The sequence below is a fragment of the Rhodococcus sp. AB351 genome, from assembly GCF_049538275.1.
Taxonomy (GTDB): domain Bacteria; phylum Actinomycetota; class Actinomycetes; order Mycobacteriales; family Mycobacteriaceae; genus Rhodococcus.
The window spans coordinates 1-56,027 of the sequence record NZ_JBMVFW010000001.1 but is presented as its reverse complement, the minus strand read 5'-3'; the positions used below and the strand labels follow the sequence as shown (position 1 = coordinate 56,027).

Sequence of the window (56,027 nt, the reverse complement as noted above, 5' to 3'; positions counted from 1 at the left end):
TGGGGGGTGTTCGCCGGTGATTTCGTGGTGCGCCTGGGATTGGCGCCGCGCCCGGGTCGGTGGCTGCTGCGCCATGGGCACGAGTTGGCGATGGTCGTCCTGCCGGTGTTCCGGCCGCTGCGCTTGCTGCGGTTGGTGACCTTGCTGGGAGTGCTGCAACGCTCGGCTGGTGCGGCGGTGCGTGGGCGGGTGGTGCTGTACGCAGCGGGCTCGACCCTGTTGCTGCTGATCATCTCCTCGCTGGCGATGCTCGACGCCGAACGCGGTGCCCCGGGCGCGTCGATCGAGACCTACCCGCAAGCATTGTGGTGGTCGACGGTCACCGTCACCACCGTCGGATACGGCGATTTCTCCCCCGTGACCATCACCGGACGGGCGATCGCAGTCGCCTTGATGGTTGCCGGTATCGCGCTGCTGGGCGTGATCACCGCAACACTCGCCTCCTGGCTCGTCGAACGCGTCGGTGAACAGGACGAGGCGAACCAGGCCGCCACCCGGGCACAGGTCGCGGACCTGGCGGCGGAGATCGCTGCGCTACGTGCCCAACTCGCCACCCGTGATGCCCGGGATCGGTGAGCTGCAGTCCCACCGGGCGATGTTCGGACCTCACCGTGCACGGATTGACTTCGAGCGAACCCAGGGATTGCAATCGCATAACCATCGACGGTCAACCACGTCAGCGCCTTGGCACGCCCACACCGGCTTACTAGGGTGAGCCATAGAAACGAAAGTGCAAGATCCATCGACGATTTGGATCTGCCCAACCGGTCGCAATGGTTGCACCACCGCAACGAACAGCATCCGGAGGGGCACGCCCCCTCCGGATGGAGTCGGCCGGATCGAGTATCCCCGGACCCCGCACCCATCCGGTCGGGACGGCCGAACGAGCACCGCGCTCGATGCGGCCGCTTTCGTGGATTGGAGCACACGATGCGAACCAGAAGCCGCTTATCCGGTCTGCTCACCCTTCTGATACTGGCCTGGCTGATCATCGGCGCCGTCGCCGCGGGACAACGCGGATACTACGGTGACGCCTCGACCAACTGCGCCAGCGTCGGCACCATCGCGGTGACCATCGTGGCCGGACCCCTGAACTACATGGGCATCAACCCGACCGTGGACTGCGACTATCCGCAACCCACCAGCTGAGCCCGATCATGAACCCGCACTCCGCCCATCCGGCCGTGACCACCGAATGGATCAAACTGCACCTGGACCGCATGCACGCCCCGACCTCCACAGACCGGCCCGAGCGCGACACCCCGGTCGGCGACACACGACCGAACACCTCCACCGATTCGCACTGAACTCGCCTCGGACAGCGCGTGGCGCCCATGTCGAGCACCCCGTGGAGATCTCGACCCATCACACTGCTCCCCCAGCAGTGACCTCACATCCCCCGTACGGCCCAGGCATGTTGAAGCACGCTGAGGAACATCGATGAATCCCTACTATCCCCTCGCTGTTGCTCTCTACCTCCTCGCGGCCGTGTGGCAAGGCACCCTCGGCACATTCTGACCACCCACGGGATTGCCCCGGTGCGTGCTCCGGACCGATGAAGGGAGAAACCGATCATGCGTACCCACAACTCACACCCCGGTAGGCGTTCCGGTGACGCCGACCCCACCCCCACCGGGTCCGCAGACCACACCACACCCGCAGCTGGAGCGGTCGAACCGACCCGCACCGGCCGGATGCTGGTGGCACTGACAGTAGGAGCGGTGGTCACCGTCGCGCTGCTGGTGTTCATCCTGCAGAACACCGAACGCACCGCCATTGCCTTCTTCGGCTGGGATTTCACCCTCCCGCTGGGCGTGGCGCTGCTGTTCGCGGCTCTGGCGGGACTGCTGATCGCCGCGGTGATCGGCGGCGCCCGGATCTGGCAGCTGCGCCACGCCTACCGCAAAGCCCAATGACCCGGCAGACCGTCCGAACCGGCGCCCGGTCGATCACGACGAAAGGAGACCCTGTGGCACCGCCTGCACACCGTCGCCTACACGCCCACCGCATCTCGGCCGCGCATCGTCGCGCCTGGTCGCTCATCGTTCTTGCATCAACAGCACTCCTGCTCCTCGCATGCGGGGCAGGGCAGATCACCCAGACCGACACCCAGCAGGCCGCCATCAACGGCACCAACGCCGAACTCGGCGACCTGCTGCTGCGCAATGTGTACTTCGAGGCCGAGCCCACCGATCCCGCCGTCCCCCGATACGGCCAGGTCACCCTGGCCTTCACCGTCGTCAACCAGTCCTCCACGACCGACCGGCTCGTCTCGATCGATACCCCCGCCGGAGAATTGACACTCGAGGCCTCCGATCAGGCACGCGAACTGCTGCCCGGCAGTTCCCTGTCCGCCGGGCAACCCATCGAACAACTCCGACCGACCACGGCACCGGATCAGCCCCTGACGGTGCGCGGCCGATTCCCCGCCGAAGCGATCCGACCCGGCCTGACCCACCCGGTGACCTTCACCTTCGAACGAGCCGGCACGGTGACCTTCGAGGTGCCCTTCGACGCCTGGACCCCGAACGAACCGCTGCCCACCGAGCGGCCGCTCCCACCCCTGCCGGCGAGCCCATGACATCGCGACGACTCTGCGCGACAGAGGTTCTCGTCCGTGTCGGCGTCCTGGGCGGATCTGGACCGGGCCCGGTTTGTCCTGACTGCACAGGGGTCACTCTCAAAGCATGAATCCCACCACTCACATCCGCATCATGTCGGCCGCTGCCACCACCGCGGTGGTGTTGACCGGATGCTCGGCCGCCTCCGATGAGGCTGATCCCGTCCCGGCCGCCGCTGTCGCGGTGGCCACCACTACCCATACCCCCGGCACCGTCCCGGTCGATGCGGCGGACAAGACCGCACCGGCCGACGCCGACGCGGCGCTGACCGTCACCGACATTCGCACCGGCGCCCACGACGGGTTCGATCGCGTGGTCTACGAACTCGACGGCCGCGGCACCCCCGGCTGGCGGGTCGGCTATGTCGACCGGGCGATCGAGGTCGGCAGCGGCGACCCGACACCTGTCGCCGGCGACTCGGTTCTCGAGGTCCGGATCAGTGGCTCCGCCTATCCGTTCACCAGCGAGGTCACGCCCTACACCGGTCCCTTCCCGGTCCGTGGGCGAGCGGGTGGTGCGGTCGTCGAGGTCACCGGCGCGACGATCTTCGAAGGCGCCACCCAGTCCTTCATCGGCCTCACCGACCCAAACCTGCCCTTCGCGGTGTACTCCCTCGACGACCCGACCCGCGTGGTGATCGACGTCGCCCGCTGACACACACGACGATCCGGCAGACACAGAGCCAACAGAGGGATGCTCGTGCATCCAGCTCGAAGCACCCCGTCGAGGACCTTTGGTACCAAGCCTCCCGAGCGAGGCAAAGCCCCCACAATCTCGCCCCTCGTGCGCTCTTCATACTATCTGTGCGCCAGCACTGTCGATATCAGGGCAAAGCAACACCGACCCTGATGTCATCGTCGTCCTCCTCCGGAAGTGCGATTCGCCCACAGCCGGACCCCGACGCTGCACAGCCACGCATCAGCATGTGTGCAGGAGCGCAATGATTGCCGAATCGCAGGTACTGCCGGAAGATGACGTCATGAACGCTGTTGCCCGCTCTTCCCCGCCGCGCCGGTCCAGGAAAAAATTCGATCGGCAGGTCGATGCGGTGATGTGGGCCTCGCGCGCATTGGTGGGGATAGCGGCAGCATCGGTCGCCGAGGTGGAAGACCGCGTGAGCATCCCCCACTTGCGCATCCTCGTGCTCGTCGGCACGCGAGGCCCGCTCAGTCTTGCCGTCATAGCGGACGAACTCGCAGTCGATCCCTCCAACGCCAGCAGAGCTGTCGACAAGCTCATCAAGGCGGGGCTACTGGACCGGCGTGACGCGCCGGACGACCGCCGCAGACTCGCACTGACACTCACGCAGGCCGGCGCCGATCTCGTCCAGACCGTCACCGACCATCGACGTGACGCCATCGCGGCGGTACTGAAAAGATTGACTGCCGCGCAGCGTGACGATCTCGCGGCCGCCTTCGACACCTTCGCGGTGGCCGCCGGCGAACCGACCACCGATGATGCGCTGACGCTGCTGGGGCCGATCCGTCCGTGAACGCCATCCGGCTGTGCGCGTCCGTGCCGCGACGACAGTACTGACCGCACTCGTCGTCGCCAACGACTCGGCAACCACCCGTGTCGCCGGGACAACCAGCCTCGCGCAATCGACACCCTGACGCGATTACCGAATCCTCCCCGGGCCCCGCGGCCCGACGGCCATTTGCCAGATAGTGCGGGTTCGCGAGGGTTCCGAGGCCGAGCGGTCTTTTCCGGGGTCGGCAGTCGGGACGTTCGAGATAGCGGGCGAGCAGATCGGCGGCACCGCGCCGGATCCCGACCAAAATTCGTGCCGCTGATCTACAGTCGTCAGCACCGGCTGAGGATGCGGGGTAAAGCTGGCGGACAGGCACACTGATGATCCCACCGACGAAACGTCGACATTCGGGTGGCGCGGCTACGCAGTGGGTTTGCGGGGCATGGCGGCGATGTTGGGTCGACTGCGTCGACCATCCGGTCGGGCAGTTCCGACGAGGATCGCTCCGGTTGACAGGAATCCGGTCGCCCCCAGATGTGCACTGCGCTGATCGTTGCCCGGTTCGACACTTTGTTCCGATGGCGGGCACACTCGTCGACAGAGCAGCATTCGGGATCGGTATACCGGACACGCCAGCGCCTGGTGTCCCTACTGCGCAGCACATTTCATCCCCGTTCCGATGCTGACCTGTGTTCGACTCGTCCGTGCTGAGAGCGTGGATGAGGGTCGGCTCGCGTCGACAATTGTTCGAGGAGACTGTCATGTTCGACTCCGTGGTGCCTGCCGGTCAGCGGCGAAGTCTCGCCGAGCTCGACGAACGTCTGGATCTGTCGGTCGGCGATCGGCAGGCGAAGAGGTCCGCATTCTGGACGATGCTGGCACTGTCGGCGGTGATCGCCGTGGCCGGGGTGGTCAGCGATTCGACGGCCACCGTGATCGGCGCGATGATCGTCGCTCCGTTGTCCACCCCGATCCTCGGAGTGGGGCTGGGTATCACCGTCGGTAGGCGTGCACTGATCGTGCGCAGCATCGTCCGTATCGTTGCCGGGATCGTACTGGTCGTTGTTCTCGGAGTTCTGTTCGCTCGGGTCCTGCCCAATCCCGGTAATGTGCTGGCCAATTCGCAGGTTCTGGGGCGCACATCGCCGACGTTGATGGATCTGGTTGCGGCGTTGGCCACAGGATTGGTCGGAGCTGTCGCGGTGGCCCGACGCGATGTCGGGGATGTACTGCCCGGGGTCGCCATCGCGATCTCGCTGGTTCCGCCTCTCGGCGTGGTCGGGGTGTGTCTCGGTTCGGGAGCACCGACTCTCGCGCTCGGTGCATTCGTGCTGTTCGCCTCCAACGCCGTTGCTCTGATCATCACCGCCACGCTGGTTCTGGTGGCGGCAGGCTACGGCCGGGACGCGGCGCGCGAGGGTGGGTCGCGGTGGCGACGAGCGTACCTCGTGTTGTCGGTTGCGCTGGTCGTCGTCTCGGTCCCGATGGTCGTCAATTCGCTTGCATCCTTGTGGGCCGAGCAGATCTCGGCCCGCGCGGAACTCTGGCTCGACCAGACACCCGGCGCCCAGGTCACCGGAGTGCAGTGGCGCGGCACCACCGTTACTGTGTCCGTCCTCGGGCCTGCCTCCCTGCCGCCCGTGGCCGAACTCGATGCCGCGGTCCAGGCGATCGTGCCGTGGGATCCGCAGCTGCAGGTCGTGCACACCGTCGGCTCGACCATCGAACAGATCGAGGCGAATTAGCAGCGGTGAGATCGGCGAACACCCTGCTCTCACCGCCTTCTTACGGGGTGACGATCGTGAAGTCCGGGTCCGGGTCGTCGAGAAAGCCCATCAGCCTCGCTAACGCTGCATCCATTCCGTCGCTGGTGATGGTGCCGTCCGCGAGAAGCGGTGCCGGATCGGCACCACCGAGCATCACCGCGATCAGAGCCGCTCGGGTCAAACCGATGGTGGCATCGGGCGCCGGCAACGATCCGTCGGTGGGAAAATGGACCAGCAGCCCGTTACGTAACTGGCAACGATGGACGACGTTGTCGTCGGTGAAGGCCCAATCGAATGTGGTGCCCTTCCCCGTCGCCGGAGTCAAGAATGGTGGCTCGACCGCAGTCGAACGCGCCCGGGCGGTGCGCTGGACCCGGCAGGTCGTCGACCTGTGCCCGAAACTCGAACAGGTGCTACTGCTGGGTGCGGCTGCCCGCGACGGCTGGGCCCGAGCCGGCATCACCCGGGAGCTGTACGTTCTGCCCGGCACGATCCCGCACTGCTCGGCTCGCGGTTTGAACTCCCCCGGCGGCCGCGAACGCTTCGAGGCGGCAATCGCGCAGATCGCCCGCTCCCTCACGTGGTAACAACCTCGCCAGGCCATTCGCCACCCCGACCCGCCTGTCCGGGGGACGCGCCGCCCACCCGTTTCGAGAGGACAGATCACCACGATGACCGACCGCGACGTCCTCGCACCGGCAGCTGTCATTACTGCACGGAGCACCGCCACGCACCGGCTCGACGAGCTGACCGCGCTGCCGAAGACAGCAGGGCTGTATGCGTGGTGGGCGGCTCCGTCGGTGCTACCGCAGCTGCCCGGTCCCGCTCACCCCGAGGTGGAAAATCTGCGGTTGCTGTATGTCGGGATCGCCTCGAACCTGCGTCGCCGAAGCACCGGCAATCATCTGCGGCGCAGCGGCAGCTCCACACTGCGCCGCACCCTCGCCGGCCTGCTGCTCCACGAGCAGAACTACCGCACCGAACGTACCGACCGGGTCGTGCTCGTTCCCGAGGACGAGGCCCGGCTGACCGCCTGGATGCACACCCACCTGCGACTGTCGTGGTGCGAACACCCGCACCCGGCCGCGGTCGAACCTGCCGTCATCGAGCAGTGGGCACCCCCGTTGAACCTCGACCACGCTTCCGGCGCTGTCCGTGAGCTGGTGCGCGCTGCCCGCACCGCCTACAACACAAGCGCCTGAACGAGCTATCGCCGACAGGGCACTCGTACTGAGTCCGCTGCATGTGGCCCTTCGACACGCATCGCCCCGGTGAAGCCGAGCGAACTGGCCGTCACCGAGAATCGTGGCCGTGAAGGAACGCCTGTCAGAACCGGATTACCAGCTGGTGTGGCCACGGACCCTGTTCGTGGCCGAAGCATCGAAGCTGCTCAATCAACGTCAGTATCCGGATTGGGACGATCGTTGCCTGCTCCTGCTCACCGATGCATTCGTGAGCGATCATGCCGGAGGCCCCGTCGCCGACTTCAACGAGATCCGCTCCCAAACTGCATCCTGGGACAGGCAACCGACCAGTGCTACTGCGATGACCGATGCGCAGAAGTTCCTCAAGGATTTGATGACGAATGCCGATGCCTTGTACGAGGACGCTCCCCCGCGACGGCCGTACTGGAGAGACCGCCGAGGCAGTTCTCGGCGTGGGGACAATGTGCGTTGGTCCATCCAGACTGTTGCTCGCGAATTCGTCTCCCTGATCCGTGAACTCGACGATGCCTGTTATTTCGATCGACGCTTCGGCGTGAACTGTGTCGACGATGACCGTGGTGATCATGCATCGATCGTGATCGAACGAGAACTGGGCGAGAAGGACGCGTGGCCTCTCGACGCCGACGCGCTCGCGGCCGACGTCGACCTGTTCTACTCGATCGTCGAGGTACTGCACGACAGTATCGCACGCCCACGCAAGCCGAGCTTCTACCACCAGTTCGGCGATTGCGGCTGGCATCGAGAAGACTTCGACATCGACACCGGCCGCGCCATCTACCGGTGGCGAGTGAACAAAATCTTCGACCGCGGTGACACTGGATTGAGACTGGCCGAAGAAGGTGAAGACATCGGCAGACTGGTGACCGTCACCGACGTAGTGCGCGGGGACCTGGTGGCCGCTGTCGCGAACCGCTCCGACGAGGAACCAGCCACCGAGCAGGTGCGCCACGCGTTAGCACTGTTCCGTGAGCGCGGCGCCGATCGAAACCAAAAACGCTCCGCCATTGCAGTGCTGGCGCTGATTCTCGAGGAGCGTCGGCATGACGTTCTGACCGATGCGCTGGCGAAGTCTGATCGAGGTGCACTGTTCGAGATCGCCAACGGCTTCCACATCCGCCATCAGAACGCCGGCCAGAAGCGCGACTACGACGACTTCTACCTCGACTGGGTCTTCTGGGTCTACCTGGCCAGCATCGAGTTGACCAACCGTATCCTCGACGAGCAACAGAGGCCATGAACCCTGCCGGTCGCGGGTGCTACCGGTGTGAACCCATCTGTAACAATCGAGTCGTCGAAACTATAAGCAACTGAGCATATTCAGCATTGGAAGGAAACAGCCCCATGATTCGTAAGCTCCTCGTCGTCACAGCGGCCACGGCCACGTTTGCACTCGGCTCGGCAGGAGTCGCGTCTGCGGACGGTCCTATCGCCTTGCCGCCCACTCACATGTGTGACTTCGTGGGAGGACAGGGGACGTTCGATTGCCTTCTTCTCACGATCCTCACGGCTATCTCCACCGGATCGGCGAATAGCGGCTCGGCCTCGTAGGTTTGGGCGATAACAAAGCGCCCGCGATCCGGAAAACGCAGGGTGCTTTGTTGTGTGGGCAGTGAGTGGGCACAGGACGAACAGGATGCCACCGTGTGCGATGCGGTCGTCGACCGGTTTGCGTCCCGGAAACGGGCACAGACTGGGTTCGCCAACCCTCCGGCCCCCTCGGAGCTCGCGGATAGGCGCTCTTACGTCAACCACAGTCCTTCCATCGGTGCAGGTCGAGCACACCACGCATGACCTGGACCGATGGTTTGCGTCCGCGCCGGTAACCACGCTGATCGGTGCCCGGAACCCACTCGTAGCGAAAACGACGGTCCCGGAAAGACTGCCGGGGACCGCCCTCAACGCGCCGGGGAATCACTCATCTGTCGGGGAACACGTTTTCGTGTTTGTCACTGGTGTCTGATTACATCTGAGCAAGTACTTCGGGGAGTACGTCTCGAAAACAAGGCAGTCGCAGGTGGATGTCGGATCGCCCAGTGCAGCATTGTGCCGGGCGCAGACGGGCTTCTCCGCGCGACGAAAACATGACACTGATAGAGGACACGACTATGACCATGCCGCCGCCAGATTACGCCGCCTACCCCCCGAATCCTGAGCAGCCGGTGAAGCAGAAGAACACCGTCGGTTTGATTGCTGTCATCACGGCCGTGATCGGCTTCGTCTTCGCCTGCATTCCCGGTGCTCTCATCGTCGGGTGGATTCTGCTCCCGATCGCTTTCATCCTCGGCATCGTGGGTCTATTCCAATCCGGCAAGGCCAAAGGCACAAGTATCGCTGCAGTCATCATCGCTATCGTGGGCACCATTGTCGGTTTCATCGTCTTCTTCACCGTGGTCACAGATGCTGTTGACGAAGCGTTCGGCGGATCGGACCTATCGGTAGCCGAATCCACGTCCGGCGATAGTCCCGTGACAAGCGGCGACAGCCAAGACGCTCCCGGCAGCCGGGACAACCCCCTTCCCATCGGCGCGTCGGTCGTCAACGACGAGTGGAACATCGTTCTTGGTACTCCCCGCGAGGCCGGCGATGAGGTCAGCGCCGAAAACCCGTTCAACGATCCTCCGGCGCCGGGAATGGAATTTTGGATCGTGCCGGTCACGGCAACCTATACCGGTAATGACACCGGACTCGCCTGGACCGATCTGACGGTCAAGTTCGTTGGCTCGGACAACAAGACGTACAGCGACAGCTGCGGCGTGATCCCCGATAACCTCAATGACGTGGACGAGGTCTATCCCGGTGGTATCGCGGAAGGGAACGTCTGCGTTGCTGTTCCGGCCGGAGCCGACGGATTGTGGTCGGTGTCTGCAGGTTTCACCGGTAAGCCCAGCTTCTTCACCACCAGCTAGCTGTACCCGGTCGGGACGTCGGTAGCAGGCGTGTCGACTTGATGCGAAGAGAACCTCCGAGCGGGGTGGGGCTTGTCTCAGGCCCACATCCGCTCGGAGGTTCTCTTGTCCTACGGTAATGTCCGCACGACCTATCTCGGAAGATTGCTCCTCGTCGAGGGCCACCGAGACGACTGGCCCAAAGCGCATATCGCCAGCGCAATGGGGTTTTCCCGTGAATGGGTGTCCACTCGGGTGATCCGGTACCGGATCGAGGTCGAGGCAGGATGATACGCCCGGTTATTCCCACCCGCACACGATGCCGATCCGTACCGCGGTGGATATCGACGAATCGTTGCGCTGCGCGCGTGTGAACGGCGTGGACCGGACTGGCTCGCAGTTTGGGTAGAGCGCCTACAGCCCTTCCAGCACTCCCACCAGATCCTGGAGTAATGCATCGGTGCGGGCCTCGATCTCGTCGAAGACGTCGGTGAGGTCCTCGAGGGCCTCAAGATCTCGGTGCCGGGCGGCAGTGCCGCGGTCGTAATAGCCGGAACTGAGGGTGACATCGGACTCGACCGGCACACCGGTGTCGTCCTGTGGAAGAACGGGCAGCGTCCTACGTATCGGGACCTGGCCGGACAGGTGTGCCCGTAACAGCGCCGATACCGATTGTGGGGTCATCGGTTGCGCATGTGGAAGGTGACCCCAGCGGTCGATCGGACACAGCAACGGCTGGCGGGCCTGCTCCGCATCGAGCGGATCCACGAGGATTTCGATGGGGTCGGTGAGGTGATGGCGCAGCAGATGGGTGCCGGGATATTGATCGAGGAACGCTTGGATCTCCGCCCATCGCCGGTAGATCTCGACCGCGGGGTTGTCCCCGGTCTCGGGATCCGGTCCGAGCCGGAACTGTTCGCCGGCCCGGGTGGTGACCATGGGGGTGTTGCCGTCGAGGCGGAGGTCGCGGCGGCGCAGCCGGGTGATGTCGGTGAAGCTCATCCCGGTCGCGGCCAGGATCAACAGGAGGGCGTCGCGGCGGCCGAACAGGCCGCTCGGCCAGCCGGTGGTGGGCAACTCGACGGCTCGCTGCAGCAGTAGCCGTCCGAGCCGGTCGAGACGCGAGGCTCGGGTGGTGTCGAGGTGTCGGCGCACGGTCTCGGTCCGACCCGGCGGCGGGTAGCCGTGGCGGGTGTGGACGGCGTTGATCGCCGACAGGCGGCGTCGCTGCGTCGCGACCGCGGCCGGGTGTTCGTGCAGGAACAGTGCCAGGGTTTCGGGTGCGGCGGGGATGGGGCGGTGGTCGGCGGCCGCGCACCAGTCGGCGAACAGCGCCCAGTCGTGCCGGTAGCGGGCGGGGATCTTCAGGCCGAGGTCGGCATCGTGAACATCGGTGCGGCGGTGAACTGTCCGATCAGCGTGGATCATCGCGCTCAAAGCCCAAGGTTGGTGACGGCGTTGCCGATCAGCGGGGCGTGTTCGCGGGCGTAGGTTTCGAGCATGGCGGGGGTGCTGTGCCCGGTCTGGCGCATGATCGCGTGCGCGGAGGCGCCGTTGCGGAAGGCCTGGGTGACGAACCCGGACCGCAGCGAATGCCCACCGAGCTGCTGGACGATCTCGGGATCGTAGCCGGCTTGGGCGGCGCGGCGCCGAATGGCCTTGTGCACTGCCGCTCCCGACAGGGCGGTGTCGGAGAGGTTGCCGTTCTTGCGGATCGACCGCAGGAACGGCGACGCCGGAACCATGCGCGGCCGCACACCGCGGCACACGTGCGCTTCGAAGGGTTCGGCGGTGCGCAGCAGCCGGATGACAGCGGGGCGGCCCCCGGAGTCGAAGGCGGCGACGACCTGCGCCCACCGCAGCCACGCACACGGCGGACAACTGACGTGGCTGTGGGTGAACGGCAGGGCCCGGACAGTGCCGCGGCCTTCCTGATCGGTCTTGGTCTTGCGGAGTTTGATGTGCAGGCCGTCGAGCCGGTGCAGCGAGATGTCACTGCAGTTCAGGGCGACGAGTTCGCTGCGGCGGAACGCTCCGGCGAAGCCGAGCAGCAGGATCGCACTGTCGCGACGTTCCAGCACCTCCGCGGCCCAGCTATCGCTGTCCGTCCGCGCCCGCTCGACGATGGTGACGATGTCGGCGGTGAGCAGCGGCGCCCGCGGGGTGCGGGGCCGCTCCCCCGCCGCGGCGTAGTCCCGCCGGATCCCGGACAAGGTGGCGGTGACCAGTTCGTCGCTGCCGGGGGCGGGATAGCCGGCGCGGCGGTGGTGGTAGCCGATCCCGGCGACCCACCGGGCCAAGGTGGAGGGGGAGTAGGCCCGCTCCCCCGCCTCGGTCACGGTCGCGGCGGCATCGAGGAGATAGGCGGCGACGGTGAGCGGATGCGCCGGCAACGCGACATGCCCTTCGCGCTGGCACCAGGCGGTGAACCGCTGCCAGTCCGCGGCGTAGTTGCGGAGCGTCGACTCGGACCGTGACCGCGAGACGGTCCCCGCCACCTTCGCGAGGTCCTCGGCCGACAGCGCCGGAACTGTAGGGTCCCCGGGGGTCGGCACCGGCACGAAGGGGTCGTCCGGGCGGCGGTTGATCAGGTCGTCGGGCACGAAACGGGAGCCTACCGGCCCGCACCGACATGATCGGACAGGAAAACGCGCTCAGCTGGGGTTTCGGCGTTGATGGTGCGCTAATGACAATTAGCGCACCACCACACGTGTTTGACATAAGCAGCCAAACTCCAGCGCTCATCCCCGACCCAGTCCTTCCCTCCGGAAGTAGAGCGTCTCAACTCCTCAGCCCCATCCGAACCGATCGGGCCACATCAGATACACCAAGTCATAGCCTTATGATTAAACCGATTTTCCCACAATAGTTTTCGGCACACGTGCCCTGTCATTCCTTACCAAAACGTGCGACCGAGATCAGACTGTCGATGTACTGTGCCAGATACCAAGAACTTGTTGTGTCAACCAGTAATTTGGTCGCCTCTCGGTTGCGGATCGAGGCGCTTCGGTGGCATGCTCGCGCGGCCTGTCGACACGAACCACGGTTACCGGGGTAATCCACGATCCATGGCGGTAATGAGCCGATGGAGTCTGCATACCGGTGGTGAGGTCGAGCACGGGCCGTGGATCGATCACATCGCTTCCGACCTGGCCTGCACAGGTCTGCGGACGTGGGCCATCACGGAGGAGACCGGAAAGCTCAGTGACCATACTTGGGTGGCCTGCATCGTGCGCCTCACTACGTAGAGGCATGCATCGTGTGCACGGCACGGTGTGCCGCGCATGATGGGGTGGTGCCGAATATCGATGTAGAGCCATACCTCGAAGCCGTCCTGGACACTGCCCGGGAGGTGCTCGGTGCGGAGTTCGTCGGGGCGTACGCGGCCGGGTCGCTCGCCCTGAACGCCTTCCATCCCGGCCGCAGCGACATCGACATCGCCCTGCTCTGCCGCGACCCCCTGAGCGAAACGATGAAGCGGGAGTTGATCGCTCGGCTGCGGCACAGCGCCCTACCATGTCCGGCCCGGGGCCTGGAACTGGTGGTCTACACCATGGCTACGGCGCAGTCGGGCACCGGAGAACCGGGCTTCGAGCTCGAGTTGAACGACGGGCCGGACATGGCCTTTCGGCAGACACTTCAGCCCACAGACCGCCCTGCAATCGACGGGACGTTCTGGTACGGACTGGACCGCAGCATCCTGCACCAGAGCGGCCGGGTGTTGGCGGGACCGCCGGCCCCGGAGACATTCGCCGAGCTGGCACCGGAGGAACTACAGAGCCTATTGGTCGACTCGCTGCGCTGGTGGATGGCGCTGCCCGGCCCAGCCGATGACCGGCCCGCACCCGGAGCCGACGACGCGGTCCTCGGAGCCTGTCGCGCGCTGGTTCGACATCGCTACGGGAAGTGGCTGTCCAAAATCGACGCCGGCCGACGGTTACTCGGGACCGGCTACCAGCCGGTCGAGGCGATCGAACAGTCCATCGCAGCACGCTCCGGTGAGCTTCCGCCTTCAGGTCGGCAAGCATGGACTTTCCAGGAAGGCGTGCTGCACGAGCTCCTGGCTGCGACCGAACGGCCCGCATGACCATCGTCCGGATCGGCACTCCTACTGCCGCGCTCTCAGGTGCCGATACATGACCATTCCCGCGTGGTACAGCACGTCGTCGCGGAACTCACCGTCGGCGGAAAAGCCGGTGTCGTCACGGTAATAGATCATCGTTCCTTCGATCCGGTAGTCACCGGTGTAGGCAGCTTCCCGGCTGCCGCGGGCCTCGACGTATCGCCCCTCCGGCAGGAGACGCTGGCGGATGTTACCGTCGGCGGTCACCCACAGTCCGACGAACGGGTGCCCGGCTTGTTTCATGTCCTTCACTTCCCTGGAGGTCGTCACAGTGTCGCCGCCACCCGCCCGATGATGGCGTTGCGGGAACGGATCACGGCCTCGCGCAGGGCGTCGATGTCCTCGCCGACCAGCGAACCCGCCCACTTGCGCGGGTTGCCGGCGACGAGGACGGTGTCGATGTTGCGTGCGTCGGAGCCGAGCACGAGGGTGCCGACGGCGTCGTTGAGCGGCATGTTGTTGATGTCGTCGGCGCGGACGATGAGCAGGTCGGCCTCCTTGCCCGGTGTCAGCGAACCGGTGACGTGCCCGAGCGCGTTGGCATGCGCGCCTTGCAGGGTGGCGAAGTCGAGGACGTCGCGGGTGGTGATCCGGTTGCGGGTCTCCTCCGTTCCGTATGCAGCATTGGTGGCGCGCATGCGTTGGATGGCATGCAGGGTCCGCATCTGGGTGAACATGTCGCTCGCGAGCGCGACCTCCACGTCGATGCTCAGACCCGGCCGGATCCCGACGGCGAGAGCCTCGTCCACAGCGGGCACCGCCGATTCGAGGCCGATCTGGGCGTCGGAGGTCGGGGCGAGGGAAACCGTGACACCGGCATCCCCCATCGCCGTCCATGCCTCGGGGGTCAGGCCGGTCGCATGGATCAAGGTGAGGGTCGGATCGAGGATCCCCATCCGTGCCCAGCGCAGGATCGCCTCCGACGACGGTATCCCGAAAACCGCGTCGATGCTCGTCCACACACCGAGATCACGTGCGAAAGCAGCGAGTTCGGGCCCGTAGGCGATCGCAGGTCCGGCGATCTCGTCGGTCGCCAGGGCGGCCAGCCGCACCGTGACGAGACCGTCTGCGGCATTGTGGAAGTCGCTCACCAGCCGGCTCATATCCTTGGGCCATTGGCGATCCCATTCACCGAAGTGTGGACCCATCGAGGCATGCACACCCCGAATTCCGGTGTCGATGAGCGCATTCAGTGCAGCATCGGAATGCGCGGAAGTGCGGGAGTTGTGCGAGAAGTCGAGCATGGTGGTGATGCCCGAGTCGAGCGCGGTCAGCGCGGCGAGACGGGTACCGATGTACATGTCCTCCGGTGCGTAGTTCGGGGCGACGCCGGCCAGGGTCGACATGACATATTCGCCGAGGTCGGAAACGTCGGGAATGCTCCGGCGCAGTTGCGCTTCCCAGGCGTGACGGTGGGTGTCGACGAAACCGGGGCCGACGATCGCGCCGCGGGTGTCGACCACGAGTGCCGAGGCTGCTGCGGCACCGTGCCCGGGATCGGAGCGTAGGTCGGCGCCGATCGCGATGATCTGCGAGCCGACGAGCAGGACGTCGCCGGCATCGAGGTCCGGGATCGAGGGGTCCATGGTGACGACGGCGCCGCCGGTCAGCAGGATCGGACGGTCGCTGTCGTGGGCCGCGGTGAAATCGGCGAGAGTTGTCTTCATTGTGGTGGCTTTCCGATGAGTGTCAGGCGCGGTGGAAGGTGTAACCGGCGTGCTGCAGGGTGCCGTCGACGAATTCGCCGAATGCCCAGAATCCGAGGTCGTCGCGGTAGTCGATGCGGTCGCCGGTGATCCGATAGGAGCCCTGATATGCATGCGGGCGTCCACCGCGGGTCTCGTCGTAGCGACCGTCCGCGGTCAGGTGCTGGTGCACGAAATCCGTTTCGTCGATCCAAGTTCCGAGATGACGGTCCGATGCCACGTCCGTGGCGGTCGGGGTCTCCGTCGGGTCGTCGGCGTGGACCGATCGACCGCCCCAGAGGGCGATCTCACCGTCGACGACGACCGTGTGCGCGGCGTCGGCATCATCGATGAATCGTTGCAGCACATCTGTTTCCGAGTCGTCGCGAGAAACGGGCAGGATCGCGAAGGTTGCCGGATTGCCGGGTGCAAGCGCGGATGGTGACCGGAAGGAAGTCGGACGCAACCCACGGAGCCGCATGACGTCGACGATTGCGGGCACGATGACGTACCCGGCGCAATCGATGACGATGGCACCGTCGTCGTCGGCAGCGGTCAACAGGCCGGGGCCGATACCGACCACACGAGAGCCACCGAGCAGGACGTCGCCGCGGTCGAAATCGCCGATCAGGGAGTCGCCGGTGATGATCCGGGCATTGCCGAACAGGAGCGGACGATGCCCGCCGGCGTTCTCGCGGATGAGTTCGAACAATTCGGGAGTGAAGGGGATGGTCATGTGTACTCCAGATGAGGATCGGGTTGCCGGGAGATCCGGCGAGTTCCACTGTCGGGGCGGATGGGCGGCCGGAACAGGCCGGTGTGTGCCTGGGTGCACCAGGGCCTGTCTGTACCGCATCCGGGGAGCTAGCGTCGTCTCATGGCCTCCACCGAACTCGGAACCTTCCTCAAGGCGCGACGCGGGCACGTGCAGCCGTCGGATGTCGGCATCACGGCGCAGTCGGGGCGGCGGGTCTCCGGTCTGCGTCGCGAGGAAGTTGCCATGCTCGCCGGTGTCAGCGTCGACTACTACACGCGACTCGAACAGGGTCGCGAACGGAATCCGTCTCCGGCGGTTCTCAACGCCCTCGCCGGCGCACTGGCTCTCGACACCGACCTGCGCGAGCATCTGTTCCGTCTCGCGGGACTGGCTCCGACACCGCCCACTCCGGTGCGGAAGACCGTGGACGATTCGCTTCGGGAGCTTCTCTCATCCTGGTCGCACACACCCGCGCTCATCATCGACCGCCGGTTGGATGTTCTCGCGTACAACGAGCTCGCCGGTGCGCTCTACAGCGGCTTCGAGCGCATCGACAATCTCGTGCGCATGACCTTCCTCGATCCCTTCGGGCGCCGCTTCTTCACCGATTGGGAGCGCGCCACGACGTCGTGCGTCGCGAATCTCCGGCTCGCTCTGGGCCACACCGGCTCGGTCGACGACGTTCGTGCCCTCGTTCTCGAGGTGCACGATGCGAGCGCGGAGTTCCGCGAACTGTGGAATCGGCACGATGTGCGGGGCAAAACACACGAGGCCAAGGAGTTCCGGCATCCTGCCGTCGGCGATCTCGTCCTCGAATACAACGCATTCGACGTTCGCAGCGCACCTGGACATCAGTTGATCGTGTACCGGGCCTCCGCCGGCTCGCCCAGTGACGACAAACTTCGGCTGTTGGGATCCCTGGCGGCGACCACCGACCGCTCGTGATTCCTCGTTCCGGACCCCGTGGTCCTCTACATGATTACGGTGGTTCGTAGCCGACTGCAGTAGCCAGGAGGATTTCTCCCATGAGTTCGTCCGACGACTGGAATGCGCAGGTGATCGCCGAGTTCCGGGCCAACGGAGGCCGGGTCGGCGGCAACTTCGAGGGTGCGCCCATGGCGCTCGTGCATCATCGGGGTCGCAAGAGCGGTCGCGAGACGGTGACTCCGACGCTGTATCTGCCGGACGCGGAGGACGCCGCGACCGTGTACGTCTTCGCGAGCAAAGGGGGTGCACCTTCCCACCCGGCCTGGTACTACAACCTCACCACCGCCGGTCGAGCGGAGGTCGAGATCGGCACCGAGACCTTCGAGGTCACGGTAGAAGAGATCACCGGCGCCGAGCGCGACCGTATCTATGCCGAGCAGGCTCGCCGCTACCCCGGCTTCGCCGAATACGAGGTGAAGGCCCGCGGGGTGCGCACCATTCCGGTCCTCGCTCTCCGACGACGCTGACCTGCTTGCACCCCCGGAACTACGAGATCCCGCCGGCACGCGCCGACGGGATCTCCCGTGACCGGCCACCCAGGCCGGGACGACTTCCGGGGTATGCCTATTTACGCCCCGCCTGCCACTGCATGCCCCACCCGAACGCGCGGTCGAGGTCGGACTGGCTGCCGTCGATGTACTGCACGAGACGCTCGACGGTGATGCCCTGCCCGGTGTTCTGCAGCATCGCGATCGCGCAGATGCGCGCGCTGTTGTTCGGCGAGTCCAGACGCACCTCGATCTGCGGACCCGACGGCGGGGTCAGCGTCACGACGCCGTCCACGGCAGCCCAGTTCGGCGCGCCCTCGTAGATCATCGCGAAGATCAGCACACGCTTGAACAGTTCGGGGCGCTCGAGGTTGACGTGCATGTTCTCGCCGCCGGTGTTCGAGCCGGTGCGGTCGTCGCCGTCGAGGTGGATGTACGGCGGGGTGTTCAGCGCCCCGAAGCTGTTTCCGAGCGCCTGGATGACACCCTTGGATCCGTCGGCGAGTTCGAACAGGCAGCCGAGGTCGAGGTCCACCCCGCCGCTCGCGCCCATGAGCTTCGAGAGGAAGCCCTTCTTCTGCTCACCGCGCGACCAGTTGAGGTTCACCCGCGTGACACCCTGCCCGGACCCGGCCTTCGACAGGCTGACGGTGGGAGATTCCTTGGTGAGGTTGATCTTGCTGAGGTTGACGCCGCCGGCGTTCTGCTCGGGCTTCTTGTTGTAGTCGATGGCCATGTCGAGCCTTTCGTCGGAGTGGCTGCGCGCGGTTGCGCACGGAGTACGGAAAAGCGATGGGAGCCCCCGATCCGAGATGTCGGATCGAGGGCTCCCATCGGCATGTGGTTCGAACCGTCGAGGATCAGGGGATGCTGGTCTTCACAGCATCTTCGCCTTCCCTCGCCGCGATCTTGCGGTTGCGGTAGATGCTCGAGCCGAGCGCAGCACCGATCAGGGCGACACCGACCAGGCCGGTGACGACCTCCGGCACGTGCGTGCCGATCGAGTACAGCAGGATCAGTGCCAGCGCACCGATGGCCCAGTGAGCGCCGTGCTCGAGGTACACGTAGTCGGACAGCGTGCCCTTGCGCACCAGGAAGATGGTGATCGAGCGGACGAACATCGCGCCGATGAAGCCGAGACCCAGGGCGATGATGATCGGGTCGGACGTGATGGCGAAGGCGCCGATGACACCGTCGAACGAGAACGACGCGTCGAGCACCTCGAGGTAGAGGAACAGGAAGAAGCCGGCCTTACCGGTGGCCTTCGCGAGACCGCTCGGTCCGCCCTCGGGCTCCTCGCCTTCCTCGGGGACGTGGAACATCTCCCCGAGGCCGTTGACCGCGATGTAGGTGATCATGCCGAGCGCGCCGGCGATCATGACGGTCGAGACCTTGTCGTCGGGCGCGATGACGGTGGCCGTGATGAGCAGCAGCGTGGTGGCGACGACGACCTCGAGCTGCTCGAGCTTGCCGGCCTTCGCAAGAGGACGCTCGAGCCATTCGAGCCACTTGATCTCGCGATCTTCGAGGATGAAGTGCAGGAAGAGCATCAGCAGGAACATGCCGCCGAACGCCGCGATCTGCGGATGCGCATCGGTGATCAGGGTCTCGTAGCTGGGGCTGCCGTCCGGGAAGTAGGCGGCTCCGTCCGGCGGCGGATTCAACGCGAGGTCGAGTGCCGCGATGGGGCCGAGTCCGGACGCCACCCACACGATCGCGAGGGGGAACACCAGACGCATACCGAAGACGGCGATGAGGATGCCGACGGTGAGGAAGATCTTCTGCCAGAACTCGCTCATCCGGCGCAGCACGGTCGCGTTGATGACCGCGTTGTCGAACGACAGCGAAACCTCGAGGATGCCGAGGATCACGCAGAGGAAGAGAGCTTGCGGGCCGCCGTAGAGGAACGCCACCACGAGAGATATGACGGTGACGGCCATCGACGGACCGAATATTCGCAGAACCACGAAGCGTGGCCTTTCTAATCGGAATCAGGGCGTTGCAGGGTGGTTACTGCACATCGGTTCCGGCTTCGGCACTGCGACCGAAGCCGGAACCCGAAGAAACGAACTAGACGTTGACGCCGTAGTCGCGGGCGATACCCGCGAGGCCGGACGCGTAGCCCTGGCCGATGGCGCGGAACTTCCACTCCGCACCGTTGCGGTACAGCTCGCCGAAGACCATGGCGGTCTCGGTCGAGGCGTCCTCGGACAGGTCGTAACGAGCGAGTTCGTTGCCGCTCGCGCGGTCGACGACGCGGATGTACGCGTTGCGGACCTGGCCGAACGACTGGCTGCGGGAATCGGCATCGTAGATCGAGACCGGGAAGAAGATGCTCTCGATGTTCGCCGGGGTGGCGGCGAGGTCGACGTTGATGACCTCGTCGTCGCCTTCGCCCTCACCGGTGCGGTTGTCGCCGGCGTGCTCGATGGCACCGTCGGGCGACTTGAGGTTGTTGAAGAAGACGAAGTGCTGGTCGGAGACGACCTTCTTGTCGGCCCCGGTAGCGATGGCGCTGGCATCGAGGTCGAAGTCGGTGCCGGTGGTGGTGCGAACGTCCCAGCCCAGGCCGACGGACACTGCCGTCAGGTTCGGAGCTTCCTTGGTGAGGGAGACGTTTCCGCCCTTGGTCAAGCTGACGCCCATGCGGGGTCCTTTCGATCGTTCCAACGGTCGACGTACCGGTCTGGGGCACGCCCGGTGTGCGTTTCTCCCCACACTAGTTGTTGGCGTGGGGTACGCCCATATCCACTATGCCCGGTCCCGCGGACCACTTCCGTGACCCGCACGAACCACAGTTCCGACCGGCGGAAAGGTGACGGATCGGCCCGGTGGACGTGCGCCCAGTACCATTCGGTTCTGTGGCGAGCCGATGGACGCGCCGCCTGTTCGGCGGGGGAAACACGGAAGATCCCGCGGCTCGTCGTGCACACGATGCGATGGTCGCGGCGTTCCTCGACATGGACAAGCGCCAGTCCGTCATCGAGGCCGGTGTGGCCGCGTCGTACGAGCTCGAACCCGAACGGCACCTGCTCCGCCAGTGGGATCCGATCCGGCAGGCGTGTTATCGCGCCGGTGAGACGTATCTCCAACTGGCAGTGACGGATCCGGAACAACCGCTCGCACCCGCCCCGGCCTACGAGCAGGCACTGCGGCAGATAACCGAAGCAACACGAACACTTGATGAATTCTTCGGAAACAACCGGGGTCACCTCGAGCACATGACGGCCGTGGCGAACACCGTGCCCGAGCTCGCGCACCGGATGCGCACCGAGGCGCGTAGGACTCTTGCCGAGGTGCAGTCTCCGGATTTCGTTGCTTTTGCGCACTATCCGTCGGTTCGATCCGCCACCGAAGCGCTCGAGAAGACGCTGAACAGCCTCGATGCGGCACACGGCGTGGGCGCGACCCGCACGGCCGCCCTCTGGGTCGAGGAAGCGACCACTGCTCTGCTCGACGCCCTCGCCGCAGCACCGGGACGCCGCGACGAGGCCGCCCGCACCCTCGCCTCGGTCACCACCAGGATCGGAGCGGTCCGGACCCGCACGGAAGGGCTCGCTCCGGCCTTCTCCGCGCTGCTGCGCGAGTTCAATGCGGCCAGTTCCGCCGACCTCTCCGGGAACGAGAAACAGGCCGCCGAACTGCTCGCTCGCGCGGAGGACCAGCTCGGACGCGCTCGGGCGGCGGCGAAGGACGGCCGCCCCGAGGAAGCCCTCGAGCTGGTCACGGCGATCCGCGCCGAACTGTCCCGCGCCGAGGAACTCGTCGACGCCGTGACCGCACGACTCGCTACGCTGCGTTCCGTCCGGCAGAATCCGGGGGCCAAGGTCGACGAGGTGCGGTTCCGCCTCCGTGACGCACAACACCTGGCCGTGCAACGCGGTCTCACCGCAGAATGGGGTTCCGTTCTCGACTCGCAGTTGAGCCGGATCGACAGGGCCGTCGACGCACTCACCGGTGTGCACCCCGACTACTGGGCCTACGTCAGAGATTTGGATGCGGTGTCTACCTTCATCGCAGGAGTGGTCGATCGGATGAGAGGACGGACCGAGAACGCATGAGGGGGGCCACGATTACCGAAGTCCGCGCCATGCAGCACTTTCGGCATCTCGACGGCGCAACGATGGAGGAGTTGTTCCTGCACCGTCCCGAGCCGTTCGGGCACAGCGACGATCGCGACCGCCTGGCGACCGCTCTCGGCGCCACGCTCTACGTACCCGCGACGCGCGGCGATCTCGTCGCGACCATCACGAAGCGTGCGGCCGAGGGTGTGACGTCGATGGTGCTCGACCTCGAGGACGCCGTCGCCGACGACGAGGTCGAGCAGGGCCTGCAGAACGCCGTCGCGACACTCGATGCGCTCGCCGAACGCGGACCGTCGCCGATGATGTTGTTCGTCCGTGTCCGCACCGCCGAGGGTGTCGGGCGGATTGCGTCGATGCTCGGTGCCGGCAAGGCCGTGCTGACCGGATTCGTGGTGCCGAAGTTCACCGCCCGCACCGGTCCCGCCTTCCTCGAGGCCGTGGCCGCGGCGTCGACATTGCTCGACCGTCACCTCTACGCGATGCCCGTCATCGAATCGGCCGAGGTCGTCCACCGCGAGACCCGCGACGGTGAATTGCGTGCGATCTCCGGCATCCTCGCCGAACATCGCCACCGTGTCCTCGCCGTCCGGATCGGTGCGACCGACATGTGCGCGACCTTCGGTATCCGGCGCGACCGCGACCTGACGATCTACGACGTGCGGGTCGTCGTCGACGTGATCGCCGACGTCGTCAACCACCTCGGACGTACCGATGGAACGGGTTTCGTCATCACCGGTCCCGTCTGGGAGTACTTCGCCGATCACGAACGCATGTTCCGCCCGATGCTGCGCTCGACGCCCTTCGAGGAGCAGGACGCCGTGCTGTTCCGTCAGCAGCTCGTCAGCCGCGACCTCGACGGTCTGCTGCGCGAGATCGCCCTCGACCGCGCCAACGGTATCCAGGGCAAGACCGTCATCCATCCGTCGCATGTCGCTGCGGTGCACGCTCTGTCGGCCGTGACGCATGAGGAGTTCCACGATGCGACCGACATCCTCGATCGCGACACCGGTGGTGTGCAGGCCTCGGGATACGGGAACAAGATGAACGAACGACGACCCCACCGCACGTGGGCCGAGCAGACCCTGTTGCGCGCGTCGGTGTTCGGTGTCACCCGTAAGGGGATCACCTTCGTCGACCTGCTGACTGCGCTGGTGGACCGATGACCGACATCCTCGATATCCCCTGGGCCACCGCAGAGCTCGGATTCGCTCTCGAACATGTGGAGTCGTCGTGCGGTTACACGGTTCCCGAGCTCGTCCGGCCGGGGCTGCGGCGCAATCCACGACGCGCACACCTGCTCGTCTCCACGGTCCTCGGCAAGCACATCCCCACCGAACCGGCCGCAGTGCGCGGTGCCGGTCACCGGCTCGGCCGGCTCGTCGCCGACCTCCTCGGTGATGCAGCATCCGACGCCGTCGTCATGGGATTCGCCGAAACGGCAACGGGTCTCGGTCACTGCGTGGCCGACGCCCTCGACGCCGCGTGCTACCTGCACTCGACGCGACGTCAGGTTCCCGGAGCAGAGGTGCTCACCGGATTCGAGGAGGGGCACTCGCACGCGACCTTTCACCTGCTCCAGCCGACCTCCGGCGCACTGTTCGCCAACGCCGCGCCGCTCGTCCTCGTCGACGACGAGATCTCCACGGGTGCAACGGCCCTCGACGCCATCCGTGCGCTGCACCGCGATCATCCGCGTGATCGTTACGTGCTCGCCTCCCTCGTCGACATGCGGTCGGAACAGGATCGGCGCCGGACTGCTGAGGTCGCGGCGGAACTCGGCACGAGCATCGAGCACGTGAGCCTGGCCGCCGGGCGATCCGTCGTCCCCGACGATCTCGTCGCGCGGGTCGCGGCGTTGCCCGACCCCCTCCTCAATCCGATGGGCGATCGACGCGGCGACGTCCGGTTCCTCCACGCGGCGTGGCCGTCCCATGTGCCCGACGGTGGGCGCCACGGGATGCTGCGCACCGACGCGGCGGCCTTCGACGCGGCTCTGTCGACGCTCGCCGACACGATCGCGGACGCGCGCTACGCCCGGCGACCCACCGTCGTCGTCGGACACGAGGAACTGATGTACCTGCCGCTACGACTCGCCGAGGCACTCGTCGACCGCGGCACCCCCGCCCGATTCCAGACCACGACGCGCTCCCCCGTCCACGTGATGGACGTCGACGGATATCCCTTGCGCCGCGGATTCCGTTTCATCGCACCCGAACACATCGACAGCGAGTTCGAGAACGAGGTGCCGCGTTTCCTCTACAACGCGCAGTGGCCCACGCCGACCGAGGTGCGCGCCGAGCTGATCCTCGTCGTCGACTCGCCCGCCGACACCGATCGTCTGCGCGCACCGGGAGGTGTTCTCGACGTGCTCACCTCTGCCGGCGAGGACGTCCTCGTCGTGATCGTGCCCGCCACCGATCCGGCGGTGCTGCGCACCCACAGGGAGACCGTATGACCGTGCCACTGACCGGACCCGAGTTCGGCTCCTACGCACCCGACGAGGTGACGTGGCTGCTCAAGGATCTCTCCCACGCCGACCTCGAGGGTGATATCGCCGAGCGGGAGGCACGGATCCAGGCGGGTCTCGCGCACTACGCGGAGTCCCTGCCGATCGAGTACCAGCCCGACGCCGCCTACCGCGAGCTGTTCGACAAGGCACTGGCCGGCACAGCGGGCCGGTTGGCGCACGCGGTGGGCACGGTCACCGAACTGCTCCTCGCCGAACGCGGAACCGACCTGACACTCGTGTCGCTCGCGCGGGCGGGCACCCCGATCGGCATCCTGATCCGCCGGTGGGCACTGCACCACCACGGCCTGACGCTGCCGCACTACGCCGTGTCGATCGTCCGCGGTCGCGGAATCGACTCCGCCGCTCTCGACCACATCACCGCGCGGCACGATCCCGCTTCGGTCGTCTTCGTCGACGGCTGGACGGGTAAGGGCGCGATCGCGCGTGAACTGTCCGCTGCACTCGCCGAATACACCGCGCGAGGCGGTCCCGTCCTGTCCGACGACCTCGCGGTCCTCGCCGACCCCGGCCACTGCGTCCGCACCTACGGCACGCGCGACGACTTCCTCATCGCCTCGGCCTGCCTGAACTCCACCGTCTCCGGGCTGGTCTCGCGAACGGTCCTCAACGACAGCCTGATCGGCCCCGGAGAGTTCCACGGCGCCAAGTTCTACGCCGAGCTGGCCGCGGACGACGTGTCGAACCATCTGCTGGACACCGTCACCGCGGAGTTCGACACGTGCGGCGACGTCGCGGCGGCTGCGCAGGCGGTGCTCGAATCCGACCGCACCCCCACCTGGGCCGGCTGGGAGTCCGTCGAACGGGTGCGGGCGCAGTACGGCATCTCGAGCGTCAACTTCGTCAAACCCGGTGTCGGAGAGACCACGCGCGTGTTGCTGCGCCGCGTCCCCTGGAAGGTGTTGGTACGCGACATCACCGCCGACGAGCACGCCCACATCCGGATGCTCGCGGCAGCCCGCGACGTTCCCGTCGAGGAGGTCCCCGACCTGGCCTACTCCTGTATGGGACTGATCAAGGACCTGCCGTGAATGCCCCATCCGCGACCGGCACTGCGCCCGCACTGGTCGCTACCGATCTCGACCGCACCCTCATCTATTCGCGCGCGGCGATGACCGGCGACCAGTTCGACACGCAGGATCTGCTGTGCGTCGAGTACTACGAGGGCGCACCGCTGTCGTACGTCACCGATACTGCGGCACAACAACTTCGCTCCCTCGCCGACGAGGTCGCGATGGTGCCGACGACCACGCGCACACCCGAACAGTTCCGCCGCATCGAACTGCCCGGCGGTCCGTGGCGGTATGCCATCGCGAGCAACGGTGGGTCGATCCTCGAGGACGGGCACATCGACCCGCACTGGCGCAGGACTGTGGAAGCAGCGGTACGCGAGGAGGGCGCGAGCCTCGACGAGGTGACGACCGAACTGCGTCGCCGCATCTCCGAGGACTGGATGTCGAAGTTCCGCATCGCCGACGAGTTGTTCTGCTATCTCGTCGTCGACGTCGCAGCGCAACCGGCGGGATTCCTCGACGACTGGCACGAGTGGTGTTCGACGCGCGGCTGGAACGCCTCGCAGCAGGGCCGGAAGATCTACACGATGCCGAACAGCGTGTGCAAGAGCCGCGCGGTGGCCGAGGTGCACCGGCGGCTCCGCGACCGCGGAGTGCTCGCCGACGACGCCCCGGTCTTCGCTGCGGGCGACGGTGCGCTCGATGCGGAGATGCTGAAGGCCGCCGACGCCGCGATCCGGCCTCGCCACGGCGAACTCGAACTGATGGACTGGCGTCACCCGAGCGTCTCGGTGACCGACGCCGCGGGCGTCACGGCCGGGGAGGAGATCCTCGCCTGGTTCGCCCGTTCCGCTCGTCTTCCGGTCGCTTCGTAGAGTAGAGGTTGCCCGGTCACCGACACAGTGAGGACACATCTCTTGCCGACTCCGCTCTCCAAGGGTCAGAACGGACCGCTCACCGCGTCCGACGTCGTCGTCTCGCTCGAGCTGACCACGCCCGCCGATCTGTCCGCACTGCTCGTCAAGGCCGACGGCAAGGTGCGCTCCGACGCCGACTTCGTGTTCTTCAACCAGCCCACCGGGCCGGGCGTGCGTCTCGTACCCGGTGCGCCCGGGCAGGCGGCCTCGCTCGCCGTGTCGCTCGCGCAGGTTCCCGCCGACATCGATCAGGTACGTGCCGTGATCACCCTCGACGACGCGTCGAGCAACTTCGGCCGGTTCGCACCGCCCACCGCGCGCGTGTCCGACAGTGCGGGAACGGTGTTGTACGAGTACCGGATCGACGGACTGAGCACCGAATCCATCGTGATCGCGCTGGAGCTGTACCGGCGCCAGGGCGCGTGGAAGGTCCGCGCTGTAGGCCAGGGATATGCGGGCGGTTTCGCGGCGCTGGTGACCGATCACGGTGTCAGCGTCGACGACGCACCCGCCCAGCCTGCCGTCGCACCCCAGCCCGCCGCACCTCAGCCCGTCGCTCCCACGCCCGCTCCGGCTCCGCCCGTGCAGCAGACTCCGCCTCCGCCGGTGCAGCAGACCCCGCCCCCGGCGTATCCGGCACAGCCGGCATCTCCGGCACAGCCCGCGGAGATCAGCCTCACGAAGAACCGCCCGGTGAGCCTGGTGAAGGGCCAGAAGGTCACCCTCCGCAAGGACGGCGGCGTCGCGCTGACCTTCCTGCGCATGGGGCTCGGCTGGGATCCAGTGGAGAAGCGTGGCCTGTTCGGCAACCGTTCCGCCGACATCGACCTCGACGCCTCGGCCGTGATGTTCGCCGACAACCAGATCGCCGACGTCGTGTACTACGGCCAGTTGCAGTCGAAGGACGGCTCGATCCAGCACCAGGGCGACAACCTCACCGGCGCCGGTGAGGGCGACGACGAGGTGATGCTCGTCGACCTCACGCGTGTCCCCGCCCATGTCACGACGGTGATGTTCATCGTGACCTCCTACAAGGGCCACACCTTCGAGCAGGTGCAGAACGCGTTCTGCCGCCTCGTCGACGGCACGATCGATACCGAACTCGCCCGCTACACGCTGCAGGGTGGCATGCCGTTCACGGGCATGGTCATGGCGAAGGTCTACCGCCAGGGCAGCGAATGGAAGCTTCAGGCCATCGGCGAGGGCATGCAGGCGAAGCATCCCGGTGAGGCCGCGCCGCAACTGGGCCGGTTCCTGGCCGTCTGACCGGTGGGCGAACTCTTCACAGCGGGACGCAACGCCCCGCTGCCGACCCGCGCCGTCCGTTTCACGGCGACCGCATCCGTCCCGCTGGACGTGTGCGCGTTCGTCGTGGACGACGGCCTGCAGGTGGCGTCCTCCGACGACGTCGTGTTCTACAACCAACCGGCGACGGCAGGCGTTCGGCTCGAGGGTGAGGTGATCGTCGTCGACGTCGACGCGGTCCGTCCCGGCGCACGCGTGTTGTGCGCGGTGGGTTGCGAGCGCCCCGCAGCGGTGTCGACCTCGCTGTCCGACGCGGCGGGCACCGTCCTCGCGTCGTTTCACGTGGAACCGGTGGTCGGTACCGAGACGGCGGTGCTGTGCTGGGAGCTCTACCGTCGCCACGGCGAATGGAAGATCCGCGCCCTCGGTCAGGGATATGCCGGTGGCCTCGCCGAGATGTTCACCGCGCACGGAGTTGACGTCGAGTCCCCCTCCGACACGGAGGAGGTAGCCGCCCCCGGGCCCGGCCCGGTCATCGGACTGTCCCCTCTCGAAGTGCTGTGGCGGATCTTCGAGGACGCCGCCCGATCGGCCGCCGCGTACACGTCGAGTGTGGAGTTCGCGCAACACCGCTTCGACGACGAACTCTCGGCAGCGGTGGCCGACCGCGCCCGCCGTATGGGTCCCGGAGCCGATCGTGCCCGGGCACGTGCGCAGCAGCGCTACGACGAGCTCGTCGGTGTCGCCGAGGCCCGCTACCGCGACGACAGTGCCGTGCTCGCCGCCGAGCTGCTCACCGTCGACGCGACGTTGCCGCCCGCACTCGCGTCCTGGATCTCCCCGGCCTGGATGTATCTGCACCTGCCGAGCGACGGCGTGCGGGTGGGTGAGGTGACAGCTCCCGATCTGGGGCCGCTGCGCATCCCCCTGTTTCTGCCGGCGCCGCTCACGCGACCGTTGTGGATCGACGGTGATCCGGCCGAACTCGGTCCCGTCGTGTCGTCCATGGTCGTGCGGCTGCTCACGGCCCGGCCCGACACCCTGTTGCACCTCGTCGATCCCGGGCGGACGCTGCCCGCACTCGAAACGCTCACCGCAGGGCGCCTCGCCGGACCGTCCGTCCACGACCGGTTGCAGGTCCCCGCCAAGCTGCGAGGGCTGGCCGACGCGGCGGACCTCGACGCGCTCGCCCGGCAGGTCGACGCGGACACCGCATCACCCGTGTTGCTGGTCCTCGCCGGATTCCCCTACGGCTACGACCACGACGACCTGCTCGAGATCGTCCGGATCACGCGTACCGGCAGTGACGGTCGGGTCTCGGTCGTTCTGGCGGGAGATCCCCCGGACGATCGGGTCGCGGAGATCCTGTGGGACGAGGCGCAGAAGCTTCCCGTCGACGGTGAGCTGGCCGATCCGTGGACGGGAGGCCGATGGACGTTCGTTCCCGACAGCCTGCCCGCCGAGACCGAGCATCTGCGCGGCGCGCTGGGTGGGAGTTCGCTTCCGGACTGATCGTCCCCTCGCACAGAGGGATCAGCGCCGATCGACGAGTGTCGTGGCATCGGGCGCGTACACGGTCATCCAATGCGGATCCAGGCGGTAGTAGATCACCTCCTCGTCCCAGTCGAAGGCGTCCCCGCCGTAGAACGACTGAAGGTAGGCGAGCAGTTCGGGCCAGTCGTCGGCCGGCTCACCGCCGCGCGGGTTGAGAATCTCTACGTGGCCGTGTGTGAACACGCCGAGGTCCTCCCCGCGCATGTGCGCCGCGCTGGCCGCGGGACGCGCGGCGAGATGCCGGGCCTTGGCTGCAGTGGGGGCGGTGCCGAAGTACCACTTGCCGTGCAGGAAATGTCCGTCCACAGCACTGATGCGCGGTTCCCCGCCGGCGGTGACCGTCGCCAGCGAGAGGACGCACATGCCCGTGAGCACCTCGACGAGCTGCTCGGCCGTGAGGGTCCGCGACGCGTCGACGATCGACCTCAGGTGGGATGTGGACCGGGACAGCGACGTGTCGAGGAGCACCTGGAGGTCGGCGAGCTCGGTGGGGGTTTCGTGCATGGCTCCATGTTCACATCACCGAGGCTCACGGGACCCGACAGTTCCTGCTCTGTTCTCCTCGCCGATGTCTGCTCTCGGGGAGATCACCGAACGCGGGTCACCCGCATGGAGGACCCGTCATCCCCCGGTCGGCCGACGCGCGCCGACCCCGCCGCATCGCATGGTGAGGATCATGACGGTCACCGGTTCGACGACGCGACAGCAACGTATCCTCGCCCTCGACGTGGCCCGGGGGATCGCCATCCTCGGCACCTTCGCCGCCAATGTCTGGATCTTCACCGACCCCGCCGGGATCGTCGGATATCTCGCCTCGATCGGCACCGATCCGTGGCCGCAACGCATCCTCATGCAACTCGCGCAGGGAAAGTTCCTCGGGTTGCTCACCCTGATGTTCGGGATCGGCCTGGCCGTGCAGGCGGCGTCCGCTCAGCGAGCGGGGCGGCCGTGGCCCGGCGGTTACCGGGTACGCGCCGCCCTGCTCTTCGTCGACGGGGTGGTGCACTACCTGCTCGTCGCCGAATTCGACATCCTCATGGGGTATGCGCTGACGTCCGTGCTCGTGTGCGGGCTCGTGATCTCCTCCCGTCGTGTGCGGCTGTGGGTCGCGGGTACGGCCGTCGCTGTTCACGCGCTGGCCGTGACCGCGCTCGTCGTGGCGCTCGCCAGTTCACCGCCGAATGCGGAGACCCCCGAGCTGACCACCGCCACCTGGTGGGACATGATCGTCTTCCGCGTGGACAACGCCGCTGCGTTCCGCGCCGAGGTGATCTTCGTGATCCCGATGACGGTCGCGCTGTTCCTGACCGGCGCCGCACTGTATTCCTCCGGGCTGTTCGACAGCAGAGGTGCGGTGCTGCGCCGGCGGCTGATGGTGGTCGGGGCGATCGCAGCACCGCTCGACCTCGCCGTGGGTCTGTTCGGCGGTGCCGCAGGTGTATTCGCAGCGCGCTACGGCATCGCCCCGTTCGTCGCGCTCGGCCTGCTGGCGTGGATCGCCCACTTCTACATCGGCAGGTCCACCACCGGCACGGTCGGCACCGCCTGTGAACGCATCGGGCGGACCGCGCTGAGTTGCTACATCCTGCAGAACATCGTCGCGTCGGTGCTCTGTTACGACTGGGGATTCGGTCTGGCGAAGACCGTGGACCCCGCCATGCGGGTCCCGTTCACGATCGCGGTGTACATCGCGGTGGGAGCGGTGATGGTCGTCGGATCCCGTTGGTGGCTCGGCCGATTCCGCCAGGGACCGGTCGAATGGGTGTGGCGGGTGTCCTACGAGCGGCTGACGGAACGTCGCTGACGTGTCGGGTTGCCTCGTGGGGGTCTGCCGCTCGGTCACGGATTCGACGCCCTCACCGGTGAGTACGGCGATATGTTCGACGAAGGGACGATCCGTCCCTCCAACATCTACCGACCGGAGGCAAGATGATCTTCATCGTGGTCCGTTTCAAGGTGAAGCCCGAGTACCAGGACAGCTGGCTCGAGACCACCGCGGAGTTCACCGAGGCGACGCGAGGCGAACCCGGGAACCTGTGGTTCGACTGGTCGCGCAGCGTGGACGATCCGTCCGAGTACGTTCTCGTCGAGGCGTTCCGCGACGGCGACGCCGGAGCCGAGCACGTGAAGTCCGATCACTTCCGCAAGGGACTCGACGCGATGCGGCCGGCGCTGAGCGAGACCCCGCGCATCCTGAACACGGAGATCCCGGGCACCGAGTGGGCCCGGATGGGTGAACTGCAGATCGACTGATCGACTGCGTCGAGACCGACGTCGTGCGCGAGATTCCCGCCGGATCCCGCATGCGACGTAGGTCTCGATGTGCGCCCATAGGTTTGTCCTAACGTTTCGTGCGGCCGCAGGTCTTTGTGGCAGCAGTCACGGTCGTGATCGACTGGACCGGCGTGGACGGCATGTCCGCGCGCCGGCCGTGTCGATCAGGAGCGTGATGTGAGCGAGTTGCACCTTCCCAACCGAATCCGGCAGCTGGCAGTCGAACATCCGGATCGTGCGGCGGTCAGCTCCGGCGGAACGACACTCACCTACTCCGAGTTCGACGCGCTCACCAACCGGGTCGCCTCGGCACTCGCGACCGTTCCGGCGACGTCCAAGCGTATCGGTGCGCTGCTGCGCATGGGCCTGCCCGGTGCGGCCTCGTTCGTCGGCTGCGCCAAGGCCGGGCTGGTCTTCACCCCGCTCAACTGGCGTCTGAATCCGGGCGAGATCGCCGACATCGCCGACGACGCGCAGCTCGACGTCCTGATCGTCGAGGACGAGTTCGCCGCATCCGCCCGCGCGGCCGCCGCAGTCCTGCCCGAGGCACAGATCGTCGTGGTGGGCGACGCCTCCACCGTGCCCGGCGCACGGTCGTGGGAGGACTTCGTCGCCTCCGGTGACGACATCGACCCCGGATTCGGCGACGACCCGCGGACCGAGGTGCTGCAGCTCTACACCTCGGGCACCACCGGTCGCCCCAAAGGTGTTGTGGCGACGCATCACAACCTGTTCAACGAACCGCGGAACTTCGCGTTGTACGAGTTCACCGAGGACTCGGTGTCCCTCGACGCGCTGCCCCTGTTCCACATCGCCGGTGCCGGCTGGATGAGCACGACCCTGTCGGCGGGTCTGCACCTGGTGCTGCTCGGCGAGATGCGCCCGAACCTCGTGGCGGCAGCCATCTCCGAGCACGGCATCACCCACGCCTTCCTCGTGCCGTCGGTGATCAACATGCTCGTCGAGATGCCCGACCTGTCGGATCACGACCTGTCGACGCTCCGCTTGGTGGCCTACGGCGCCTCCCCCATCACGCCCACCCAGCTCGCCCGCGCCATGGACACCCTCGGCTGCCGCTTCGTGCAGCGCTACGGCATGACCGAGACGATGGGTGCCCTCACCGCCCTGCGCGCCGACGACCACGACCCGCACGGATCCCGCTCCTACCTGTTGCGTTCGGCCGGCAGCCCGCTCCCCGGCGTCGAGGTCGAGATCCGCGACATCGCCACGGGCGAACCGCTTCCCGGCGGGCAGACGGGCGAGATCGTCTGCCGGTCGCGGAACAACACGTCGGGTTACTGGCGTCGCGACGCCGAGAACGCGGCCCTGTTCACGGTTGACGGTTTCCTGCGCACCGGCGACGCCGGACACATCGACTCCGACGGCTATCTCTTCGTCACCGATCGCGTGAAGGACATGATTATCTCGGGTGGCGAGAACGTCTACCCGATCGAGGTCGAATCCGTCCTGTCCGAACACCCGGCCGTCGCCGAGGTCGCCGTCGTCGGTGTGCCCGACGACCGTTGGGGCGAGGCCGTCACCGCCGTCGTGCGGGTCGCACCGGGCGCATCCCGCCCGACCGAGGACGAACTCCTCCAGTTCACGGTGGAGCGACTCGCGTCCTACAAGAAACCCCGCCACATCCACTTCGTCGACGAACTGCCCCGCAACGCGAGCGGAAAGATCCTCAAGCGCACACTGCGCAACGAGTTCGCTCCCGTGCAGGAGGGAACGACGCCGTGATCGTCACCGAGGACCTCGGCACCGTCCAGCGCGAAGCATGGGCCGCCGGAGTACTGCCGCCCGTCGAAGAAGTGCGTCCGGGACTGTGGTCGATCCCGGTCCCGATGCCGAAGAACCCACTGCGGTACGTACTCTCGTACGCACTCGCACTCGACGACGGCCTCGCCCTGATCGACCTCGGCATGGACACCGAGGAGTCGTGGGACACCCTCGTCGCCGGTGTCGCCGCGACCGGCCATCACATCACCGAGGTGCGCTACGCGGCGATCACTCACCTGCATCCCGACCATTTCGGTCTGGCACCCCGCCTGAAGGAGACGACCGGCGCCGTCATCGCGATGCACGCCGCCGACGCCACCGCCCTCGGGCGCTTCACCCCGGAGGACACCGCCGCCGACAAGGAAGCATGGCGCGTAGACCTCACCGGACTCGGCGCACCGCCCGAGGTCGTCGAGGCCGCCCGCTTCGAACTCGTGCGCTTCCCCGAAGGCGAGAGCGCCGATGTCGTTCTCGCCCACGGTGATCGACTGGACCTTCCCGGCTGGAACATCGAAGCGGTGTGGACACCCGGCCACACACCCGGACATCTTGCGTTCGTCGACCGCGACCGCGACCTGCTGTTCAGCGGCGACCACATGCTCCCACGGATCAGCCCCAACATCTCCTCGGGCCCCGGCGAACTGGGCGACCCGCTGCACCGCTACCTGTTGTCGCTGCACGCAACGACGGCGCTGCCGGACTGCGAGGTGCTGCCCGCCCACGAGTACCGCTTCCGCGGAGTCACCGAGCGCGCACGCCAGCTCATGGACCACCACGAGGTCCGTCTCGACGAGATCCGCAACGCCGTCGCGGCCCGGCCCGAATCGACGGCATGGGAGATCACGACCCGCGTCACCTGGTCGCGCCCCATCGACGTGATGGACCCCCGGCTGCAGCGACTCGCCGTCCGCGAGACCCAGGCCCATCTCCTCGTTCTCGCCGATCGAGGCGACATCCGTTCCGACGGTGGAACTCCCGCCCGCTGGACTCTCTCCGCTCCGACCGATACGAAGGAAAACTGACATGAGCGTTGTCCTCACCGAATTCGCCGACGGCGTCGCGGTGTTCACCCTCAACCGCCCCGAGGCGAAGAACGCCGTGAACCTCAAGGTCTCCGAGGCGCTGGCCGCGGCCATCGACGAGTTCGAGGCACGCCCCGACCTGACCATCGGCATCCTCACCGGCGCCGGCGGAACATTCTGCGCCGGAATGGACCTGAAGGCGTTCGCGCGCGGTGAGAAGCCGTCGATCCCCGGTCGGGGATTCGGCGGCATCACCGAGGCACCGCCGAGCAAGCCTCTCATCGCCGCCGTCGAGGGCTGGGCCCTGGCCGGTGGATGCGAGCTCGCACTGTCCGCCGACCTGATCGTCGCGTCGCGCGAAGCGAAGTTCGGTATCCCCGAGGTCAAGCGTGGACTCGCCGCAGCGGCCGGTGGCCTGCTGCGCCTGCCGAAGATCCTGCCCTACCCGCTCGCGATGGAACTGGCCATCACAGGTGACCCGCTCACCGCCGAGGTCGCCCACCAGCACGGTCTGGTCAACCGCGTCACCGAGCCCGGTGAAGCACTCACGGTGGCAAAGGAACTCGCCGCCCGCGTCGCGGCGAACGGCCCGCTCGCCGTCAAGGCCACGAAGCAGGTCGTCGCGATGGCCGCCAACTACACAGACCCCGATGCCTTCGTCGCGCAGCGCAAGTTCATCGACCCGGTCTTCGCGTCGTCCGACGCCAAGGAAGGCGCCCGGGCGTTCGCCGAGAAGCGCGCACCGGTCTGGAAGGGCGAGTAGGAATGTCGGACGTGCTGGTCGCGCAGGACGGTTCGGTCGCCACAATCACACTGAGCCGGCCGGAGCGCAAGAACGCGATGACGGTCGATGCGTGGCGGTCGTTGCGTGAGACGTTCGGTGCGCTCCAGCACGACGACTCCGTCCGCGCCGTGATCCTCACCGGCGCCGGCGGCGACTTCTGCACCGGCGCCGACATGGAGCGGCGCGACTCCACCCATCCCCTCGACCGCATGCGGGAGATCAACGCGACGGCGCTCGCCGTCGCGGAGTTCTCCAAACCGCTGGTCGCGCAGGTCGAGGGGTATGCGGTGGGCGCCGGATGGAACATGGCGCTGCTGTGCGACGTCGTCGTCGCCTCCCGCACGGCGAAGTTCAGCCAGATCTTCACGCGACGCGGACTGTCGGTCGACTTCGGCGGGTCGTGGATCCTGCCGCGCCTCGTCGGACTGCACCAGGCGAAGCGTCTGGTCATGCTCGCCGACATCGTGAGCGCCGAGGAAGCGTACGGCTTGGGCCTGGTGACCGAGCTCGTCGAGCCCGACGCCCTCGCCGGTCGCGCCGCCGAACTGGCCGCGCGGCTGGCAGCGGCCCCGCCGGTCGCGGTGAGCATGTCGGCGCGGATGCTCGAGCAGGGTTCGTCGCTCACGCTGCGCGAGGCACTCGAGAACGAGGCCCGCTCGCAGGCGGTCAACCACGCCACCGACGCCCCCGATGCGATGCGCGCGTTCGTCGAGAAACGCGAGCCGTCGTTCACCGGCGGATGGCGGGTACCGCGCCCGGTCGACACCCCTTCCTGACGGTTACGTGCGGGACGATTCGGGGCGTCACCTACGATAATCGGGTGGACCTGCACCTCGTGACCTATTTCGTGGCCGTCGTCGACCACGGCGGGATCACGAAAGCTGCTCAGGCACTCTATATTTCGCAGCCGTCGTTGTCGCAGGCCATCCGCACCCTCGAACGACGCCTCGACACGACCCTGTTCGACCGCACCGGCCGACGGCTCACCCTCACCGAGGACGGCCGCGTCCTCGAGGTCGCCGCGCGCCGCATCCTGGCCGACGTCGAGCGGGCGAAACAGAAGGTCGCGGCGGTGCGCGACCTCGAGGCCGGCCGCGTCGAGATCGTCACCTTCGCGACGTTCTCGATCCACCCCGTCATCGAGTTCGTCCAGCGCTTCCGTCAGCGCTACCCCAACCTGACCGTGCGGGTGAACGACGCCGAAGGACCTCCCGGAGTGCATGCGGCGCTGCGCCGCGGCGAGGCGGAGATCGGCATCACCGACCTGTCGGTCGAGCACGCCGGCATGATCACCGTCCCGGTCCTCGAGCAGGAGATGGTGCTCGCGCTGCACCCCGACCTCGCCGCCGACGTGCCCGACCCCGTCACCCGGGCACAGGTCCGCGACTTCCCGCTGGTCCTCGACCTCGGCTCCCGCGCGAGTGCCGCGCGCACCGGTGAACTGCTCGGCGAGCAGAACGTCGTCGTCGACTGCGCCAACCAGGCCGCCCTGTGGCAGTTCGTCGAGCGTGGCACCGCCGGGACGATCGTTCCGCGTCGCGTCGCCGAGAAGCAGATCCCCGGTGCGGTCGTCCGGCCGCTGGACCCACCGTTCCGACGTCCCGTCGGGCTGGTGATGCGACCCGGCGATCTGTCCCCCGCTGCCGCCGCATTCGTGGCGACCACCACCGGCACCCCCTGGGAAGCGTGACGACATGGAGTTCCGTCAGGTCGAGTACTTCCTCGCTGTCGTCGAGAACGACGGCATCAACGGCGCGGCCGCCGAGCTCGGCGTCGCCCAGCCCACCGTCTCCCAGGCGCTGCGCAGCCTCGAGCGCGAGCTGGGTGTGCAGCTGTTCCACCGCATCGGGCGCGGCATGGTGCTCACTGCGGCGGGTAAGGCGCTGATCGGCCCGAGCCGGCAGATCCTCCGTGATGTGAACGCGGTCGAGGAGCTGCTCACCGTGTCGACGACCGAGGTCACGGGTCGCCTGGATCTGATGGTCTTCCCCGCCTTGGCGACCGGCCCGATCGTCGACCTGGTCTCCGAGTTCCGTCGCCTCCATCCCAAGGTCACCGCGCGACTCGGTGATCTGCGTGCGGAGGAGTTCACCGCGTCGGTCATCCACGACGGTCACTGCGAGTTCGTCGTCACCCACCTGCCCGTCGAGGACGAGGTGGGTCTCGAGATCATCGAGCTCGGACAGACCGAATACTGGCTCGCCTATCCCCCCGGCACCGACCTACCGCCCGGGCCGCTGTCCTTGGCCGAGCTCCCCGACATCCCGATGGTCTTCGTGCCGCGCGGTGGTGGCTCCGTGAGCGACGCGATCGACTACGCGATGCGACAGGCCGAGGTGCGCCGCCCCATCTCCGTGCTCACCGACCATCGCGAGGCCCGCCTGCCGATGGTGCTCGCCGGTCTGGGCGGATCGTTCGTCGAACGGTCCCTCGCCGAATCGGCGCAGGACGTAGCGGTGGTCCGCCCGTGCGAGCCGACCTTCGCGCAGTCGTACGGGCTGGTGTTCGACCCGGCCTCGCTGTCGAAGGCCGGACGCGCTTTCGTCGACTTCGTGCGGTCGTCCGAGGAGTCCGACGCGACCGAATGAGTCCGCTGATGCGGTGACATCCGGGGATCCCGGCGCGACGATAGTGGGGACGACGTCCACTTCCGCCCTCGGGAGATGATCGGTATGTCCACTTCGACGAGTTCCTCCACCCATCTCGACTCCGTCGACGCCTACGCGCAGCGCGTCCTCGATTCCGTCCTCGGCACCATGGACACCCTCACGATCCTGATCGGTGACCGTCTCGGCTGGTACCGAAGCCTCGCCGACGACGGACCTGCGACGGCCGACGAACTGGCCGAACGCACCGGGACCCACCCGCGGTACACCCGGGAGTGGCTCGAGCAGCAGGCCGTGACCGGTCTGCTCGACGTCGACGACGGTGATCCCCCACGCTTCGCTCTGTCGTCGGCCGGTCGCGAGGTGCTCACCGATCCGCGCAACCTGGCGTACATGGCGCCGCTCGCTCGGATGATCGTCGGCGCGACGATGCAGCTTCCCGGTCTGCTCGAGGCGTACCGCAGCGGCGGCGGAGTGAGTTGGAGCCAGTTCGGTCGCGACGTGTGCGAGTCGCAGGCCGACGCGAACAGGCCGCTGTTCGAGAAGGCACTACCCGATGCTCTGCGGTCGGTACCGGAGGTCGACCGGGTGCTCGGGCAGCCGGGCGCGAAGATCGCCGACATCGGCTGCGGCGGAGGATGGTCGACGATCACGATCGCGCGCACCTATCCGGATGCGACGGTGCAGGGCTTCGACATCGACGCCCCGTCGGTCGAGATGGCCCGGTCGAACCTCGCGGAGAATACCGATGTGGCGCAGCGCGTCACGTTCACGCAGTGCGACGCGTCCGAACTGCCCGGTGGAAACTTCCACGCGGCCTTCGCGTTCGAGTGCGTCCACGACATGCCGCAACCGGTCGAGGTGCTGGCCGCCGTGCGGCGTTCGCTCGCACCCGGCGGGTTCATGATCGTCCTGGACGAAGCGGTCGCCGACACCTTCACCGCGCCCGGCGACGACGTCGAACGGCTCATGTACGGCTACAGCCTCACCATCTGCCTCCCCGACGGTATGAGCCACTCACCGAGCGCCGCGACGGGCACCGTCATGCGTCCCGCGACCCTGCGTCGCTACGCCCTCGACGCCGGTTTCACCGGGGTCGACGTGCTCCCCATCGAGGACTTCGGCTTCTTCCGCTTCTATCTCCTCCGCACCGGATAGCGTTGCCTTCGGAACTTCGGGGAGGTTGTGGTCGCGTTTCTCGAAAAACACGCACGCAACCTCCCCGAAGTCCTGCTCAGACGGGCGCACCGGCCGCTCCCAGAGCACGACGCACCCGTTCGACGAAGACGTCGGGCCGCCGGTAGAGGAGGTCGGCACCGACCCGGATGACCGTCCACCCCAGTTCGGGCAGCACCGCGTACCGGTCGATGTCGCGGGTGCGCTGGGTGGGGTCGGTCCAGTGCTGCACGCCGTCGTACTCCACGAGGACCCGCCACTGCTTCCATCCCATGTCGGCTCGCGCCACGAACGCGTCGCCGACGAAGATCTCGATCTGGGTCTCCGGCGGCGGGAGACCGGCACGGACGAGGAGCAGACGCGTGTGGGTCTCGGGCGGTGACGCAGCTCCACCGTCGACGAGGGCGAGCACCCGCGGCACGGCACCGATGCCGTGTGCGCCCTTGCTCCTCGTCGTCAGTTCCTCGATCTCACGCACCTTCAGGCCGGTCGCGTTGCAGAGTGCGTCGATCGTTTCGACGGCGCGGTCGAGCGGCATTCGTCGGGCGAGATCGAAGGCCGTCTGCGCCGGTGTGGTCGCGACCATCCCGTCGACCAGGCAGGTGTCGAGCTTCGGGGCGCGGCGGACCGAGATGCCCGGCACCGATCGGACGTGATCGGAGCGGACGAGTTCGGCCGCCGCATCCGGGTCGAGCCACCGGGTGCCGTGCACGGCAGCGGCGGAGACTCCCGCGAGGACGCCGCGGCCCTGCGACCACAACCATGCCGCCTTCGCGCGCAGCAGCGGGGTCGCCGGGATTCCTCGTCGGATGTAGACGTCGCGGTGGAGGTGGACGAAGTCGCGCGCGAGTCGATGCCGCGTGACGACGCCGGCAGCGAGTGCCGCACGTCCCGAGAACGGTTCGTCGAAGTCGATCACGCGCCGAGCATGCCCGGCGCGACTCCCGTCCGGGCGCCGCGTGGAGGCCGGTTGTGGACAAGCTCGGACGTTATCCCCAGGCCGTCACCTGCGACGAAAGAAGCTCGGGGAGGCTGTGTCCGGGTTTTTCGAGAAAACCGGACACAACCTCCCCGAACCGGGAGCTGTCTGTTTACGCGACGCGCTCGAAGATCGCTGCCAGACCCTGGCCGCCGCCGATGCACATGGTCTCGAGGCCGTAGCGGGCCTCGCGACGGTGCAGCTCGCGGGCAAGGGTGGCGAGCATGCGTCCGCCGGTCGCGCCGACCGGGTGGCCGAGCGAGATGCCGGAGCCGTGGACGTTGGTGCGCTCGAAGTCGGCCTTGCCGAACTTCCATTCGCGGGTCACGGCGAGGGCCTGCGCGGCGAACGCCTCGTTGAGCTCGATGAGGTCGACGTCGGCGAGGGTGATGCCTGCCTTGGCGAGGGCGACCTCGGTGGCCGGCACGGGGCCGATGCCCATGATCTTGGGCTGGACACCCGCGACGCCCCACGAGACGAACCGCACCAGCGGGGTCAGGCCCAGCTCGGCGGCCTTCTCCGGGGTGGTGACGATCGCCATGGACGCGGCGTCGTTCTGGCCGCTGGCGTTGCCGGCGGTGACGGTGGCCTCGGGGTCCTGCTTGCCCATGATCGGCTTCAGCTTGGCGAGGGTCTCCAGGCTGATGTCGGGACGCGGGTGCTCGTCGGTGTCGATGACCTCGTCGCCCTTACGGCTGCTCACCGTGACAGGGATGATCTCCTCGGCGAGGATGCCGTTCTTCTGGGCCTCGACGGCACGCAGGTGCGAGTTCAGGGCGAGCTGGTCCTGCTCGTCGCGGGAGATCGAGTACTCGCGACGCAGGTTCTCCGCCGTCTCGATCATGCCGCCGGGCACCGGATAGAAGCGGCCACCGGCGGTCGAGCGGGCGCGGACCAGACCGTCGTGCATCTGCACGCCGGTGCGGGCGCCGCCCCAGCGGATGTCGGTGGAGTAGAACGCCGCGTTGCTCATCGACTCGGTGCCACCGGCGACGACGAGATCGTGGTCGCCGTTACCGACCTGGAAGGCGGCCTGGATGACGGCCTGCAGACCCGAACCGCAGCGGCGGTCGATGTGCATGCCGGGCACCGTGATCGGCAGACCGGCGTCGAGGGCGACGACGCGGCCGATGGCCGGAGCCTCGCTGTTGCCGTTGCAGTGGCCGAGGATGACGTCCTGAACCTGTTCGGGCGCAACACCCGTGCGCTCGAGCAGACCCTTCAGTGCCGCGACACCGAGATCGACTGCGGTGAGGGACTTGAACATTCCGCCGTAGCGGCCGATCGGGGTACGGACCGGCTCGCAGATGACTACTTCGCGCATGATGACCTTTCGGGAAGAGAGTGAGGTGACGGACGAACCGTCACATGAAGCGGCCGCCGGTGACCTCGAGGACGGTGCCGGTCATGTAGGAGGACATGTCGGACGCGAGGAACAGTGCGACGGAGGCGATCTCGTCGACCTCGCCGGGGCGGCCCATGGGGATCTCGGCCATCTTCTGGTCCCATGCCTTCTGCGGCATGGCCTCGGTCATCGCCGAACGGATCAGGCCGGGCTGGATCGCGTTGACCCGGACGCCGTGGTGCGCCATCTCCTTGGCGGCGGCCTTGGTCAGGCCGACGATGCCCGCCTTGGCGGCGGAGTAGTTGGTCTGGCCGACCATGCCGACCTTGCCGGACAGCGAGGAGATGTTGACGATCGCGCCGCGCTTGGCCTCACGCATGATCGCGGCGGCCTTGCGGGTGCCGTGCCAGGTGCCCTTGAGGTGCACCGAGATGACCAGGTCGAAGTCCTCTTCGGTCATCGTGCGCATCGTCGCGTCGCGGGTGATACCGGCGTTGTTGACCACCACGTCGAGCGAACCGAAACCGTCGACGGCCTCGGCGAGGAGGGTGTCCCAGTCGGCGGACTCGACGACGTTGGCGCGCACGGCCCGGGCGACGTCGCGGCCACCGAGCTTCTCGGCGGCGGCGGTGGCGGCATCGAGGTCGAGGTCGCCGATCACGACGCGGGCGCCGGCGTCGACGAACTCCTGTGCGATGGCGAAGCCGATTCCCTGAGCGCCACCGGTGATCACGGCAGTGCGGTTCTCCAACAGAGACATCTACGATTCCTTTCGGCGGGGCTCGGGACGGCCCCCAGACAAGTCGATGCTCCGAATATAACGGCGATCCGGCCCGCGGAACGGCCTCGATCCATCGACAATGCCTATACGGGAATGGCGCCATTCGTATTGGACACCTCCCGGCGGCCGCACGAAGGTTGTAGACATGACACTCTCCATCCCGGCCCCCGAGGTCGACGAAGACGACTTCCGCGAGATCCTCGCGCAGACCCGCGCGTTCGTGCGCAACGTGGTCGTGCCGCGCGAGCAGGAGATCGCCGAGACCAATGCGATTCCCGAGGACATCCGCCAGGCCGCGAAGGACATGGGCCTGTTCGGATATGCCATCCCGCAGGAATGGGGAGGTCTCGGCCTGAACCTGCAGCAGGACGCGGAACTGGCGATGGAGCTGGGTTACACGACCCTGTCGCTGCGCTCGATGTTCGGCACCAACAACGGCATCGCCGGTCAAGTGCTGGTCAACTTCGGCACCGACGAGCAGAAGAAGCAGTGGCTCGAGGGCATCGCCTCCGGCGAGGTCGTCGCCTCGTTCGCGCTCACCGAACCCGGTGCCGGCTCGAACCCGTCGGGTCTGCGCACCAAGGCCGTGCGCGACGGCGACGACTGGATCATCACCGGTGAGAAGCGCTTCATCACCAACGCGCCGCTGGCGAACCTGTTCGTCGTGTTCGCGCGCACCCGTCCCGCGGACGAGAACGGCACCGGCATCGCGGTCTTCCTCGTCCCCGCCGATACTCCCGGTCTGACGGTGGGCAACAAGGACGCGAAGATGGGCCAGGAAGGTGCCTGGACCGCCGATGTGCACTTCGACGGGGTGCGGGTGCCGAACTCCGCGCTCGTCGGCGGCAGCGAGGACGTCGGCTACAAGGCCGCAATGGTCTCCCTCGCCCGCGGTCGCGTGCACATCGCCGCGCTGTCGGTCGGTCAGGCCCAGCGGGCGCTCGACGAATCGGTGGCCTATGCGGCCGCGGTGACCCAGGGCGGCACCCCGATCGGCAACTTCCAGCTCGTGCAGGCGATGATCGCCGACCAGCAGACCGGCGTGATGGCCGGCCGCGCTCTGGTGCGCGACGCCGCGAAGGCCTGGGTGGAGGAGACCGACCGCCGCATCGCGCCGTCGGTGGCGAAGTTGTTCTGCACCGAGATGGTCGGCAAGGTCGCCGATCTCGCCGTGCAGATCCACGGCGGCAGCGGCTACATGCGCGAGGTCGCTGTCGAGCGGATCTACCGCGACGTGCGTCTGCTGCGTCTGTACGAGGGCACCAGCGAGATCCAGCGTCTGATCATCGGCGGCGGACTCGTCAAGCAGGAACAGAAGAAGAACTCCTGATCTTCGCGGCGCGGTCCCGGAACGGGTACATCCGGAACCGCGCCCGAAGCGATTCTCTCGAATCGCCTTCCACCGCATACGAAGAAACCCCCGGCATCCGATGCCGGGGGTTTCTCGTGTGCGGGTCAGGAGACCGTCAGGCGCGATCGCAGATCGGTCTTGAGGATCTTGCCCGCGGCGGAGGTCGGCAGTGCATCGACCACCACCACGTCGCGGATCTTCTTGTACGGCAGGACCCGTTCGGCGACGTACGCCTTCAGCTCCTCCGCGTCGGGCTCCTCGCCGGCGACGGGGACGACGAAGGCGACCGGCTCCTGACCGATCGCGCCCGCCTCCCGGCCGACGACCGCCGCGGTGGACACCTTCGGGTGGGTCACCAGGATCTCCTCGAGCTCACGCGGATACACGTTGTAGCCCTTGTAGATCAACATGTCCTTCGCCCGGTCGGCGATGTACACGAATCCGTCGGCATCGCGGTAGGCGATATCACCCGTGGCGAGCCAGCCGTCGACGTACTGCTCCGCGGTGATCTCGGGGTGCCCGAGATATCCGTCGGTGACCTGCGGCCCGCGGATCCACAGTTCGCCGCGCTCCCCGTCGGGAAGGACGACGCCCGGATCGAGCTGCGACCGGATCTCGAGTTCGGTGTCGAAGACCGGAAGGCCGACGCTGCCGAGGCGGTACTCCGAGTCGACGACGAGCGGCATCGCCGTGACGACACAGGTGCCCTCGGTGAGCCCGTAGCCCTCCGCGATGCGCGCGTTGGGGAACGCACGCTCGAGGTTCTCGAGGGTCACGTGATCGATCGGTGCGGCACCGGACGAGACGACCCGCACGGTGGACAGGTCGCGGGTCTCGACGTCGGGATGCGTGGCGAGAGCATGCCACATCGCCGGACTGCCGGTGATGTAGCTGGCCTCGTACCGCTCGATCAGTTCGAGCATGCGAGCCGGATCGAAGCGACCCGCGAGGACCTGGGTCAGGCCGCACGCGAGAAGGAACGACGTGTTGATCAGCGCGTGCGCGTGGAACAGCGGCGACACCACGATCGTCGATCCCTGACCCGGGACCGCACCGGCGATCTTCAGGTCACCGATCGGTTCGAGCGAGATCCGCCCGTCGACGTCGGCGACCAGCTGGTGCCCCGCGCGCCACGCGCACATCTGCGTGACGTTGCCGACGACGTTGCGGTGCAGTACCCGGACGCCCTTCGAAATGCCGGTCGTGCCACCGGTGTACGCGATGTGCGCGACGTCGTCCGGGCCGGTGACGACCGGTTCGAAGGTCTGCGGACGCCCTTCGAGCGCATCACCGAAGTGCACGGCGCCCGGTGCGGTGACCGCCTCGTCGGAGACGACCGCGATCAACCGGACGCTCGTTCCGTCCGCGGCCCGGAACAGCGTCTCGGACTGCGCGGAACCGGTGACCGCCGCGGCCGCGGAGGTCTCCTCGATCTGCCGGCGCAGACCCGGTTCGGGCTGCAGCGGATTCACGAGCGTGACCGCCGCTCCGACGCGGAGCGCACCGTAGTAGGCGATGTGGAACTCGACGCAGTTACCGAGGTGCAGGAGCACCACGTCGCGGGCCCGCACCCCGGCCTCGTGCAGCACGCCGGCGAACTGCGCCGAACGTGCGTCGAGGTCGTTGTAGGTGAGCACCCGGTCGTCGTCGATCACAGCCGGCCGGTCGCCGTAGACGGCGGCGAGGCTCGGTGCCCACACCGCCATCGTCGTCGCCGGGTACGACAGCCTGCGCTGTGCGAGGTCGGAAGCCGAGGTCATGGTCGACGCCCGGCTCAACGCGGTGCCATACGGATGGCACCGTCGAGACGGATCGTCTCACCGTTGATGTAGCCGTTCTCGAGGATGTTCGTGGCCAGCTGACCGAACTCGTCGGGGCGGCCGAGGCGCGACGGGTTGGGCACGGTCGCCTCGAGCGACTTGCGGACGTCCTCGCGCAGGCGGGCGAGCAGCGGGGTGTCCATGATGCCGGGGGCAATGGTGTTGACGCGGATGCCCTTGCTGGCGAGGTCGCGTGCGGCGACGATCGTCATTCCGACGATGCCGGCCTTGGACGCCGAGTAGTTGATCTGGCCGATCTGGCCCTCGAAGGCCGCGACGGAGGCCGTCATGACCACGGCGCCACGCTCGTCCTCGATGAGATCGAGTTCGGCCATGCGCTCGGCACCGAGACGCAGCGCGTTGAACGAGCCGATGAGGTTGAGGCGGATCACGAACTCGAAGTCCTCGAGCGAACCGGCCTTGCCCTCCTTGTCGAGGACGCGCATCTTGCGTCCGGCGCCGGCGCAGTGCACGACACCGCGCAGGCCGCCGCGCTCGTGCGCGACGTCGAGAGCCGCAGCGAACTGCTCCGAATCGGTCACGTCACCCGGCGCGAAGACGACGCCGTCGCCGAGTTCCTTGGCGATCTCCTCACCATTCGAGCCGGGAAGGTCGATGAGGGTGACGTTGCCACCGGCAGCCAGGACGCGACGTGCCGTGGCGAGACCGAGACCGGACGCTCCACCGGTGACGGCGACGGACAGACCCTTGAGTTCCATGGTGTTTCCTTCGGATTCGTAGCAGCTTGGGTGAGGTGAGATCAGTAGATCTTGGAGAGCCTTCGGCTCAGAGAAGTTCGAGGATGGTGGCGTTGGCCATGCCGCCGGCCTCACACATCGACTGCAGGCCGTAGCGGATATCGTTGTCGCGCATGTGGTGCACGAGGCGGGTCATGAGAATCGCGCCGGAGCCGCCGAGGGGGTGGCCGACACCGATCGCGCCGCCGAGCGGGTTGAGACGGTCGGGCTTCGCGCCGGTCTCGACCTGCCATGCGAGCGGCACCGGCGCGAAGGCCTCGTTGATCTCGAAGGCGCCGATGTCGTCGATGGACAGACCGGAACGCTTCAGGGCCTTCTCGGTGGCGGGGATCGGGCCGGTGAGCATGACGACCGGGTCGGCGGCGGCGACGACTGCGGTGTGGATGCGCGCGAGCGGGGTCCAGCCCTGTGCCGCAGCGTATTCGCTGGTGGTGATGAGCAGGGCGCCGGCACCGTCGGAGATCTGCGAGGAGTTGCCGGCGTGGATCACGCCGTCCTCCTTGAAGACGGTCTTGAGCTTGGCGAGCGATTCGACGGTGCCGCCGCGGCGGATGCCCTCGTCGGTGGCGAAGTCGCCGACCGGGGCGATCTGACCGGTGAACGCGCCCGCGTCGGTGGCGGCCGCGGACAGTTCGTGCGAGCGCAACGAGAATTCGTCGAGCTGCGTGCGGGAGAAGCCCCACTTCTCGGCGATCATCTCGGCGCCGATGCCCTGGCTGAAGCCTCCGACCTCGAAGCGGTCGAGCACGTTCTGTGGGAAGTGCTGACCGTCCTTGCTGGAGCTGCCCATCGGCACGCGGCTCATGGACTCGACACCACCGGCGATCACGACGTCGTTCTGACCGGAGATGACGGTCGCGGCGGCGAAGGACACGGCCTGCTGGCTCGATCCGCACGCCCGGTTGATGGTGGTGGCGGGCACGGTGACCGGCCATCCGGCCGCGAACACGGCGCTGCGCGAGACGATTCCGGCCTGGTCGCCGACCTGGCTCACGCAACCCCACTGGACGTCGTCGATCGTGGCGGGATCGAGGCCGGTCCGCTCGGCCAGTACGGTCAGCACGTGTGCGGACAGGTTGACGGGATGGATCTCGGACAGTGCACCACCGCGACGTCCGATGGGGGAACGGACGGCGTCGACGATCACGGCATCGCGCATGCGAATCGGTCCTTTGCTGTTGCGGGACACGGTTGCCGGGCAACCGTGGTGGGAAACGACGACCGGCCGGGTGGTGGTCCTCACATTCGAGGAGACCATGCACCCGGCCGGTAGGGGAAAGTCTTTCGGCGGAAGCGTCCGTTAGGCGGAAGCTATGCCGAACTGGTCAGGCCGCGGCCCGGATGAGCTTGCGGTCGCGTTCCGGGTTCGCCAGGAACAGGACCAGGATCGCGGCGAGCGCACCGAGTGCTCCGATGACCTGGAAGGCCGTTGCGTAACCCTCCGCCGCGGTGGCGGCGTTGTCGACGAGGACACCCGTGCCGTAGGGGGCGACGAGGCCGCCGACGGCCATCAGGGCGAGGAAGACACCCATCGTGCCGGCGGTCTGCTGCGGCGGGCACAGCTCGGAGATCGCGGCGTTGATCAGCGGGAACGCGATGGCGCCGAAGCCGTAGCCGATGGAGACGACCGCGACGGCGAGGGCCGGCGTACCGATGGACGGGAGGAAGACCAGGATGGCACCGCAGATGAGCACGCCGACGGCGGGCACGATGATGCGGACGACCCGCGAACGGTAACCCTTGGCGCTGAGACGGTCGGTGACCGTACCCGAGCTGATCATGAGGAACAGGCCGATGATGGACGGCAGGGCGAACATCGAGCCGGCCTGCAGGGCGCTGTAGCCGAGGCCGACCTCGAAGTAGGACGGCAGCCAGGTCAGGACGACGGTGGTGAGCGCGTAGACGACCATGATCAGGATCGCGCAGCTGACGAACGTGCGGGTGAGGAAGATCTTGCGCCACGGCACGGACGGCTCGGTCTGCGCGGCGGAAGCGGAGGTTTCGGCGCCCTTGACCGCCTTGGTCGTGTAGGGGCCTTCCTTCCAGCCGAGGAGCCAGAAGCCCATCCAGACCGCACCGAGGATCGACAGCGAGATCAGCGCGGCACGCCAGCCCCACTCGACGGTGATGAAGGTCAGGACGGGAGCGAGGGCGATCTTGGCGACCGAGGCGGAACCGGCCAGGAATGCGCCGGGCAGACCGCGCTTGGCCGGCGGGTGCCACGAGTACGCGGCGGTGTGCATGAGAGCCGAGCTCGGTCCTTCGGCGAGACCGAGCAGCATGCGAGTGACCACCAGCATCGTGAAACTCGCGCTGACGACCAGCGGCAGCATCACCACCGACCAGATCAGGCCGAGAGCCAGCAGGGCCCAGCGGAGGGTCAAGTACTTGTTCAGCGGCCCGGCGAAGAATCCGCCGACGGTGAATGTGACGAAGAACAGCGAACCGACCAGGCCGATCTGGGAGGAGCTCATGCCGAGCTCACGCGCCAGAGGCTGGGCGATGATGCCGAGGACGGCCTTGTCGGCGTAGTTGACGACGTAGAGGAAGATGACCAGACCGGTCATGCTCCACGCGCGGCCGGGGGTCACGAGAGGTGTCGAGCCGGTCGCCGGCCCGCCGGGTCCGCCGGCGGTTGCCGGCTTGTCGTGCGCGATTTCGCCTGTGGTCACTGGGAGTCCCTTCAGAACTCGAGCGGGATGGCCGACTTACGAACAATCTGCATGTCGTTGTCGGAAGAACGTCACGCCTGGCGTCTGCATGCATTGAACGTGAGCCATGTCACCTGACGCAAAGAGCGGAAGGCGAACGAATCGATCACTGAAACCTATGACCCATCACAAGGCAGATTGAGGCCTCATCGAGTATTGGTCTGCGCTAACCGAGCGATAGCCGATCGGTGCTGTTCCCGGCGGCAAAACCTGGGCATGCTGACTGTGCCCGAAACAATCTGCGACGACGAGCGAGCCCAGCATGAACTCCACCGCTTCCACCGACGAGCTGCCCTCGTCCACTGCGCCCCTCGCGGGAGTGCGCGTGGTCGAGGTGTCCAGCTTCGTGGCCGCACCCCTGTGCGGCATGACCCTGGCCGCGCTCGGCGCCGACGTGATCCGGGTCGACCCGATCGGCGGCGCTGCCGATTACCGCCGCTGGCCGGTCACCGACGACAACGAGTCGATCTACTGGGCCGGCCTGAACAAGGGCAAGCGGTCGTTCGCGGCGGACTTCCGTAACCCGGACGCGCAGAACCTGATCCGCGACCTGATCATCGACGCAGGAGTGCTGGTCACCAACGCCGCCGGTCGTTCGTGGCTCGACTACGACGAGCTCGCCGCGATCCGCCCCGACCTGATCCACGTGCAGGTCCTCGGCCGCGCCGACGGCACCGGTGCTGTCGACTACACCGTCAACGCCGCCGCCGGCTTCCCGCAGGTCACCGGCGCCGAGAACGTCTCGACCCCGGTCAACCACGTGCTGCCCGCCTGGGACGTCTCGTGCGGTCTGTACGCAGCCCTGTCGGTCGCCTCGGCCGTCTACCGCCGCGAGATCACCGGCGCCGGAACGAAGGTCGTTCTTCCCCTCGAGGACGTCGCGTTCGCGACCGTCGGCAATCTCGGCTACATCGCCGAGGCCCAGCTCGGCCGTCCCGTCCGGGAGAAGGTCGGCAACTCCGTCTACGGCACCTACGGCGCCGACTTCGCCACCAGCGACGGCGCACGCTTCATGATCGTCGCGCTCACGCCCCGGCACTTCCGCGACCTCACCGGACTCACGGGCACCGCCGACGCCGTGGCTGCCCTCGAATCCGCACTGGGCGTGGACTTCCGCGACGAAGGCACCCGGTTCGAGCACCGCCACGTGCTCAACAGCCTGTTCGGCGCCTGGTTCTCCCGCCACACCGCCGACGAGGTCGAGAAGGCCTTGGCCGGCACCTCGATCCTGCACGAGCGCTATCGCACCTTCGCCGAGCTCGCCACCGACCCGCGCGTGACCGACAACCCGATGTTCCACAAGCTCGATCAGCCGCGCATCGGCAGCTACCACGCCCCGAGCACCCCGATGTCCTTCGACGGCCGGTACCCCGAGGTCCGCCCCGCGCCGGCCAACGGCGACGACACCGCCGAGGTGCTCACCGAACATCTCGGGCTGACCGACGACGAGATCGACGCCCTCGCAGCTTCCGGCACCATCCGCATCTCCCAGAAAGAGCACGCATGACCCGCCTCGCCCAGACCCTCGGTCTGACGGAATTCCAGTCCGAGATCCTCGACACGGTCCGCACCTTCGTCGACCGCGAGATCATCCCGAACGCTCAGGAACTCGAGCACTCGGACACCTACCCGCAGGCCATCGTCGACCAGATGCGCGAGATGGGCCTGTTCGGGCTGATGATCCCCGAGGAGTACGGCGGACTCGGCGAGTCGCTGCTGACCTACGCGCTGTGCGTCGAGGAACTCGCCCGCGGCTGGATGAGCGTCTCCGGCGTCATCAACACCCACTTCATCGTCGCGTACATGATCCGCCAGCACGGCACCGAAGAGCAGAAGCAGTACTACCTGCCGCGCATGGCCACCGGTGAGGTTCGCGGCGCGTTCTCGATGTCCGAGCCCGAACTCGGCTCCGACGTCGCCGCCATCCGCACCAAGGCCAAGCGCGACGCCGACGGCAACTACGTCATCAACGGCCAGAAGATGTGGCTGACCAACGGCGGCAGCTCCACCCTCGTCGCCGCCCTGGTCAAGACCGAGGAAGGCTCCGACAAGCCCCACAAGAACCTGACCACCTTCCTGGTCGAGAAGCCCGCCGGCTTCGGTGAGGTCGTCCCGGGTGTCACCATCCCCGGCAAGATCGACAAGATGGGGTACAAGGGCATCGACACCACCGAACTCGTCTTCGACAACTACAAGGCCTCGGCCGATTCGATCCTCGGCGGCGAGCCCGGCAAGGGTTTCTTCCAGATGATGGACGGTGTCGAGGTCGGCCGCGTCAACGTCTCGGCCCGCGCGTGCGGTGTCGCGATCCGCGCGTTCGAGCTCGCCGCCCGCTACGCCCAGCAGCGCACCACCTTCGGCAAGCCCATCGCCCAGCACCAGGCGATCTCGTTCTCCCTCGCGGAGATGGCCACCAAGGTCGAGGCCGCCCACCTGATGATGGTCAACGCCGCGCGCCTGAAGGACTCGGGTGAACGCAACGACGTCGCCGCCGGTATGGCCAAGTACCTCACCAGCGAGTACTGCTCCGAGGTCACCCAGGCCAGCTTCCGCATCCACGGCGGCTACGGCTACTCGAAGGAGTACGAGATCGAGCGCCTCATGCGCGAGGCTCCCTTCCTGCTCATCGGTGAGGGCACCAGCGAGATCCAGAAGACGATCATCAGCAAGGGTGTGCTGCGCAGCTACGCGCTGTAAGGTCCACCCCCGCAATCACATCCATCCCTGGAAGGACAACGCGTGAAGCGCACGCTGTACAACGAGGATCACGAGGCGTTCCGGCAGACCGTCCGCGACTTCATCGCGAAGGAGGTCGTGCCCGTCTACCCCGAGTGGGAAGAGGCCGGTCATCCTCCGCGCGAGTTCTACAACCGCATGGGCGAACTCGGACTCCTCGGCATCCAGGTTCCCGAGGAGTACGGCGGAGGCGGCGAGACGTCGCTGAAGTTCAACGTGATCCTCGCCGAGGAGGCGTCGGCGGCCGGTGTGTCGTTCGGTTCGTCGTCGGTGCACTCGAACCTGATCCTGCCGTACATCATGCAGAACGCCACCGAGGAGCAGAAGCAGCGCTGGCTCCCCGGGTTCGCCTCGGGTGAGCTGATGTTCGCGATCGCGATGACCGAGCCGGGTACCGGTTCCGATCTCGCCAACATCGCGACCACCGCGAAGCTCTCGGAGGACGGCAGCCACTACGTCCTCAACGGCGCCAAGACGTTCATCACCGGCGGTGCTCTCGCCGACCGCATCCTCGTCGTGGCCCGCACCTCGCCGTACAACCCCGAGGACCGCCGCGGTGGCCTGTCGATCCTGGTGGTGGACACCAGGAGCGAGGGCTTCGCCGTCGGGCGCAAGCTCCACAAGATCGGCCTCAAGACCTCGGACACCGCCGAGCTGTCGTTCGACGACGTGAAGGTGCCGGTCGCCGATCTGCTCGGCAAGGAGGGCGAGGCGTTCTCGTACCTGACGCAGAACCTCGCGCAGGAGCGTCTCACCATCGCGTTCGGCGCTGCCGCCACCGCGGCCGCGGCGATCCAGCACGCCATCGCATACACCAAGGACCGCAAGGTCTTCGGCAAGCCGGTCGCGTCCTTCCAGAACACCAAGTTCGTGCTCGCCGAGTGCTCGACCGAACTGCAGGCCATGCAGATCATGGTCGACAACGCGATCGAGCTCAACGACCGTGACGAACTGACGGTGCCCGACGCCGCCCGCGCGAAGCTGTTCGCGACGGAGGCCGCCGGCCGCATCATCGACAAGTGCCTGCAGCTGCACGGCGGCTACGGCTACATCACCGAGTACCCCATCGCCCGCCTCTACGCCGACACCCGCGTGACCCGCATCTACGGCGGCACCAACGAGGTCATGAAGACGATCATCGCCAAGGATCTGGGACTGTAGGTCTTCTGTAGTTCTTCGGTGGAGTAGGCCCCGCTATCCGGGGTCTGCTCCACCGAAGTCGTTTCCGACTATCGTTTCCCGCCATGCGGCTAGTCGTGAAGACCAAGAGGGTGATCGAAGCCCACCTGAGCAATTCGTCCGTCCGCGCCCTGTCGGGGTCGATGGTGGCGTACGAGGGGCAGGTCGGTTTCAAGTCCGCCGGTTTCGGTGGCGGTGAGGGTGTTCTCGCCGGGCTCCGGCAGCGCGCGACGGGCGAGGGGCTCTCGCTCATGGAGTGCAGCGGCACGGGCGTCGTCTACTTCGCGCACCAGGCGCAGGACGTCACGGTGCTGGAGCTGAACAACGAGACCCTGCAGGTCGAGTCCGAGCAGCTGCTGGCGCTGAGCGGGAACCTGAACACGAACGTGACGTTCGCGGGCCTGCGCGGCGGCATGAGCGGCCAGGGTCTGTTCACCACGACGGTGACGGGGACCGGGCAGGTCGCGCTGCTCTCGGCCGGGGGCCCGCTCATCCATCTCGAGGTGTCGCCGCAGTATCCCCTCGTCGTCGATCCCGACGCCTTCGTGTGTGCGAAGGGGCAGCTCACGCAGTCGTTCGTCACCGACGTGTCGTGGCGCTCGGCCATCGGCCAGGGCAGCGGCGAGGCGTTCTCCCTGAAGTGGGACGGCGTGGGCGTGGTCTCCATCCAGCCGGCGGAACGGTAGGAACAGATGAGCTTCACGAAGATCAACGGCAAGGTCGTGCGCGTCGACCTGCGGCAGTCCGGTCCCGTCGTGGCCCGCCGCGGCGCGATGCTGTTCTACACCGGCAACGTCCGGTTCTCCCCCCACGGTGTTCCCGGTGGCGTCGGGGGCGCTCCCGGTCTCGGTGGTCTCGCCGGCATGGCGGGACGCATGCTGCAGGGTGAGCACGAGGCCACGATGCTGGCGCAGGGCGACGGCGTCGTGCACTACGGCTTCCGCGGTCTCGAGACGCACATCGTCGACATGTCCGCGGGCGGCGAGCTGCGGGTGGAGGCGTCGCGTCTGCTCGCCCACACCACCGGTCTGCAGTCCACGGTCGTCTCGGTGGCCGCGGCCTCCGGTGGTGGCGGGGGCGGCGGTGGTCTGCTCGGGGCACTGCGCGGCGCCGCCACCGGAGCGATGACCGGCACCGGCATGTTCACCACCCAGCTGATCGGCCAGGGCGCGGCGGTGCTGCTCGCCCACGGCGGCGTGTTCGAGCTTCAGGTGGGCGGCCCGACGCCGGTGGTCGTCGACCCGCAGGCGTTCGTGGCGTCCTACGGCCCGGTCCGCACCGAACTGAAGTCGTCGATGAGCTGGCGGAACGTCGGTCGCACCGGCGGGGAGGCCATGCAACTCGAGTGCAGCGGACAGGGCATCGTCTACGTGCAGGCATCGGAGGAGAAGCTGTGAGTACCGTTCTGAACCCGTCGAGCTTCGGCGGCAGCGACAACGTGCCGGGCAACCCCTACGCCTACTGCATCGACCTGCAGACGCCCTGGTTCCTGTCGAAGGGCGCGATGATCGCGTACTACGGCCAGGTGCAGTTCTCGGCGCTCACCCACGGGTTGCAGGGACATCTGCTGCACATGGTGGCCCAGCAGTTCTCCGCTCCGCTCTATCTCGGCGACTACGTCGTGGCGGAGGGCTTCGGGAAACTGATCATCGGTGACCGCGGATACGACATCAATTCGTACGACCTCGACGACGGCAACCTCACGATCCGGCAGGCCAATCTGCTGGCCTTCGAACCGGGCCTGTCGCTCAACCAGTCGATCGTCCCGGGTTTCCTCACCCTCATCGGTACGGGCCGTTTCCTCGCGTCGTCGAACGGGCCGGTGATGTTCGCCGAGCCGCCGCTGCGGGTGGATCCCGAGGCGCTCGTCGGCTGGGCCGACTGTCCGTCCCCCAGTCATCACTACGACGAATCGTGGATCACCGGCTTCGTCTCGGCGGGGGCACGTCGTTTCGGTGTGCAGTCGGGTGAGGAGCGACAGTTCGATTTCACGGGTGCCGGCACCGTCCTGATCCAGTCGAGTGAGAAGGTTCTCGACGATTCGTCGCTGGTGCGCACGATCGAGAACCAGATCCCGGGCCTCACCTCGCCCGGTTTGCGCCGGATCAACCAGGTGGTATCGCAACACCTGCAACAGCAGTAGCTGCAGTAGCACACCCTGGGACAGACCTGGGTATAACACGGATCCGGGTCCCCTTTTCTGTGACTACGATCACAAGCTAGGCTAGCCTAAGCCGATGTAAGGTTTGGACAACCTAAGTGAGTGTTCCCTCGGTCGCAGAAAGGTGGCTCTGATGATCGTCTGCAGTTGCCACGCTCTTACCCACCACCACATCGAGGCAGAGGTGGCTGCGGGAGCACGGTGTACCCGCGAGGTGAGCGCCAAGTGCCGCGCCGGCACCGATTGTGGCAGTTGCGTCCGGAACATCTCGGCGATCATCCGGCAGGCCCGCGAGCGGAATGAGACGATCGAACTCGAGACCGCCGTGTAGCCAGCCCCTACCCGGCGGTAAACCTGATGGTTCACCCCGGGAGGTGCCATGAAGGGCGACAAGAAGGTCATCGAGTTGCTCAACGAACAACTCACCGCCGAGCTCACCGCGATCAATCAGTACTTCCTGCATTCGAAGATGCAGGACAACCGCGGATGGGCGAAACTCGCGAAGCATACTCGCGACGAGTCGTTCGACGAGATGCGTCACGCCGAGAGACTCACCGATCGGATCCTCTATCTCGACGGACTCCCCAACTACCAGCGCCTCGGGGCGTTGCGTCTGGGTCAGACCGTCAAGGAGATGCTCGAAGCCGACCTGCAGGTGGAGATCGAGGCCCGCGACCGGCTCCGGAAGGGAGCCGAGTACATGCGCTCGGTCAGCGACATCACCTCGGCCAACATCTTCGAGGAGATCCTCGCCGACGAGGAGGAGCACATCGACTATCTCGAAACCCAGCTCGATCTGATCGAGCAGCTCGGCGAGCCGCTGTACCTCGCCCAGCACATCTCTCCGCCGGAATAACCCGGCACAGCAGAACGGGCCGCGGCATTGTGCCGCGGCCCGTTCTCTATGCTGTGGAACACACCAGCTTGTCGACGGTGAGAGGAAGACCATGAGCGATTCGTCCGTGACCGTGGTGCACAACGCCGAGAAGCAGAGGTACGAAGTCCGGGACGACGACGCCGTCGTCGGATACACGCAGTACCACCCCGACGACGACGGCCGCCTCGTCTTCGACCACACCGAGATCGACAAGGGCTACTCCGGTCAGGGACTCGGAGGCAAGCTCGTCGGTTTCGCCCTCGACGACGTCCGCGACCGCGGCAAGCGCATCGTCGCGATCTGCTCGTACGTCGACAAGTTCATCGAGAAGCACC

At 67.0% G+C, this 56,027-nt stretch carries 57 protein-coding genes and 1 pseudogene (1 of these 58 running past the window's edge); 41 read left to right on the top strand and 17 right to left on the bottom strand.

Annotation, left to right across the window (positions count from 1 at the left end; genetic code table 11):
* The 8 genes from ACPCXD_RS00290 to ACPCXD_RS00255 all read left to right on the top strand — a co-directional run.
* Window positions 1-576, top strand: the 3' portion of a protein-coding gene (locus ACPCXD_RS00290) for a potassium channel family protein (protein WP_088898134.1). 144 nt of this gene lie to the left of the window's left edge; only the last 576 of its 720 coding nucleotides appear in the window; the start codon falls outside the window, past its left edge; the stop codon is at window positions 574-576.
* A 354-nt stretch (window positions 577-930) separates the two neighbouring features.
* Window positions 931-1,149: a hypothetical protein gene (locus tag ACPCXD_RS00285; protein ID WP_230792372.1), complete on the top strand. Its 219-nt coding sequence runs from the start codon at window positions 931-933 to the stop codon at window positions 1,147-1,149.
* A gap of 8 nt (window positions 1,150-1,157) precedes the next feature.
* Window positions 1,158-1,307 (top strand): hypothetical protein, encoded by a 150-nt coding sequence (locus tag ACPCXD_RS00280; protein ID WP_423657793.1) that lies wholly within the window; start codon window positions 1,158-1,160, stop codon window positions 1,305-1,307.
* Window positions 1,308-1,574: 267 nt separating this feature from the next.
* The gene (locus tag ACPCXD_RS00275; protein ID WP_423657792.1) at window positions 1,575-1,916 is read left to right on the top strand and encodes a lipopolysaccharide assembly protein LapA domain-containing protein; all 342 of its coding nucleotides are present in this window, start codon (window positions 1,575-1,577) and stop codon (window positions 1,914-1,916) included.
* A 53-nt stretch (window positions 1,917-1,969) separates the two neighbouring features.
* Window positions 1,970-2,581, top strand: a complete 612-nt coding sequence (locus tag ACPCXD_RS00270; RefSeq protein ID WP_423657790.1) for a copper chaperone PCu(A)C domain-containing protein — start codon at window positions 1,970-1,972, stop codon at window positions 2,579-2,581.
* 106 nt (window positions 2,582-2,687) lie between these two features.
* On the top strand, window positions 2,688-3,275 hold the full coding sequence (locus ACPCXD_RS00265; protein ID WP_423657788.1) for an AMIN-like domain-containing (lipo)protein: 588 nt from the start codon (window positions 2,688-2,690) through the stop codon (window positions 3,273-3,275).
* A gap of 325 nt (window positions 3,276-3,600) precedes the next feature.
* Window positions 3,601-4,113 carry a MarR family winged helix-turn-helix transcriptional regulator gene (locus ACPCXD_RS00260; protein ID WP_088899368.1) on the top strand — a complete coding sequence of 171 codons (513 nt, stop codon included), beginning with the start codon at window positions 3,601-3,603 and terminating at the stop codon, window positions 4,111-4,113.
* 740 nt (window positions 4,114-4,853) lie between these two features.
* Complete coding sequence (locus tag ACPCXD_RS00255; RefSeq protein WP_088899369.1) at window positions 4,854-5,837, top strand: TIGR00341 family protein; 984 nt, start codon at window positions 4,854-4,856, stop codon at window positions 5,835-5,837.
* 40 nt (window positions 5,838-5,877) lie between these two features.
* Here ACPCXD_RS00255 and ACPCXD_RS00250 read toward each other — a convergent pair whose 3' ends face one another.
* Entirely contained in the window at window positions 5,878-6,183 is a 306-nt protein-coding gene (locus ACPCXD_RS00250) for an alkyl sulfatase C-terminal domain-containing protein (protein ID WP_253250158.1), read from the bottom strand.
* Between ACPCXD_RS00250 and ACPCXD_RS00245 the strand changes: the two are divergent.
* The 4 genes and pseudogenes from ACPCXD_RS00245 to ACPCXD_RS00230 form a co-directional block, all read left to right on the top strand.
* Window positions 6,152-6,445, top strand: a pseudogene (locus ACPCXD_RS00245) (uracil-DNA glycosylase family protein); the annotation flags it as partial. The gene ACPCXD_RS00250 and the pseudogene ACPCXD_RS00245 sit on opposite strands and share 32 nt — an antisense overlap.
* 84 nt (window positions 6,446-6,529) lie before the next feature.
* Window positions 6,530-7,060 carry a GIY-YIG nuclease family protein gene (locus ACPCXD_RS00240; RefSeq protein WP_088899341.1) on the top strand — a complete coding sequence of 177 codons (531 nt, stop codon included), beginning with the start codon at window positions 6,530-6,532 and terminating at the stop codon, window positions 7,058-7,060.
* Window positions 7,061-7,169: 109 nt separating this feature from the next.
* Window positions 7,170-8,321, top strand: coding sequence for a hypothetical protein (locus ACPCXD_RS00235; protein ID WP_423657785.1), 1,152 nt, complete (start codon window positions 7,170-7,172; stop codon window positions 8,319-8,321).
* An 868-nt stretch (window positions 8,322-9,189) separates the two neighbouring features.
* Entirely contained in the window at window positions 9,190-9,990 is an 801-nt protein-coding gene (locus ACPCXD_RS00230; RefSeq protein ID WP_143543581.1) for a DUF308 domain-containing protein, read from the top strand.
* Between the two features lie 393 nt (window positions 9,991-10,383).
* Here ACPCXD_RS00230 and ACPCXD_RS00225 read toward each other — a convergent pair whose 3' ends face one another.
* Both ACPCXD_RS00225 and ACPCXD_RS00220 read right to left on the bottom strand, forming a co-directional pair.
* Window positions 10,384-11,397, bottom strand: coding sequence for a site-specific integrase (locus tag ACPCXD_RS00225; RefSeq protein ID WP_088899343.1), 1,014 nt, complete (start codon window positions 11,395-11,397; stop codon window positions 10,384-10,386).
* Between the two features lie 5 nt (window positions 11,398-11,402).
* Window positions 11,403-12,572, bottom strand: coding sequence for a tyrosine-type recombinase/integrase (locus tag ACPCXD_RS00220; RefSeq protein WP_088899344.1), 1,170 nt, complete (start codon window positions 12,570-12,572; stop codon window positions 11,403-11,405).
* 692 nt (window positions 12,573-13,264) lie between these two features.
* On the opposite strand from ACPCXD_RS00220, the gene ACPCXD_RS00215 reads away from it, so the two are divergent.
* Entirely contained in the window at window positions 13,265-14,056 is a 792-nt protein-coding gene (locus ACPCXD_RS00215; protein ID WP_088899371.1) for a nucleotidyltransferase domain-containing protein, read from the top strand.
* A 21-nt stretch (window positions 14,057-14,077) separates the two neighbouring features.
* On the opposite strand, the gene ACPCXD_RS00210 is transcribed toward ACPCXD_RS00215, so the two are convergent.
* Genes ACPCXD_RS00210 through ACPCXD_RS00200 form a run of 3 tightly spaced genes read right to left on the bottom strand, consistent with a single transcriptional unit; the run spans window position 14,078 to window position 16,513 of the window.
* Entirely contained in the window at window positions 14,078-14,335 is a 258-nt protein-coding gene (locus ACPCXD_RS00210) for an Atu4866 domain-containing protein (protein WP_006550703.1), read from the bottom strand.
* Window positions 14,336-14,358: 23 nt separating this feature from the next.
* Window positions 14,359-15,759, bottom strand: a complete 1,401-nt coding sequence (locus ACPCXD_RS00205) for an amidohydrolase family protein (RefSeq protein WP_423657783.1) — start codon at window positions 15,757-15,759, stop codon at window positions 14,359-14,361.
* Window positions 15,760-15,781: 22 nt separating this feature from the next.
* Entirely contained in the window at window positions 15,782-16,513 is a 732-nt protein-coding gene (locus ACPCXD_RS00200) for an Atu4866 domain-containing protein (protein WP_016692566.1), read from the bottom strand.
* Between the two features lie 141 nt (window positions 16,514-16,654).
* On the opposite strand from ACPCXD_RS00200, the gene ACPCXD_RS00195 reads away from it, so the two are divergent.
* Window positions 16,655-17,479, top strand: coding sequence for a helix-turn-helix transcriptional regulator (locus ACPCXD_RS00195; RefSeq protein ID WP_016692565.1), 825 nt, complete (start codon window positions 16,655-16,657; stop codon window positions 17,477-17,479).
* A gap of 80 nt (window positions 17,480-17,559) precedes the next feature.
* The gene (locus ACPCXD_RS00190; protein ID WP_423657780.1) at window positions 17,560-17,988 is read left to right on the top strand and encodes a nitroreductase family deazaflavin-dependent oxidoreductase; all 429 of its coding nucleotides are present in this window, start codon (window positions 17,560-17,562) and stop codon (window positions 17,986-17,988) included.
* 97 nt (window positions 17,989-18,085) lie between these two features.
* On the opposite strand, the gene ACPCXD_RS00185 is transcribed toward ACPCXD_RS00190, so the two are convergent.
* The 3 genes from ACPCXD_RS00185 to ACPCXD_RS00175 all read right to left on the bottom strand — a co-directional run bounded on the left by ACPCXD_RS00185 (window position 18,086) and on the right by ACPCXD_RS00175 (window position 20,655).
* Window positions 18,086-18,745, bottom strand: coding sequence for a TerD family protein (locus ACPCXD_RS00185; RefSeq protein WP_016692563.1), 660 nt, complete (start codon window positions 18,743-18,745; stop codon window positions 18,086-18,088).
* A 124-nt stretch (window positions 18,746-18,869) separates the two neighbouring features.
* A complete protein-coding gene (locus ACPCXD_RS00180) occupies window positions 18,870-19,976 on the bottom strand; it encodes a DUF475 domain-containing protein (RefSeq protein WP_423657778.1) in 1,107 nt (368 codons plus the stop codon).
* A gap of 103 nt (window positions 19,977-20,079) precedes the next feature.
* A complete protein-coding gene (locus ACPCXD_RS00175; RefSeq protein ID WP_016692561.1) occupies window positions 20,080-20,655 on the bottom strand; it encodes a TerD family protein in 576 nt (191 codons plus the stop codon).
* Window positions 20,656-20,948: 293 nt separating this feature from the next.
* Here ACPCXD_RS00175 and ACPCXD_RS00170 point away from each other — a divergent pair, with 293 nt between their 5' ends.
* The 7 genes from ACPCXD_RS00170 (at window position 20,949) to ACPCXD_RS00140 (ending at window position 29,308) form a co-directional block, all read left to right on the top strand.
* Window positions 20,949-22,070 (top strand): serine/threonine-protein kinase, encoded by a 1,122-nt coding sequence (locus tag ACPCXD_RS00170; RefSeq protein ID WP_423658795.1) that lies wholly within the window; start codon window positions 20,949-20,951, stop codon window positions 22,068-22,070.
* A 29-nt stretch (window positions 22,071-22,099) separates the two neighbouring features.
* Entirely contained in the window at window positions 22,100-23,257 is a 1,158-nt protein-coding gene (locus ACPCXD_RS00165) for an HpcH/HpaI aldolase/citrate lyase family protein (protein ID WP_423657776.1), read from the top strand.
* Window positions 23,254-24,549 (top strand): phosphoribosyltransferase family protein, encoded by a 1,296-nt coding sequence (locus ACPCXD_RS00160; protein ID WP_423657774.1) that lies wholly within the window; start codon window positions 23,254-23,256, stop codon window positions 24,547-24,549. The genes ACPCXD_RS00165 and ACPCXD_RS00160 overlap by 4 nt, the downstream gene beginning before the upstream one ends.
* Window positions 24,546-25,652, top strand: coding sequence for a cysteine protease StiP family protein (locus ACPCXD_RS00155; protein ID WP_016692557.1), 1,107 nt, complete (start codon window positions 24,546-24,548; stop codon window positions 25,650-25,652). Before ACPCXD_RS00160 ends, ACPCXD_RS00155 begins: the two co-directional genes overlap by 4 nt.
* 80 nt (window positions 25,653-25,732) lie before the next feature.
* A complete protein-coding gene (locus ACPCXD_RS00150; protein ID WP_202400426.1) occupies window positions 25,733-26,509 on the top strand; it encodes an HAD family hydrolase in 777 nt (258 codons plus the stop codon).
* Between the two features lie 42 nt (window positions 26,510-26,551).
* Entirely contained in the window at window positions 26,552-27,817 is a 1,266-nt protein-coding gene (locus tag ACPCXD_RS00145; protein WP_258260086.1) for a TerD family protein, read from the top strand.
* 3 nt (window positions 27,818-27,820) lie between these two features.
* Entirely contained in the window at window positions 27,821-29,308 is a 1,488-nt protein-coding gene (locus ACPCXD_RS00140) for a TerD family protein (RefSeq protein ID WP_423657771.1), read from the top strand.
* Window positions 29,309-29,329: 21 nt separating this feature from the next.
* Here the strand turns inward: ACPCXD_RS00140 and ACPCXD_RS00135 are convergent, their stop codons facing one another.
* Complete coding sequence (locus ACPCXD_RS00135; protein ID WP_160877406.1) at window positions 29,330-29,854, bottom strand: PNPOx family protein; 525 nt, start codon at window positions 29,852-29,854, stop codon at window positions 29,330-29,332.
* A 172-nt stretch (window positions 29,855-30,026) separates the two neighbouring features.
* On the opposite strand from ACPCXD_RS00135, the gene ACPCXD_RS00130 reads away from it, so the two are divergent.
* From ACPCXD_RS00130 to ACPCXD_RS00090, 9 genes are all read left to right on the top strand, one after another.
* Window positions 30,027-31,154, top strand: a complete 1,128-nt coding sequence (locus ACPCXD_RS00130; protein WP_419957109.1) for a DUF418 domain-containing protein — start codon at window positions 30,027-30,029, stop codon at window positions 31,152-31,154.
* A gap of 125 nt (window positions 31,155-31,279) precedes the next feature.
* A complete protein-coding gene (locus ACPCXD_RS00125; protein ID WP_088899356.1) occupies window positions 31,280-31,603 on the top strand; it encodes a putative quinol monooxygenase in 324 nt (107 codons plus the stop codon).
* Between the two features lie 198 nt (window positions 31,604-31,801).
* Window positions 31,802-33,367 (top strand): long-chain-fatty-acid--CoA ligase, encoded by a 1,566-nt coding sequence (locus ACPCXD_RS00120; protein ID WP_160877404.1) that lies wholly within the window; start codon window positions 31,802-31,804, stop codon window positions 33,365-33,367.
* Window positions 33,364-34,428, top strand: coding sequence for an MBL fold metallo-hydrolase (locus tag ACPCXD_RS00115; RefSeq protein WP_160877402.1), 1,065 nt, complete (start codon window positions 33,364-33,366; stop codon window positions 34,426-34,428). The genes ACPCXD_RS00120 and ACPCXD_RS00115 overlap by 4 nt, the downstream gene beginning before the upstream one ends.
* 1 nt (window position 34,429) lies before the next feature.
* Window positions 34,430-35,191, top strand: a complete 762-nt coding sequence (locus ACPCXD_RS00110) for a crotonase/enoyl-CoA hydratase family protein (RefSeq protein ID WP_423657768.1) — start codon at window positions 34,430-34,432, stop codon at window positions 35,189-35,191.
* 2 nt (window positions 35,192-35,193) lie between these two features.
* The gene (locus ACPCXD_RS00105; protein WP_423657766.1) at window positions 35,194-35,988 is read left to right on the top strand and encodes an enoyl-CoA hydratase/isomerase family protein; all 795 of its coding nucleotides are present in this window, start codon (window positions 35,194-35,196) and stop codon (window positions 35,986-35,988) included.
* Window positions 35,989-36,032: 44 nt separating this feature from the next.
* The gene (locus tag ACPCXD_RS00100; RefSeq protein WP_016695798.1) at window positions 36,033-36,902 is read left to right on the top strand and encodes a LysR family transcriptional regulator; all 870 of its coding nucleotides are present in this window, start codon (window positions 36,033-36,035) and stop codon (window positions 36,900-36,902) included.
* A gap of 4 nt (window positions 36,903-36,906) precedes the next feature.
* Complete coding sequence (locus ACPCXD_RS00095) at window positions 36,907-37,800, top strand: LysR family transcriptional regulator (RefSeq protein WP_088899359.1); 894 nt, start codon at window positions 36,907-36,909, stop codon at window positions 37,798-37,800.
* A 75-nt stretch (window positions 37,801-37,875) separates the two neighbouring features.
* Window positions 37,876-38,976 carry a methyltransferase domain-containing protein gene (locus tag ACPCXD_RS00090; RefSeq protein WP_160877394.1) on the top strand — a complete coding sequence of 367 codons (1,101 nt, stop codon included), beginning with the start codon at window positions 37,876-37,878 and terminating at the stop codon, window positions 38,974-38,976.
* A 76-nt stretch (window positions 38,977-39,052) separates the two neighbouring features.
* On the opposite strand, the gene ACPCXD_RS00085 is transcribed toward ACPCXD_RS00090, so the two are convergent.
* The 3 genes from ACPCXD_RS00085 to fabG form a co-directional block, all read right to left on the bottom strand.
* On the bottom strand, window positions 39,053-39,913 hold the full coding sequence (locus ACPCXD_RS00085) for an endonuclease domain-containing protein (RefSeq protein WP_423657763.1): 861 nt from the start codon (window positions 39,911-39,913) through the stop codon (window positions 39,053-39,055).
* A 172-nt stretch (window positions 39,914-40,085) separates the two neighbouring features.
* Window positions 40,086-41,297 carry an acetyl-CoA C-acetyltransferase gene (locus ACPCXD_RS00080; RefSeq protein ID WP_423657761.1) on the bottom strand — a complete coding sequence of 404 codons (1,212 nt, stop codon included), beginning with the start codon at window positions 41,295-41,297 and terminating at the stop codon, window positions 40,086-40,088.
* Between the two features lie 40 nt (window positions 41,298-41,337).
* Window positions 41,338-42,078 (bottom strand): 3-oxoacyl-ACP reductase FabG, encoded by a 741-nt coding sequence (gene fabG, locus ACPCXD_RS00075; protein WP_016695803.1) that lies wholly within the window; start codon window positions 42,076-42,078, stop codon window positions 41,338-41,340.
* Window positions 42,079-42,244: 166 nt separating this feature from the next.
* Here fabG and ACPCXD_RS00070 point away from each other — a divergent pair, with 166 nt between their 5' ends.
* The gene (locus ACPCXD_RS00070; RefSeq protein WP_060652573.1) at window positions 42,245-43,429 is read left to right on the top strand and encodes an acyl-CoA dehydrogenase family protein; all 1,185 of its coding nucleotides are present in this window, start codon (window positions 42,245-42,247) and stop codon (window positions 43,427-43,429) included.
* Window positions 43,430-43,554: 125 nt separating this feature from the next.
* Here ACPCXD_RS00070 and ACPCXD_RS00065 read toward each other — a convergent pair whose 3' ends face one another.
* The 4 genes from ACPCXD_RS00065 to ACPCXD_RS00050 form a co-directional block, all read right to left on the bottom strand.
* Complete coding sequence (locus tag ACPCXD_RS00065; protein ID WP_423657758.1) at window positions 43,555-45,210, bottom strand: class I adenylate-forming enzyme family protein; 1,656 nt, start codon at window positions 45,208-45,210, stop codon at window positions 43,555-43,557.
* Window positions 45,211-45,224: 14 nt separating this feature from the next.
* Window positions 45,225-45,989 carry an SDR family NAD(P)-dependent oxidoreductase gene (locus ACPCXD_RS00060; RefSeq protein WP_229566458.1) on the bottom strand — a complete coding sequence of 255 codons (765 nt, stop codon included), beginning with the start codon at window positions 45,987-45,989 and terminating at the stop codon, window positions 45,225-45,227.
* A 67-nt stretch (window positions 45,990-46,056) separates the two neighbouring features.
* The gene (locus tag ACPCXD_RS00055) at window positions 46,057-47,187 is read right to left on the bottom strand and encodes a thiolase family protein (protein WP_423657756.1); all 1,131 of its coding nucleotides are present in this window, start codon (window positions 47,185-47,187) and stop codon (window positions 46,057-46,059) included.
* Window positions 47,188-47,353: 166 nt separating this feature from the next.
* Window positions 47,354-48,700: an MFS transporter gene (locus ACPCXD_RS00050; RefSeq protein WP_258260073.1), complete on the bottom strand. Its 1,347-nt coding sequence runs from the start codon at window positions 48,698-48,700 to the stop codon at window positions 47,354-47,356.
* Window positions 48,701-49,001: 301 nt separating this feature from the next.
* Here ACPCXD_RS00050 and ACPCXD_RS00045 point away from each other — a divergent pair, with 301 nt between their 5' ends.
* From ACPCXD_RS00045 to ACPCXD_RS00005, 9 genes are all read left to right on the top strand, one after another.
* The gene (locus ACPCXD_RS00045) at window positions 49,002-50,246 is read left to right on the top strand and encodes a CoA transferase (protein WP_059384411.1); all 1,245 of its coding nucleotides are present in this window, start codon (window positions 49,002-49,004) and stop codon (window positions 50,244-50,246) included.
* Complete coding sequence (locus ACPCXD_RS00040; RefSeq protein ID WP_016693093.1) at window positions 50,243-51,436, top strand: acyl-CoA dehydrogenase family protein; 1,194 nt, start codon at window positions 50,243-50,245, stop codon at window positions 51,434-51,436. The genes ACPCXD_RS00045 and ACPCXD_RS00040 overlap by 4 nt, the downstream gene beginning before the upstream one ends.
* A gap of 42 nt (window positions 51,437-51,478) precedes the next feature.
* Entirely contained in the window at window positions 51,479-52,636 is a 1,158-nt protein-coding gene (locus tag ACPCXD_RS00035) for an acyl-CoA dehydrogenase family protein (RefSeq protein WP_088899367.1), read from the top strand.
* A gap of 83 nt (window positions 52,637-52,719) precedes the next feature.
* Window positions 52,720-53,340 carry an AIM24 family protein gene (locus ACPCXD_RS00030; protein WP_026061324.1) on the top strand — a complete coding sequence of 207 codons (621 nt, stop codon included), beginning with the start codon at window positions 52,720-52,722 and terminating at the stop codon, window positions 53,338-53,340.
* Window positions 53,341-53,346: 6 nt separating this feature from the next.
* Window positions 53,347-54,051 (top strand): AIM24 family protein, encoded by a 705-nt coding sequence (locus tag ACPCXD_RS00025; RefSeq protein ID WP_423657752.1) that lies wholly within the window; start codon window positions 53,347-53,349, stop codon window positions 54,049-54,051.
* A complete protein-coding gene (locus ACPCXD_RS00020) occupies window positions 54,048-54,797 on the top strand; it encodes an AIM24 family protein (protein WP_423657750.1) in 750 nt (249 codons plus the stop codon). Before ACPCXD_RS00025 ends, ACPCXD_RS00020 begins: the two co-directional genes overlap by 4 nt.
* A gap of 151 nt (window positions 54,798-54,948) precedes the next feature.
* The gene (locus ACPCXD_RS00015) at window positions 54,949-55,146 is read left to right on the top strand and encodes a (2Fe-2S)-binding protein (RefSeq protein ID WP_019290600.1); all 198 of its coding nucleotides are present in this window, start codon (window positions 54,949-54,951) and stop codon (window positions 55,144-55,146) included.
* 48 nt (window positions 55,147-55,194) lie between these two features.
* Window positions 55,195-55,671: a bacterioferritin gene (bfr, locus tag ACPCXD_RS00010; RefSeq protein WP_016693088.1), complete on the top strand. Its 477-nt coding sequence runs from the start codon at window positions 55,195-55,197 to the stop codon at window positions 55,669-55,671.
* 91 nt (window positions 55,672-55,762) lie between these two features.
* The coding region (locus ACPCXD_RS00005; RefSeq protein ID WP_423657747.1) for a GNAT family N-acetyltransferase at window positions 55,763-56,027 on the top strand (265 nt) is incomplete at its 3' end.

Excerpts from the sequence above, each read along its gene's own strand:
- ACPCXD_RS00125 (WP_088899356.1), top strand. The coding sequence starts at position 31,280 with ATGATCTTCATCGTGGTCCGTTTCAAGGTGAAGCCCGAGTACCAGGAC.
- ACPCXD_RS00130 (WP_419957109.1), top strand. The coding sequence starts at position 30,027 with ATGACGGTCACCGGTTCGACGACGCGACAGCAACGTATCCTCGCCCTC.
- ACPCXD_RS00195 (WP_016692565.1), top strand. The coding sequence starts at position 16,655 with ATGGCCTCCACCGAACTCGGAACCTTCCTCAAGGCGCGACGCGGGCAC.
- ACPCXD_RS00015 (WP_019290600.1), top strand. The coding sequence starts at position 54,949 with ATGATCGTCTGCAGTTGCCACGCTCTTACCCACCACCACATCGAGGCA.
- ACPCXD_RS00285 (WP_230792372.1), top strand. The coding sequence starts at position 931 with ATGCGAACCAGAAGCCGCTTATCCGGTCTGCTCACCCTTCTGATACTG.
- ACPCXD_RS00105 (WP_423657766.1), top strand. The coding sequence starts at position 35,194 with ATGTCGGACGTGCTGGTCGCGCAGGACGGTTCGGTCGCCACAATCACA.
- ACPCXD_RS00265 (WP_423657788.1), top strand. The coding sequence starts at position 2,688 with ATGAATCCCACCACTCACATCCGCATCATGTCGGCCGCTGCCACCACC.
- ACPCXD_RS00080 (WP_423657761.1), bottom strand. The coding sequence starts at position 41,297 with ATGCGCGAAGTAGTCATCTGCGAGCCGGTCCGTACCCCGATCGGCCGC.
- ACPCXD_RS00230 (WP_143543581.1), top strand. The coding sequence starts at position 9,190 with ATGACCATGCCGCCGCCAGATTACGCCGCCTACCCCCCGAATCCTGAG.
- ACPCXD_RS00040 (WP_016693093.1), top strand. The coding sequence starts at position 50,243 with ATGACCCGCCTCGCCCAGACCCTCGGTCTGACGGAATTCCAGTCCGAG.
- ACPCXD_RS00150 (WP_202400426.1), top strand. The coding sequence starts at position 25,733 with ATGACCGGCGACCAGTTCGACACGCAGGATCTGCTGTGCGTCGAGTAC.
- ACPCXD_RS00185 (WP_016692563.1), bottom strand. The coding sequence starts at position 18,745 with ATGGCCATCGACTACAACAAGAAGCCCGAGCAGAACGCCGGCGGCGTC.
- ACPCXD_RS00045 (WP_059384411.1), top strand. The coding sequence starts at position 49,002 with ATGAACTCCACCGCTTCCACCGACGAGCTGCCCTCGTCCACTGCGCCC.
- ACPCXD_RS00280 (WP_423657793.1), top strand. The coding sequence starts at position 1,158 with ATGAACCCGCACTCCGCCCATCCGGCCGTGACCACCGAATGGATCAAA.
- ACPCXD_RS00060 (WP_229566458.1), bottom strand. The coding sequence starts at position 45,989 with ATGGAACTCAAGGGTCTGTCCGTCGCCGTCACCGGTGGAGCGTCCGGT.
- bfr (WP_016693088.1), top strand. The coding sequence starts at position 55,195 with ATGAAGGGCGACAAGAAGGTCATCGAGTTGCTCAACGAACAACTCACC.
- ACPCXD_RS00065 (WP_423657758.1), bottom strand. The coding sequence starts at position 45,210 with ATGACCTCGGCTTCCGACCTCGCACAGCGCAGGCTGTCGTACCCGGCG.
- ACPCXD_RS00240 (WP_088899341.1), top strand. The coding sequence starts at position 6,530 with ATGACCGACCGCGACGTCCTCGCACCGGCAGCTGTCATTACTGCACGG.
- ACPCXD_RS00070 (WP_060652573.1), top strand. The coding sequence starts at position 42,245 with ATGACACTCTCCATCCCGGCCCCCGAGGTCGACGAAGACGACTTCCGC.
- ACPCXD_RS00165 (WP_423657776.1), top strand. The coding sequence starts at position 22,100 with ATGCAGCACTTTCGGCATCTCGACGGCGCAACGATGGAGGAGTTGTTC.
- ACPCXD_RS00160 (WP_423657774.1), top strand. The coding sequence starts at position 23,254 with ATGACCGACATCCTCGATATCCCCTGGGCCACCGCAGAGCTCGGATTC.
- ACPCXD_RS00155 (WP_016692557.1), top strand. The coding sequence starts at position 24,546 with ATGACCGTGCCACTGACCGGACCCGAGTTCGGCTCCTACGCACCCGAC.
- ACPCXD_RS00210 (WP_006550703.1), bottom strand. The coding sequence starts at position 14,335 with ATGAAACAAGCCGGGCACCCGTTCGTCGGACTGTGGGTGACCGCCGAC.
- ACPCXD_RS00095 (WP_088899359.1), top strand. The coding sequence starts at position 36,907 with ATGGAGTTCCGTCAGGTCGAGTACTTCCTCGCTGTCGTCGAGAACGAC.
- ACPCXD_RS00175 (WP_016692561.1), bottom strand. The coding sequence starts at position 20,655 with ATGGGCGTCAGCTTGACCAAGGGCGGAAACGTCTCCCTCACCAAGGAA.
- ACPCXD_RS00030 (WP_026061324.1), top strand. The coding sequence starts at position 52,720 with ATGCGGCTAGTCGTGAAGACCAAGAGGGTGATCGAAGCCCACCTGAGC.
- ACPCXD_RS00255 (WP_088899369.1), top strand. The coding sequence starts at position 4,854 with ATGTTCGACTCCGTGGTGCCTGCCGGTCAGCGGCGAAGTCTCGCCGAG.
- fabG (WP_016695803.1), bottom strand. The coding sequence starts at position 42,078 with ATGTCTCTGTTGGAGAACCGCACTGCCGTGATCACCGGTGGCGCTCAG.
- ACPCXD_RS00190 (WP_423657780.1), top strand. The coding sequence starts at position 17,560 with ATGAGTTCGTCCGACGACTGGAATGCGCAGGTGATCGCCGAGTTCCGG.
- ACPCXD_RS00135 (WP_160877406.1), bottom strand. The coding sequence starts at position 29,854 with ATGCACGAAACCCCCACCGAGCTCGCCGACCTCCAGGTGCTCCTCGAC.
- ACPCXD_RS00275 (WP_423657792.1), top strand. The coding sequence starts at position 1,575 with ATGCGTACCCACAACTCACACCCCGGTAGGCGTTCCGGTGACGCCGAC.
- ACPCXD_RS00225 (WP_088899343.1), bottom strand. The coding sequence starts at position 11,397 with ATGATCCACGCTGATCGGACAGTTCACCGCCGCACCGATGTTCACGAT.
- ACPCXD_RS00170 (WP_423658795.1), top strand. The coding sequence starts at position 20,949 with ATGGTCGCGGCGTTCCTCGACATGGACAAGCGCCAGTCCGTCATCGAG.
- ACPCXD_RS00260 (WP_088899368.1), top strand. The coding sequence starts at position 3,601 with ATGAACGCTGTTGCCCGCTCTTCCCCGCCGCGCCGGTCCAGGAAAAAA.
- ACPCXD_RS00110 (WP_423657768.1), top strand. The coding sequence starts at position 34,430 with ATGAGCGTTGTCCTCACCGAATTCGCCGACGGCGTCGCGGTGTTCACC.
- ACPCXD_RS00090 (WP_160877394.1), top strand. The coding sequence starts at position 37,876 with ATGATCGGTATGTCCACTTCGACGAGTTCCTCCACCCATCTCGACTCC.
- ACPCXD_RS00200 (WP_016692566.1), bottom strand. The coding sequence starts at position 16,513 with ATGACCATCCCCTTCACTCCCGAATTGTTCGAACTCATCCGCGAGAAC.
- ACPCXD_RS00055 (WP_423657756.1), bottom strand. The coding sequence starts at position 47,187 with ATGCGCGATGCCGTGATCGTCGACGCCGTCCGTTCCCCCATCGGACGT.
- ACPCXD_RS00025 (WP_423657752.1), top strand. The coding sequence starts at position 53,347 with ATGAGCTTCACGAAGATCAACGGCAAGGTCGTGCGCGTCGACCTGCGG.
- ACPCXD_RS00205 (WP_423657783.1), bottom strand. The coding sequence starts at position 15,759 with ATGAAGACAACTCTCGCCGATTTCACCGCGGCCCACGACAGCGACCGT.